The sequence below is a fragment of the Mycobacterium sp. E3339 genome, from assembly GCF_001666915.1.
Classification (GTDB): Bacteria; Actinomycetota; Actinomycetes; order Mycobacteriales; family Mycobacteriaceae; genus Mycobacterium.
Genome location: NZ_LZIZ01000081.1, coordinates 1 through 57,671, shown reverse-complemented (window position 1 = coordinate 57,671; position 57,671 = coordinate 1). Strand labels below are relative to the sequence as shown.

Here is a 57,671-nt window from a genome sequence, read left to right as displayed (position 1 = left end):
GCCATGAAGTCGTCGGCGCTGACCCGGGAGAATTCGCTCTCGCCCAACTTGGCCAGCGCGGCCGCCTCGTCGTCGTCGGCGAGCACGCGCAGATCGATGCGCTGCGAGACGACGCCGTCCTCGACGTCGTGAACCGAGTAGGCGATATCGTCGGCCCAGTCCATCACCTGCGCTTCCAGGCACATCCGGCCCTCCGGCGCGCGGGCGCGAACCCAGGCCGCCGGCTCGCGGTCCTCGTCGTAGAACCCGAACTTGCGTCGCCCATCACCTCTCGGCCACGGATACTTGGTGACCGCGTCCAGGGACGCACGGGTCAGGTTCAGCCCGGCGCTATTGCCTTGCCCGTCAAGCACTTTGGGCTCGAGACTGGTCAGGATTCGGAAGTTTTGCGCGTTTCCCTCGAAGCCGCCGTAGTCGGCGGCGAACTCGTCCAGGGCGCGCTCGCCGTTGTGCCCGTAGGGCGGATGGCCGATGTCGTGGGCCAGGCCGGCCAGCTCGACCAGGTCGAGGTCGCAGCCCAACCCGACCGCCATCCCCCGCCCGATCTGCGCGACCTCCAGCGAGTGCGTCAGCCGGGTGCGCGGGGTGTCGCCTTCCCGGGGACCCACAACCTGGGTCTTGTCGGCCAGCCGGCGCAGTGCGGCGCTATGCAACACGCGGGCCCGGTCCCGGGCGAAGTCGGTGCGATGTTGGCCTTCGGTACCCGGCAGACCCGCAGTCTTCGGCGCCTCGCCTACCCGCCGTTGCCGGTCGAAGTCGTCGTAAGGGTCTTGCCGATTCGTGGTCACCGACGCACAGTCTGCCAGGGAATGCCGGGCGGGGGATCGCTGCGCCGCACGGCTATTTGCCCGTATCCCCGCCGGGCTAAATTGGCGTCATGCGCACTGCCCGCCCGCTATGCGTGGTCGCGACGATCCTCGCGATCGCGTTGGGCGGGGGGCTGCTGGTCGCGCCCGCGGCCGGCGCGCAGCCCCCGTTCCGGTTGGCCGACTACGTCACCGACAACGCGGGCGTGCTCTCGGACTCCGGCCGCTCGGCGGTGACGTCGGCCGTCGGCAGGCTGTACACGGATCGGCACGTCCGGCTGTGGGTGGTCTACGTCGACACGTTCTCCGGCCAGGACCCGGTGAGCTGGGCGCAGGCCACGATGCGCTCGAGCGATCTGGGCGACTACGACGCCCTGCTGGCCGTCGCCACCACCAGCCGGGCATACGCCTTCCTGGTGCCGACCACCGTCAAGAGCGTCAGCGCCCGCCAGGTCGATGACTTGCGGGGCAACAAGATCGAACCGGCCTTGCACAACGGCGACTGGAGCGGCGCCGCGGTTGCCGCGGCCAACGGGCTCAACAGGTCGCCGGGCTCGTCGGGCCGGGTGGTCCTGCTGGTGACGCTGGCGCTCATTGTCGGCGCGCTGGCGGCCCTGCTGTTGGTGATGCGCTATCGCCGCCGGCGGCGACGCGCGGCCGCCCTGGTCGCGGCCCGACGGGTCGACCCCACCGACTCCCAAGCGCTGGCGGGCGTGCCGCTGGAGGCCCTTGACGATCTGTCCCGCGCGCTGGTGGTGGACGTCGACAATGCCGTGCGAACCAGCTCGAACGAGCTCGACCTGGCCGTCGCCGAGTTCGGTGAGGAGCGAACCCAACCGTTCACCCAGGCCCTGGGCAACGCCAAAGCCGCTCTGTCCCAAGCGTTCACGGTGCGACAACAGCTGGACGACAGCACGCCCGAGACACCCGGGCAGCGTCGCGAATTGCTCACCCGGGTGGTCGTGTCGGCGGCGCGCGCCGACCGCGAACTGGAATCGCAGACCGAGGCGTTCGAGAACCTGCGCGACCTGGTGATCAACGCCGGATCGCGGCTCGACGGGCTCACGCAGGCCTACGTGGAGCTCACCACCCGCATCGGCCCGTCAGAACAGCGGCTGGCCGAGTTGCACGGCCAATTCGACGCGGCCGCACTGACTTCGGTGTCCGGCAATGTGACGGCCGCCAAGGAGCGGCTGGCGTTCGCCGACCGCAACATCGGCACCGCCCGGGAGTTGGCCGCCGAAGCCGTCGGCGGCCGCCAGGCCGGCTTGGTCGATGCGGTCCGCGCCGCCGAGTCCGCGCTCGGGCAGGCGCGCGCCTTGCTCGACTCGGTGGACAACGCGGCGACCGACATCCAGCACGCGATCGACCGCCTGCCGTCGGCCATGGCCGACATTCAGGCGGACATCCAGCGCGCGGGCGAGCTGCTGCAGAAGGGGCAGACCACCGCTCACACCGGCGATCTGCTGACGGCGCGCGATGCGGCCGCCCGCGCCGTCGACGGGGCCCGCGCCGGGGCCGCCACCGACCCGCTCGGCGCATTCGCCCAGTTGACCAAGGCCGATGCCGACCTCGGCGAGCTGCTGGTCACGTTGGCCCAGGAGCGGGCCAGTGCCGAGCAGCTGCAGCGGTCGATCGAGCAGGCGTTGTTCACAGCCGAGTCCCGGGTGCGGGCGGTGTCCGATTACATCGACACGCGCCGGGGCAGCATCGGCCCCGAGGCTCGCACCCGGCTCGCCGAAGCCGACCGGCACCTGCACGCCGCGCGGGACAAGAGGGCGACGAACCCGACCGAAGCGATCGCCCACGCCAACGCGGCGTCGACGCTGGCCGCCCAGGCGCAGACGCTGGCCAATGCCGATGTCCAATCCGCTCAGCGCGCCTACACCCGCGGCGGGAGCAGCGACATCGGCGCGATGCTGGGCGGCATCATCATCGGCAACGTGCTCAGCGGCGGGATGCGGGGTGGATTCGGCGGCTGGAGCCCGACGTCTTTCGGCGGCTCGTCCGGCGGCGGCTTGATGGGTGGCGGCGGGCGATTCTGAGCGCTCGCGGTCAGCCGGCGGCCGGTGAATGCGGTATTACGCCTCCGCTGCGCGGCATGTTGATGCGGGGTTCGGCTTCGCCTTCCCACCGCTTCCATTCGGTCCACTCGGTGAATTGACTGGCGTCCGCGACGACGGCGGCGGGGGCCGTGGCGTCGACGGGGGCTTCGGCGGCGTCCTCGCTCACTTCCGGCTTCGGGGCCCAGTGGTCGTAGTCGTCCGGCGGCACGGCCACACCCCAATTGAGAGGAACCGACAGGCCACCGAGCATCCCCGACTCACCCCTAACCGCCGACACCGAGTCGTCGGGTAACGGCGGACTAAGAGGCAAAAGCATGTTGCCCCCTTCCACAGCCGAATCTTCGGATGCTGTGGCCGAACCAATTAACACCAAGCAGCCACATCGTAAGCCAAACTTCAGACAAATACCCCAAAAACGGGGATTTGCTTTTCGCAAAGCGGACGGCCACGACGCGGGCCGGAACTGCGACGAAACGGCCACGCCGACCGCGCGCGGGTCGGGCTGGCCCTACCCGCGCCTCCCCCGCGGCACCACTTTGGGCCGCGCCTGGACCACGTGCGGGTTCTCGCCGCCGCGGCGGCCCCTCGCATCGGTCTTGCCGTCCTCGGTCCCCCGCCCGTCCATCGCCATGGGCATCGCCGGCGTCGTACCGCTGCCGGACGCGGACGATCCCCCGGTGGCCCCCGCCGCGAAGGGGGTCGGCAGCTGGCCGCCGAGCGCCGGCACCGCCAGGCTCGTCAGCACCGCCGGCACCGGCATCGACCCCTGCCAGGTCGGCGGCACCGTGATCGCCCCCACGAACCGCGCGGTGCCCAACCCGGCCGTCGCCACGCCCAGCCCGCCCAGCGTCTGCAGGCTGTGGGCGCCGGCCGCCGTAGCCTGCGCGCCTCCCGTGGCGGCGACGGTGGTGACACCGGCCATCGCCGGTGCGGCCGCCGGCGCGACGCCGTGGGCCAGCGCCATCATGGGCGACATCAGGGCGCTGGCCGGGTACATCCCGATCTGCGCCACCGTGGTCATCGTCGTCACCGGCATCGATGTCAGCAGCGACGTCACCGACGACAGTAAGGGCGAGAACACGCCCAGCACCGACTGCAGCTGCGAAATGAAAGCGCCGCCGACCCCGCCCAGCAGCTGGGACACGATCTCCAGCGGCGCCGTGATCAGCCCCGCCAAGCCGCTCAGGCCGGCCGGCGGGACGCTGAACGCCGGCAGCGTCGTCGCCACCGTCTGCGCGCTGACGTGGTAGCCCACCATGGCGGCCACGTCCTGGGCCCACATCTCCATGTACTCGAGTTCGGTCGCCGCAATCGCCGGGGTGTTCTGCCCCAAGATGTTCGTCGCGATCAGGGTGAGCAACCGGATGCGGTTCTCCAGCACGGCCGGAGGGGGCACCGTCGCCAGGAACGCCGCCTCATACGACGACGCCGCCAGCCGCGCCTGCACGGCCGAGATCTCGGCCTGCCCCGCCGCCGAAATCAACCACTGCAGATAGGGCGTGGCCGCCGCCACCATCGCCATGGACGACGGGCCCATCCACGGGCCAGCGGCCAGTGTTGTCACCACGGACTCAAAGGACGCGGCGGCCGCCGACAAATCCGCGCCCAGGGCGTCCCAGGCCGCGGCCGCCGTCAACAACGTGCTGGGGCCCGCGCCGCCATACATCAGCGCAGAGTTGATCTCGGGGGGGAATAACAGAAAAGCTGGAATCATCACATCCCCAACTCACCGACCGAGTCAACGGCTCCTACACCCACACGAACCGACACCCACCCCCGAGCGACTAGACACGTGAGCAAAACATTCGTTTAACGAGCCTAAAGCCAATAGGCCGCCCAGCAACGGTTTTTTATCAAACGTTTAATACGTCGGCGCGGCGGCCGCACCGCCGCCCGCGCCGATGGACCCCACGGGCCTCCGGAATGCGCCAACCGGGTGGTCAGCAGCCCTTGAGCCGCGCGGCCAGATAATCGGACACGGCGTTCATCGCCACCCGTTCCTGGGTCATGTCGTCGCGCTGGCGCACCGTGACGGCGTTGTCTTCCAGCGAATCGAAGTCGACCGTCACGCAGAACGGCGTCCCCACCTCGTCCTGGCGGCGGTAGCGCCGGCCGATCGCGCCGGCGTCGTCGAAATCGATGTTCCAGTATTTGCGCAATTCGGCGGCAAGGTCGCGGGCCTTCGGGCTCAGGTCGGCGTGCCGGGACAGCGGCAGCACCGCGGCCTTGACTGGCGCCAGCCGCGGGTCCAACCGGAGCAGCGTGCGCTTCTCCATCGCGCCCTTGGCGTTGGGGGCCTGGTCCTCGGTGTAGGCGTCGATCAGAAACGCCATGAACGACCGGGTGAGGCCGGCCGCGGGTTCGATGACGTACGGGATGTAGCGCGTGTCGGTGACCTGGTCGTAGTACGACAGGTCGGCGCCGGAATGCGTTGCGTGCGTGGATAAGTCGAAGTCGGTTCGGTTGGCCACGCCTTCCAGCTCACCCCACGGGTTGCCGGCGAAGCCGAACTTGTACTCGATGTCGACGGTGCGGTCGGAGTAGTGCGAAAGCTTGTCCGCCGGATGTTCGAAGAGTCGCAGATTTTGCGGATCGATACCGAGATCGACGTACCACTGGTGGCGGGTGTCGATCCAATATTGGTGCCATTCCTTCGCGGTCGACGGCTCCACGAAGAACTCCATTTCCATCTGCTCGAACTCGCGGGTCCGGAAAATGAAGTTGCCCGGTGTGATCTCGTTGCGAAAACTCTTGCCGATCTGGCCGATACCGAACGGCGGCTTCTTGCGGGCCGTCGTCACCACGTTGGCAAAGTTGACGAAGATGCCCTGCGCGGTCTCCGGGCGCAGGTAATGCAGCCCCTCCTCGGTCTCGATCGGGCCGAGGTAGGTCTTGAGCATCATGTTGAACTCGCGCGGCTCCGTCCATTGGCCGGGCTCGCCGGTGTCCGGGTCGCGGATGTCGGCCAGCCCGTTGGGCGGCGGGTGCCCGTGCTTGGCCTCGTACGCCTCGATGAGGTGGTCGGCGCGGTAGCGCTTGTGGGTGATCAGCGACTCGACCAGGGGGTCGTGGAAGACCTCGACGTGGCCGGAGGCCACCCACACCTGGCGCGGCAGGATGATCGACGAATCGATCCCCACCACGTCGTCGCGGCCGGTGACCACCGCGCGCCACCACTGCCGCTTGATGTTCTCCTTGAGCTCCACTCCCAGCGGGCCGTAGTCCCACGCCGACCGGGTGCCGCCGTAGATCTCGCCCGAGGGAAAGACGAAGCCGCGCCGTTTGGCCAGGTTGACTACGGTGTCGATGACGGACGCCACGGGGCGGTGCACTCCCTTTCCGGGTTTGGGCGGTTACGCGCGGGGAGCAGACCGCCGCGCACAGAGCAACAGTCATGGTAACGATCGGCGCCGCGGTCTTTGACATGCGTCATCATGCATGTGACAGTGGAGGTCGGTCGATCGCGTTTCCTCACCGCGGGCCGTCCCCGACTACCTGGCACTTTTCGAGGTGATGACTCTCTCCCATGGCGACGTCCCCCTGCATCCCGATCGCGCCGACGAGCTGGGATCGGCCATGAGCGTGGTGGCCCACGAGCACGGCGACGCCGGTCCCGGCGCCCTGGCCGACTACCCGGTCCCGCCGCCACGGGAAATCCTGGCCGCCGCCGGCGAGCTGCTGCGCGCGCTGGCCGCGCCGGTGCGGATCGCCATCGTGCTGCAGCTGCGGGAGTCGCACCGCTGCGTGCACGAGCTGGTCGACGCGCTGGGCGTGCCGCAGCCGCTGGTCAGCCAGCATCTGAAGATCCTCAAGGCCGCCGGGGTGGTCGCCGGGGAGCGCTCGGGCCGCGAGGTGCTGTACCGGCTGGCCGACCACCACCTGGCGCACATCGTCGTGGACGCCGTTGCGCACGCCGGCGAGGACACCGCGTGACGCGCGCCGGCGACGATGCAGAACGACGTGAAGCCGAGGAGCGGCGCCAATGACGGGCGCAAGCGTCCGGTCGACCCGTCAGCGGGCCGCGATTTCCACCTTGATGGACACCCTCGACGACTTCCGCTCGGCGCAAGAGTTGCACGACGAGTTGCGCCGCCGCGGCGAGAACATCGGGCTGACCACCGTCTACCGGACGCTGCAGTCGATGGCGGCGGCGGGAATGGTCGACACGCTGCGCACCGATACCGGCGAGTCGGTGTACCGCAGGTGCTCCGAGCACCATCATCACCACCTGGTCTGCCGCAGCTGCGGGTCCACCATCGAGGTCGGCGACCACGAGGTCGAGGCGTGGGCGGCGCAGGTCGCCGCCAAACACGGCTACTCCGACGTCAGCCACACCATCGAAATATTCGGCACGTGTTCGCAGTGCGGGGCCTAGGCTGACCCGAGCCGAATCCGGCCCCGGAAAACGTTTCAAAAAAATTGTCCACCACGCGTGCGCCGCGTGCTCCTACCCATGAGTGGCCCCCGGGCCGAGACGACATCTCAAGGGAAGTGAGCACACGATGCGCAAGGACACGGTGTCCCACCTGCGACCGGTACGCGAGATCGAGCCCCCGGCACTGCAGTTCCGGACGATCCACGGCTACCGCCGGGCCTTCCGGGTCGCGGGGTCCGGACCGGCCCTGCTGCTCATCCACGGCGTCGGCTGCAACTCGAAATCATGGGAACCCGTGCACGCCAAGCTTGCTCAGCGGTTCACGGTCATCGCGCCGGACCTGCTGGGTCACGGCGAGTCCGACAAACCCCACGCCGACTACTCCTTGCCGGCCTTCGCCAACGGCATGCGCGACCTCCTCGCCGTGCTTGGGATCGACCGGGTCACCCTCGTCGGGCATTCGTTCGGTGGCGGGGTGGCCATGCAGTTCGCCTACCAGTACCCGGAGTTGGTCGAACGCATCGTGCTGGTGAGCGCCGGTGGCGTCTCGAAGGACGTGAGCCCGGCGTTGCGGTTGGCGGCGATGCCGCTGGGCGCCGAGGCGCTGGGCGTGCTGCGCGCGCCGGGCGTGCTGCCCGCGCTGCGGGGCTTCGGCCGCGCCGTGCGGACCGTGCTGGGTTCCACCAGGTTCGGGCGCGACGCTGCCGACGTCGTGGAAATGCTCGAGGGTTTCACGGACCCCGCCGGGCTGGCGGCGTTCGCGCGCACCCTGCGGTCGGTAGTCGACGCGCGCGGTCAATACGTCACCATGCTGGACCGCAGCTATCTCATGCAAGACGTTCCGGTGCAGATCATTTGGGGAGAAGACGACGTGATCATCCCGGTGGACCACGCCCGGACGGCCCACGTGGCGATCGCCGGTTCGCGGATGGAAATCTTCGAGGGCTCCGGACACATGCCGTTCCACGACCATCCGGATCGCTTCGTCGAGGTCGTCGAACGATTCGTCGACTCGACCCGACCGGCCGACTACAACCTGGACCTGATGCAGTCGCTGCTGCGCACCGGAGGTCGCGACGACGTTGTCCCCCGTACGGAAGTCGTCGGCGCGATCGAATCTGCGGTGTCCTAGAGCCCTAACCCGTCAGCGCGCTGCGGACACCGGCGCCGGAATCCAGCACCAACAGGATCAGGGTGCGCAGGGCGTCGTCGGTCAGGCCGGCGCCGGGGAAGTTGTAGCGCAGTATCACGTCCGCGCTTTTGGCCGCGCCCTTGCCCGAATTGCGTTGCACGGCCTTGTCATTGACTTTCTCGACGAGCGTGACGCTGCCGAAGTTGCTGTCGCGGGCCTGCTTGACGACCTGGTCGCTGATCTTCTTGGTCAGCGGCAGATCCCACGCCAAGACCTGGGTGAGCGACACCAGGTCGAGGTCTTCGGCGATGTTCACCACCCGCAGCGACGCGATGGTCCCGGCGTGGCGCACCGTCAGCGCCCCGTCGGCTTCCTCGTCGACCGGTAGCACCTCGGCGAGCGCCGACGCCAGCCTCTCCTGCAGTGACGGCATAGCATCCTCCCCGTGAGGACCCGCTGCGCCCGGCTCCGCCGCGCTTCCGGTCCCCACTAAGCGCTCCCGAATCTCCTGTTGCGCGAGGCGTATTCCTCGCAGGCGGCCCACAAGTCGCGGCGGTCGTAGTCCGGCCACAGCTTGTCCTGAAAGATGAATTCGGCGTACGCGGCCTGCCACAGCATGAAATTGCTGGACCGCTGCTCCCCCGAGCTTCGCAGGAAGAGGTCCACGTCCGGGATGTCGGGCCGCTGCAGGTGCGCTGCCACCGTCGCCTCGGTGATGCGCTCCGGATTCAGCCGGCCGGCGGCGGCCAAGCGTGCGATTTCTTTTGCGGCTTCAGCGATTTCGGCGCGACCCCCGTAGTTGACGCAATAGTTGACGGTGATGACGTCGTTGTCCTTCGTCATCTCTTCCGCGATCGCCAACTCGTTGATCACGCTGCGCCACAGCCGTGGACGCGAGCCCACCCAGCGGATCTTCACCCCGATGGTCTTGAGATTCACCCGGCGCATGCGCACCACGTCACGGTTGAAGCCCATGAGGAAGCGCACTTCCTCGGGGGAACGCTTCCAGTTTTCGGTCGAGAAGGCGTAGAGGCTGAGCCACTTGATTCCGATTTCTATTGCACCACAAACGATGTCAATGACGACCGCCTCGCCCGCCTTATGGCCGTCGGTACGGGTCAATCCACGTTGGGTAGCCCAGCGGCCGTTGCCGTCCATCACGATCGCCACATGATTGGGCAATCGATCCGCCGGGATCCGGGGTGCGGCCGCCTTCGAGGTGTGCTGTGGTGGCCGGCTCGGGCCGCCGCCTTCAGACGGCGGCAACTCGGGGAACACCACCGGCCAAGTCGACTTTTCGGGGAAGACCGGGTAATCGTCGGGCGCCGGGGGCAGTTGCGGGAAGTCGGTCGACTTGAGCTTGCGCTCAGCTTTAGCCACAGTCCAACTGCTCCATCACCGCAGCGCGCCGTTCGGCGACGGCGCGGTCGACGTGATAGGTCCGTTCCACCAGTGGCAGCGTTTTGAGCTGCCGCTCCAGATGCCATTGCAGGTGCGCGGCGACCAGGCCGCTGACGTAGCTGCGGTGCGATTGCGGGGTCTGCTCGGCGAAGTCCCAATCGCCGTCGTGCAACGCGGACATCAGATCCAGCACGCCCGGCGGCGGTGTCGTCGAACCGGCCGGGCGGCAGTGGGCGCAGACGCTGCCCCCGGCGCCGACATGAAACGCCCGATGCGGCCCCGGGGTGGCGCACCGGGCGCACTCGGTCAGCGCCGGAGCCCAGCCGGCGATGCCCATGGCGCGCAGCAGATAGGCGTCCAGCAGCAGGTCCCGGGACCGCCGGCCGTCGGCCACCGCCCGTAACGCGCTCACCGTGAGCCGGTGCAGGGCCGGGGCGGGGGCCCGTTCCTCCCCCGCGAGGCGTTCGGCGGTTTCCAGCATCGCGCACCCACAGGTGTAGCGGCCGTAGTCGCGGACGATGTCGGTGGCGAACGCGTCGATCGAGACCACCTGGGTGACGATGTCGAGATTGCGGCCGGGATGCAGTTGCGCGTCGATGTGCGCGAACGGCTCCAGCCGCGCGCCGAATTTGCTGCGGGTGCGACGCACGCCCTTGGCCACCGCCCGAACCAGCCCGTGATCGCGGGTCAACAGGGTGACGATCCGGTCGGCCTCGCCGAGCTTGTGCTGGCGCAACACCACAGCCCGGTCTCGATACAGCCGCATCACCATAGTTTTGCACCCCACCGCGACAATGCTGGTATCCGCGCCGATTAGTCTCGTACCCCGTGATTGGCGCTCCCGAGTCAGGTCCTGGGTCCGTTTTCGGGCCCGGTGGCCAGCGCCTGCCCACACTGACTGACCTGCTTTATCAGCTGGCCAACCGGTCCGTGACTTCCGTCACATTGGTGCGCCGGTCCCTGCACGCCATCCACGCGAGCCAGCCGGCGTTGAACGCCTTCCGCGTGGTGCTCACCGAGTCGGCGCTGGCCGACGCGGCGGCGGCCGACCGGCGGCGGGCGGCCGGCGACACCGCGCCGCTGCTCGGCATCCCGATCGCGGTCAAGGACGACGTCGACGTTGCTGGCGTGCCGACCGCGTTCGGCACCGAGGGATATGTCGCGCCCGCCGCCCACGACGCCGAGGTGGTTCGCCGCCTGAAGGCCGCGGGCGCGGTGATCGTCGGCAAGACCAACACCTGCGAACTGGGTCAGTGGCCGTTCACCAGCGGACCCGGCTTCGGGCATACCCGCAATCCCTGGTCGCGCCGGCACACCCCGGGCGGTTCGTCGGGGGGCAGCGCGGCGGCGGTGGCCGCGGGGCTGGTCACCGCGGCGATCGGATCCGACGGCGCCGGCAGCGTCCGCATCCCCGCCGCGTGGACGCACCTGGTGGGCATCAAGCCACAGCGCGGCCGCATCTCGACCTGGCCGCTGCCCGAGGCGTTCAACGGCATCACGGTCAACGGCGTGCTGGCCCGCACGGTCGCCGACGCGGCGTTGGTGCTCGACGCGGCGTCCGGCAACGTCGAGGGCGACCGGCACAAACCGCCCCCGATCACCGCGTCCGACTACGTCGGCATCGCCCCGGGCCCGCTGAACATCGCCCTGTCCACCCGGTTCCCCTACACCGGCTTCCGCCCCAAGCTGCATCCCGAGATCCTGGCCGCCACCCGGGCGGTGGCCAAGCAGCTCGAGTTGCTGGGCCACACCGTGGTGCCGGGCAATCCCGACTACGGCCTGCGGCTGTCGTGGGACTTCCTGGCCCGGTCCACAGCCGGCCTGCGGGATTGGGAGGAACGGCTGGGCGACGGGGTGATCTGGGACCCTCGCACGCTGGCCAACCTGCGCACCGGCCACGTGCTGGGTCAGGCGATCCTGCGCACCGCGCGCCGGCACGAGGCCGCCGTCCAGCGCCGCGTGGGTTCCATCTTCGACATCGTCGACGTCGTCCTCGCCCCGACCACCGCGCAGCCGCCGCCGCCGGCGCGCGCGTTCGACCGGTTGAGCAGCTTTGGCACCGATCGGGCGATGATCGCCGCGTGCCCCCTGACGTTCCCGTGGAACGTGCTCGGCTGGCCGTCGATCAACGTGCCGGCCGGCTTCACTTCCGAGGGATTGCCGATCGGCGTGCAGTTGATGGGTCCGGCCAACAGCGAGGGCATGCTGATCTCGCTCGCGGCCGAACTGGAGGCGGTGTGCGGGTGGTCGACCAAGCAGCCGACGATGTGGTGGAACACCGAAATGGGGGCGCCGCCGGTGGCCGGCACACCGCCGTCGCGGCGGTGAAATCACCGCCCGGTTGACTTCGGTTGCGCGACTTGACGTTTGTCGATGCGGGCGGTGCGCGCCCACGGGTTGCTCGAGGTCAGCGAGGCCGTCGCATAGCCGGTGGCGACGCGGGTACCCCTTCGGCATGGACCAATCTGATGCTCCACTGTTGGATGCGCTGGTCGACTACCGCGACAAGCGCCGCTACGGGTTCACCCCACCGGGTCACCGCCAGGGCCGCGGCGCCGACGACCGGGTCCTGGCCGTTTTGGGCCGCGAACCGTTTCTGGACGACGTGCTGGCCAGCGGCGGGCTGGATGACCGCAAAACCAGCCACAAATACCTCAAGCACGCCGAGGATCTGATGGCCGAGGCCGTGGGTGCCGAGATCGCCTGGTTCTCCACCTGCGGCAGCTCGCTGTCGGTGAAGGCGGCGATGATGGCGGTGGCCGGCGGCGACGGCAGCCTGCTGGTCGGCCGGGACAGCCACAAGTCGATCGTGGCGGGGCTCATTTTCTCGGGCGTGCAACCCCGTTGGATCACCCCCCGCTGGGACGCCGAGCATCATTTCTCGCACCCGCCGTCGCCGGAGCAGGTGGAAGAGGCCTGGGCAAAGCACCCGGACGCCGCCGGTGCGCTCATCGTCAGCCCCAGCCCGTACGGCACGTGCGCCGACATCGCCGGGATCGCGGAGGTCTGCCATGCGCGCGGCAAGCCGTTGATCATCGACGAGGCGTGGGGGGCGCACCTGCCGTTCCACCAGGACCTGCCGACCTGGGCGATGGACGCCGATGCGGACGTCTGCGTGGTCAGCGTCCACAAGATGGGGGCCGGTTTCGAGCAAGGCTCCGTGTTTCACGTGCAGGGCGACCGGATCGACCAGGACCGCCTCTCGGCGTGCGCCGACCTGCTGATGACCACCAGCCCCAGCGTCCTGGTGTATGCCGCCATGGACGGGTGGCGGCGGCAAATGGTGCAGCACGGGCACCAATTGCTGGGCGATGCACTGGATCTCGCGCGCCGGCTGCGCGCGGACATCGAAGGCATTCCGGACGTGCAGGTGCTCGACGACGAATTGCTCGGCGTGCAGGCCTCGCACGACTTGGACCGACTGCAAGTGTTGATGGACGTCTCCGCGACGGGCACCTCCGGTTACCAGGCCCACGACTGGCTGCGCGAGCACGCGCACATCGACACCGGGATGAGCGACCATCGCCGGATCCTGGCGACCCTGTCCATGGCCGACAATGCGGACAGCGCCGGCCGGCTCACCGAGGCACTGGCGGCCTGGCGCAAGGCCGCCGACAACTTCGACCCTCCGCCGCCCATCGACCTGCCCTCCCCCGAAGAGCTTCAGCTCGAGACGGTTTGCCTGCCGCGCGACGCGTTCTTCGGCCGTGTCGAGGCGGTGCCCACCGACCAGGCGGCGGGCCGCGTCGCCGCCGAGCAATGCACGCCGTATCCGCCGGGCATTCCGGCCGTCGTGCCCGGTGAGCGACTGAACGACGCGGTGCTGGATTACCTTTGCAGCGGTGTGAGTGCGGGCATGAACGTCCCCGATGCGGCGGATCCGTCGCTGGGGACAATCCGCGTCGTCGCGTAGCCCTCGGCGACGACCCGCAGCGCCCGGCTCCGCCGCGCTTGCGATCGTCGCTGGCCACTCGGCGACGACCCGCAGCGCCCGGCTCCGCCGCGCTTGCGATCGTCGCTAGCCGCCTATCGCGGGCGCGACATCACCCGATTGCCAACGGCTTTCACGCTGTCGGGCAGCACGCGGTTGGCCACCCCCATGGCCTTGACGAGCACCGAACCGGCGACCACCTGCTGATCACCGCGCATCAACGCCTCGAACCCCTGCCGCGCGACCTTGGCGGGATCGTCCTTCGGGCCCCTGCCCATCAGCGACTCGACCATCTTCGCGCGCCCGAAGAAATTGGTGTCGGTGGGTCCGGGCATCAGCGCGGTGACAGTGATTGAGGTGTCCCTCAATTCGTCGCTGAGCGCTTCGGCGAACGACTGAACGAACGACTTCGACGCGTTGTACACCGGCTGGTAGGAACCCGGCATCTGCGCGGCGATGGACGACGTGAACAGCACCTTGCCCGCGTCACGATTCGCCATGTCGCGCAGCACCAGCTTGGCCAGATGCACCGTCGAGCGCACGTTGAGGTCGACGATGCTGAGGTCGTCGGCGAGTTCGCTTTTGAGGAACATCTCGCCGCGGCCGATTCCCGCGTTGAGCGCCGCGGCCGCGAGCACGCGGTCGCCTTCGATCGCGCTCTGGTACAAGTGCTCAACCCCTTCCGGGGTGCGCAGGTCCACCTGGATCGGCTGCACGGCGGAGCTCCATTGGGAGAGCTTGTCCGGAACGTCGTTGACGGCGTCGTCCTCCGCGGCCACCACTAGGTCGTACCCGTGCTGGGCGAACTGCTTGGCCAGTTCGAGCCCAATGCCGCTGGACGCGCCGGTGACTAACGCTAACTGTGCTTGGGTCATACCCGACGGCTACCCGCTCGCGGGCGGTGAAAACCTTCGCGCCGGCAATTCAGAAGCCAAGCCGACCAAGCTGTTTGGGGTCGCTCTGCCAGTTCTTGGCGACCTTGACGCGCAGGTCGAGGTACACCTTGGTGCCGAGCAGCTTCTCGATCTGGCCGCGCGCCGCGGTGCCCACCTGCCGTAGCCGCGCGCCGCCCTTGCCGATGACGATGCCCTTCTGGCTGTCGCGCTCGACGTAAAGCAGTGCGTGCACGTCGATCAGGTCGTCGCGGTCCTCGCGCGGGTTGACCTCATCGATCACCACCGCCAACGAATGGGGCAATTCGTCGCGAACACCCTCCAGGGCGGCCTCGCGGATGAGCTCCGCCATCAGCACTTCCTCGGGTTCGTCGGTCAACTCGCCGTCGGGGTAGTACGCCGGGCCGGGGGGCAGCGCCGCGGCGAGGACGTCGATCAGCACGTCCACCTGCGCCCCGGTGGCCGCGGACACCGGGACGATCTCGGCGTCGCCGCCGAGCAGTTCACTGACCGCAACCAGTTGCGCGGCGACCCGGTCCCTTTGCACCTTGTCGATCTTGGTGACGATACCCACGACCGTCGTTTTCGGTGCGGTCGAACGGATTTGGTCGACGATCCACCGGTCGCCGGGGCCGATCGCCTCGTCGGCCGGAATGCACAACCCGATGACGTCGACCTCGGTGTAGGTGTCGCGCACCAGGTCGTTGAGCCGCTTGCCCAACAGGGTGCGCGGCCGGTGCAGGCCAGGGGTGTCGACCAGGATGATCTGAAAGTCCTCCCGGTGCACGATGCCGCGAATGGTGTGACGGGTGGTCTGCGGGCGCGTCGAGGTGATCGCCACCTTGGTGCCGACGAGCGCGTTGGTCAGCGTCGACTTGCCGGTGTTTGGCCGGCCCACCAAACACACGAAGCCGGAACGGAATTCGCTTTCCTGCGTCATTGCGCCTTGCCGTCGGAACCGTTGGAATCGGGCTCGGCCGGACTCAACAGGACGGTGCCGATCCGTACCCGGCCACGATGGTCGGCCCCGCCTTCGGCCTGCAGCCGCAGCCCGTGCGAGACCACCTCCGCCCCGGGCAGTGGGACCCGGCCGAGTTCCAGCGCGAGCAGCCCGCCGACGGTATCGACGTCGAGGTCGTCGTCGAATTCCACGTCGTACAGCTCGCCGAGGTCTTCGATGGGCAACCGCGCCGACACGCGGAAGCGCTTGTCGCCCAGATCTTCTACCGGCGCGGTCTCCGCCTCGTCGTACTCGTCGGCGATCTCGCCGACGATCTCCTCCAGCACGTCTTCGATGCTGACCAGTCCGGCGATCGCCCCGTACTCGTCGACGAGGAGGGCCATGTGGTTGCGGTCGCGCTGCATTTCGCGCAGCAGCGTGTCCAGCGGCTTGGAGTCCGGCACGAACACCGCCGGGCGCATCACCTGCGCCACGGTGATGCCCCGCCCCCGGTCGCCCGACAGGAAGCTCTGCTGGACAAGGTCTTTCAGGTACACCACGCCGACGATGTCGTCGACGTTCTCCCCGATCACCGGGATGCGGGAGTGCCCGCTGCGCACCGCGAGGTTCAACGCCTGGCTGGCGAGCTTGTCGCTCTCGATCCAGATCATCTCGGTGCGCGGCACCATCACCTCGCGGGCCGGGGTGTCACCAAGCTCGAAAACGGACTCGATCATCCGGCGTTCGTCGGCGGCGACCACGCCGCGCTGCTGCGCCAGGTCGACCACCTCGCGCAGCTCGATCTCGGACGCGAACGGCCCGTTGCGCAAACCGCGGCCGGGCGTCAGCGCATTACCCAGGACCACCAGCAACCGGCTGAGGGGCATCAACAACCACGAGATGAGCCGCAGCGGAAGGGCCGTCGTCAACGAGATGGAGTAGGCGTGCTGACGGCCGAGGGTGCGCGGGCCGACCCCGATGACGACGAAGCTGACGACCACCATGATCGCCGCGGCGCCGAACAGCCCCCAGGTCAGGCCGAAGTTGTCGTACAGGAAGAGCACCAGCAGCACGGTCGCGGTGATTTCGCAGGTGATCCGCAGCAGCACAACGAGGTTGATGTAGCGCGGCCGCTCGGCCATCACCTCGGAGAGCGAGACGGCGCCGGGCCGCTCCTCGCGCACCAGCTCCTGGACCCGGGCCAGCGACACCGTGCTGATGGCGGCGTCGATCGCCGCGAACAGCCCGCCGAGGGCGATCAGCGCCATCGCGCCGAGCAGCCACGAGAGGCCGGTCAATTGCCGGAAGACCTTGACGTGACGACGGGCTCCTCAGCGTCGTCGTCGCTCCGTTTCCGGTTGAGCGCCCAGGCGCCGAGGCCCACCACGACCCCCAACGCCCCGAAGCCCAACGCCGAGGGCCACCAGCTCGGGGCCGGCTGGGTGGGTTCCTCGTGCGGGCGGACGGCCAGCACCACCAGGAAGCTGCCGTCGTCGGTCGGACCGGCGTGGGGCAGCGACTGGGTCATGGTCACCCGGATCTGGGCGTTGCCGCTCGCCGAGTCGTTGACCTGGCCCCAGGCCATCGTGGTGTCGTCGAGCAGGAAGACGTCCTGGCCGCCGCCGGGCTGGCTTTCGTCGCGGCCCACCACAGCAACGTGGCCGACCTCCAACGTCTGGTTGACGGCGGGGATGCCGACCAAGACGTTCGGGTACACCTTCGGGGGCTCCGGCGGCTTGTAGTCCGGCGGCGGGGGCCCGTTGAAGCCCTCCGGCGGCACCGAACCCCCGCCGTAGAAGCTGCCCGCGGCCACCCAGCTGTCGCCGACCGCGGTGAAGGGGACGACCCCGACGGTGGCCGCATCGAGCACGATGCGGGCGCCGGCCGGCACGTAGGCCTCCCGGTCGGCGCCGTTGTAGGAGTAGCGGAACGTCATCCCCTGGTTCAGCGGGTTGAAGATGGCCGGACGGCGATAGGCGTCGTCGTAGTCGACGTAGTCCCAGTGCCGCGGCCGGACCAGCCGCTGGTTGTCGACCTTGAGGACGTCGACGTTCTCCCGGTGGACGCTGACGACGTTCTGCACCCGCTCGTTGAAGTCGACCTGCTTCGGCGGCTTCGGGGGGTCGGCGGGATTGACCCGCGTCGGCGGGGCGGCCTTGGCTGCGGCGACCGCCTGCGGCGGCACGTCGAGCCCCCGCGGCGGCGCCACCACCGCGACGTTGCGCGGCGCGTCGGGACCCGCCGGGCTGATCGTCGGAACGGCGTTGCCGGGCGGCAGGTTTGGCGGAACGAGCGGCCGGGCCGGCACCGGGACCGGGTTCGGCGGTTCGTACGACGGAATCGCCGGAATCTGCACCGGCACCTCGCTCGGGCTGGGTTCAGCGCGGCGGGGCGGCGCGGCCTGCGAGCACACGTTGGAGGTGTGGTACTGCGCCACCAGGTACTGGCACCACTGGCAGCTGGTGGGGTTCGACCCGGGGCCGGCGCACGGGGCCGCCTGCGCCACCCCGATCGTGGCGGCCACCGCCGAAATAGGGGCGAGGGCAATGGCGGCCGCGGCCGCGATCCCTAACGCGTTGCGTGGCTTCAATTGTCGAAATACCTCGACTTGTCCAGCAGTCGGCGATCCCGTTCCTGCTGGCGATCCTGGTGGTAGGCCTCGACCTGCTCGGCGACCCATTCCTCGAGCAATCGGCCCTGGAGCGCGAACATCTCCTTTTCCTCGTCCGGCTCGCCGTGGTCGTAGCCCAGCAGGTGCAGCACGCCGTGGATGGTCAACAGCGCCAACTCGTGGCCCAGGCTGTGGCCCGCCGCGTCGGCCTGGCCGGCGGCGAATTCCGGGCACAGCACGATGTCGCCCAGCATCGACGGGCCCGGCTCCGGGGCGTCGGGCCGGCCCCCCGGCTCGAGCTCGTCCATCGGGAAGCTCATCACGTCCGTCGGGCCGGGCAGGTCCATCCAGCGCATGTGCAGGTCGGCCATCGCGGCGGTGTCCAGCAGCACCATCGACAGTTCGGCGGCCGGGTTCACGTCCATCTTGGCGATGACAAACCTTGCGACGCTGATCAATTCGGTTTCGGACACGTCGATGCCCGACTCGTTGGATACCTCGATGCTCATGAGACGCTCACGAAACGGTCACCGGCGCCCGCGGGAGCCCGAGGCCCGACGGGCCGCCCGGTTCATCAGGCCGGGCTCCTCGAATTTCGCGTAGGCGTCCACGATTTCGGACACCAGCCGGTGGCGCACCACGTCCACGCTCGTCAGCTCCGCGATGTGGATGTCCTCGACGCTGTCGAGGATCTCGATCGCCGACCGCAGGCCCGACCTGGCGCCGCCCGGAAGGTCCACCTGCGTGATGTCGCCGGTGATGACCATTTTCGACCCGAAGCCGAGCCGGGTGAGGAACATCTTCATCTGCTCGGCGGTGGTGTTCTGCGCCTCGTCGAGCACGATGAAGGCCGAATTGAGGGTGCGGCCGCGCATATAGGCCAGCGGCGCCACCTCGATGACCCCGGCGGACATCAGCTTCGGGATCAGCTCGGGATCCATCATGTCGTAGAGCGCGTCATAGAGCGGCCGCAGATACGGGTCGATCTTCTCGCTCAGCGTGCCCGGCAGAAAGCCAAGCCGCTCACCGGCTTCCACCGCCGGCCGGGTCAGGATGATGCGGTTCACCTGTTTGGTCTGCAGCGCGCTGACCGCCTTGGCCATCGCCAGGTACGTCTTGCCGGTGCCGGCCGGGCCCACCCCGAAGACGATGGTGTTGGCGTCGATCGCGTCGACGTAACGCTTCTGGTTGAGCGTCTTGGGCCGGATCGTCTTTCCCCGCCGCGACAGGATGTCGAGGGTGAGCACCTCGGCCGGCGACTCGTTGTCGGTGCCGGTCAGCATCGCGACGCTGTGGCGCACCACCTCGGGCGTCAGCGGCTGACCGTTGGCGACGATCGCGACCAGCTCGGAGATCGCCCGCTCGGCGAGCGCGACGTCGGCCGGTTCGCCCGAGACGGTCACGGCGTTGCCACGCACGTGCAGGTCGGCGTTCAGGCTGCGTTCCAGGGCGCGAAGGTTTTCGTCTGCCGAGCCCAACAAGCCGACGACGACATCGGGCGGAACATCGATGCTGCTGCGTACTTGGGCGTTGGCCTGGAGGCCTCCGGCTGCGTCAACAGCGCTGGTCTCGCGGGGCGTCACGTGGCTCTCGATGCCTGCTTTCTCGGCTTGTCGGTGGTTTGCTCGGCTGCCTAAGTCTACGCCGGGGTCCTCGGTTGGTCAGCTTCCTCACCGCCGTCGCTTGCGCCGAGCGCCCGGATCAACCGGTCGATGACGGCGCCGGCTTCCCGGCGTGCCGTTGCGTGATCTTCGGCCCTTGCCACGTAGAGGGTGGCCTCGCGCATCGCGCCGAGCATGGTCAGCGCGGTCGCCTCGATCGGCTGCGGCGGGATGCGGCCGGTCTCGATCGCGCCGGAAAGCAGCGCCCGCACCAACCCGAGGTTGTAGCGATTGCCGATCTCGGTCCACCGCGTCCAACCGAGCACCGCAGGGGCGTCCACCAGCGCGATGCGCTGGATTTCGGGATCGGAACAGGCGTCCAGCCAGTAGGCGGCGCCCAACCGCATCACCTCGGTGGGGTCGGTTTCGCCGGACGCCGCGATCGCCTCGCCCATCCGGGTGGCAACCTCCGCCTCGACCTGCTCGAACACGGTCGCGAACAGCTCGGTCTTGTCGGCGAAGTGGTGATAGAGCGCGCCGCGGGTCACGCCCGCCGCGCGCACGATCGCCTCGAGCGCCACCTCCGAGAAACCCTGGGCAGCGAACAACGGCCGCGCCGCCGAGACCAGCGCCTCCCGCGTTTCCGCGGAGCGCTCCGCCTGGGTCCGCCGTTCGTCGGTCAAGCCATTGCCTTTCATACATACTGTATGTAGGTTCATACATACCGTATGAATCTCGCTCTGAAGATAGCAGCGGGACGGCCGAATCCAAGGAAGGGACACGGTTGACGATGAACTCTGCGATACAGGCCGTCGAGGCGGACCGCGAGGCGCTGCTGGCGATCCTTCGTTCGTTGGACGACTCCGACTGGGCGCAGGCCAGTGGCTGCCCCGGGTGGTCGCTGCGCGACGTCGTGTCCCACATGGCATGCAGTTTCTGGCTGGCGGTCGACCCGTCGCACCTGCCCGATCCGAAGGGCCTGCCGGCGGAGCGCGCGGCGGACCTGTACGTCGAATCGCGTCGCGGCATGACGTCGCGGGAGATTGTGGACGACTACGAATCCGTCAGCTCGAAGGGCCTCGAGGTCCTCGCGGCCGCGGCGGATCAGGACTTCGAGGTGCCACTCGGCGATGTCGGGACGTATCCGGCATCGGAGATCCCGGCGGCGTTCGCCTTCGAGCACTACGTCCACATCAGATACGACCTGCTGCAGCCGGACGGCCCGCTGCGGGCGGAACCCCCCGCTTCGGATGCGTTGCGGCTGGAACCGACGGTGGACTGGATCGAGTCGGCGTTGCCCCAACAGAACGCCGGCCTCCTGGGGCGCTTGGGCGGCGCGGTGGAGATCCGCCTCACCGACGGTTGCGATCGGACGCTGTCCATCGGCACCGGCGACGCGACAGCCCAAATCGCCTCGGCCGCGGACGCATTCGTGCGATGGGTCACCCAGCGCGGAACGTGGGAAGCCCTCGGGGTGCAAGCGCACGGAGACCGGGCAAACCTCGAGATCGCGCGCCAGCTAAGCGTTTTCTGAGGCGGCGCCGCCGACACCGCCGTCCAAGCCGGCAGCGTCCCATCGGGGCGTGAGCGCGCCGATCGCGCCCAACGCCACCGCGGCCGCGGTCGACGTCCGCAACACCTGGGGGCCGAGGCGCACGGGGACCGCGCCGGCGTCGGTCAACGCGGCGACCTCCTCCGGCGCCATGCCGCCCTCCGGGCCGACCACCAGCCACAGCGAATCAGCTTGCGCGACATGGGAATCCGCGAGCCGACCGGGGGCCGATTCGTGCAGGGCCAGCACCACCGAACCGCCGGCCACAGCCTCGCGGACCCGCCGCGTCAGCTCGGCGGTGGACAGCACGCCGTCGACCGCCGGGATGTGCGCCCGGCGCGACTGCCGGGCCGCCGACCGGGCGACGGCGCGCCACCGGCGCAGGCCCTTGTCCACGCGACCGCCCTGCCAATTCGCCACACACCGGGCTGCCTGCCAGGCGACGAATGCGTCGGCGCCCGCCTCGGTGGCCAATTCGATGGCCAGCTCGGAGCGTTCCGATTTGGGCAGCGCCTGCACCACCGTCACCGCCGGGCGACCGGACGCGACGCTCCAACGCTGAAGCACCCGGGCGCGCAGGCCGTCGCGGCCGGCGTGCTCGACGTCGCAGTGCGCCAGGCCCCCGGCGCCGTCGCCGAGGAGCAGCTGCTCACCGGGCCGGATCCGCCGCACGGTCGCCGCGTGAAACCCCTCGTCGCCGTCGACGACGGCCAACTCGCCGACATCGGGCAGCGCGTCGACGTAGAAGAGGGTGGCGACCATCGGGGTGGCTCGGCGAACCGAGAAGGCTAGCGCCCGGTGAAGGTTTCGCGCAGCCGGCTGAACAGGCCGCCGCCGGCGTGGGTCGAGCGGACCTCGGGAACGTCGCGGCTGCGCCGGTTCTTGAGCTCACGCAGCAGTTCGGTGTCGTGGTGGTCCAGCCGGGTGGGCACCAACACCTCGACGTGGACGTGCAGATCGCCCCGGGTGCCCGACCGCAGGTGGGGCATCCCGTGGCCGCGCAACGTGATGACCGAATTCGGTTGCGTGCCAGGCGGAATGGTGATCTCGCTGATGCCGTCCAGGATGGCGTCGATGGTCACGGTGGCGCCCAGCGCCGCGTCGACCATGGGGACCGACACCGTGCAGTGCAGGTCGTCGCCTTCGCGGACGAAGACGTCGTGGGCCTGCTCGTGCACCTCGACGTACAGGTCGCCGGCCGGCCCTCCCCCGGGCCCGACCTCGCCCTGGGCGGCGAGCCGCACCCGCATGCCGTCGCCGACACCGGCGGGGATCTTGACGCTGATCTCGCGGCGGGCGCGGACCCGGCCGTCGCCCATGCACTGGTGGCACGGGTCGGGGATGACCGTTCCGACGCCGCGGCAGGTGGGGCAGGGCCGCGAGGTCATCACCTGGCCCAGCAGGGACCGCTGCACCGTCTGCACCTCGCCGCGCCCGCCGCACGTGTCGCACGGGACCGGCACGGAGTCGCCGTTGGTGCCCTTGCCCTGGCAGCGGTCGCACAGCACCGCCGTGTCGACGGTGACCTGCTTGGTGACCCCGGTCGCGCACTCTTCGAGGTCGAGCCGCATCCGCAGCAGCGAGTCCGAGCCCGGCCGGACCCGGCCGATCGGGCCGCGCGAGGTCGCCCCGCCGCTGAAGCCGCCACCGAAGAAGGCCTCGAACACGTCGCCCAACCCGCCGAAGCCGCCCCCGAAGCCGCCGCCCGCCGCGGCGGCGCTTTCCATCGGATCGCCGCCCAGGTCGACGATGCGCCGCTTCTCGGGGTCGCTCAGCACCTCGTAGGCGACGCTGATCTCCTTGAACTTCGCCTGCGCGCCCTCATCGGGGTTGACGTCGGGATGCAGCTCGCGCGCCAGCTTGCGGTACGCGCGCTTGATGTCCGCATCGCTGGCGTTTCTGCTCACGCCGAGCAGCCCGTAATAGTCGCGTGCCACGCCTGACTCTCCTAAACCTGGTCCTTATCCCGCGCCTGCGCATAGTGCGGGTGCGCGTTCATCGAGCACCCAGGACTTCGCCGATATATAGGGCAACCGCGGCGACGCTGGCGATAGTTCCCGGATAGTCCATCCGGGTGGGCCCCAGCACACCCATTCCGCCGAACACGGTGTCGGAGGTGCCGTAGGCGGTGGTCACCATCGAGGTGCCGGCCATTTGCTCGGCGGCCGTCTCATGGCCGATGCGCACCGTCACCTTACCGGCTTCCTGCTGGGCCGCCAGCAACCGCAGCACCACCACCTGCTCCTCGAGCGCTTCCAGGATCGAGCGCAACGAGCCGCCGAAATCGGCGGCGTTGCGGGTCAGGTTGGCGGTCCCGCCCATCAGCAACCGTTCTTCGGTGTGTTCCACCAGCTGCTCCAGCAAGACCGTCGCCGAGCGGCCGACGGCGTCGCCCAGGCCGTCGGGGGCGCGCAGGTTCCCGGCCAGGTCGGCCACCGCGATCGAGGCGGCCGACAGCTTCTTGCCGACCAGCGCCTGGCCCAGCATCTCGCGGAGCTGGGCCAGCTGGTGGTCGTCGATGACGTCGCCGAGTTCGACGATGCGCTGGTCCACCCGACCGGTGTCGGTGATGACCACCATCAGCAGCCGGGCCGGGGTCAGCGCGATCACTTCCAGATGGCGCACGGTCGACGAGGTCAGCGTCGGGTACTGCACCACGGCCACCTGCCGGGTCAACTGGGCCAGTAGGCGGACCGCCCGGCGCAGCACGTCGTCCAGGTCGACGCCGGATTCCAGGAAGCTCAGGATCGCGCTGCGCTCGGCCGCGGACAGCGGCTTGACGTCGTGCAGGCGGTCCACGAACTCGCGGTAACCCTTCTCGGTGGGCACGCGCCCGGAGCTGGTGTGCGGCTGGGTGATGTAGCCCTCGGCCTCCAGCACCGCCATGTCGTTGCGGACGGTCGCCGACGAGACGCCCAAGTTATGACGCTCCACCAGCGTCTTGGAACCGATGGGTTCCTTGGTGGCAACGAAATCGGCGACGATGGCACGCAGCACCTCGAAGCGACGTTCGTCGGCACTTCCCACTCGTGGTCACCTCCCTGCAGCGCCCTGACCGGGTTCATTTTACGGGTCGCAAACCGTGCTGACCGTGACCAGCGGCCGCTTGCCGGCGCGGGCGGTCGCGGCCGCCGTCGGCATTACCGGCGGCTTGGACGCCGGCGGCGCTTCTTGCGGCTAGCCTGTCCAGCATGAACCGGTCGGGTCATAGCAACGCGTCGGGGAAGATCACGCAATGATTTTCAAGGGCGTGCGCGACGGCAAGCCGTATCCCGAGCACGGGCTGTCCTACCGGGACTGGTCCCAGATTCCGCCGCAGCAGATCCGGCTCGACGAACTGGTCACCACGACGACGGTGCTCGCGCTCGATCGTCTGCTGTCGGAGGACTCCACCTTCTACGGCGACCTCTTCCCGCACGCGGTGCGGTGGAAGGGCGTCACCTACCTCGAGGACGGGCTGCACCGGGCGGTCCGGGCGGCGCTGCGAAACCGCACCGTGCTGCACGCCCGGGTGTTCGACATGGACATGGCGCCCGGGCCGCCCCGATAGCCGGTCACGTTTGCCGGGCGCGGGGTGTCGACTCAGTGAGGACGTTGGTTCACACCGCAACTTGCTAGGAGGGTCGCCATGTCCCGGTTGCAAGGGGTCTCCGACCGCGACGCCGGCCTGGGCGCCAAGATCGCCTTCTTCTTCACCAAGCGCAAGCTGGCCCAGATGACCGGCCTCGAAACGGCCGGGATGCTGGAACCGCTGCGCATGTACGCGCACATCCCCCGGCTGCTCAACGCCTACGGCAAGCTCGAACAGGCCGAGTCCAAGCTGGACGTGCTCAGCCCGCGCCACCGCGCGCTCGCGGAGCTCAAGGCGGCGACGACGGTGCGCTGCGAGTATTGCATCGACCTCGGTTCGCAGATCGCCCGCCAGTGGGGCATGACCGACGAGGAACTGCTCGCACTGGCCAACTATCGAAGCGCCACATGCTTTTCCGAGCTCGACAAGCTGATCCTCGAATACGCCACCGCGGTCAGCCGCACCCCCGTCGAGGTCAGCGACGAGCTATTCGACGCGCTGCGTGCGCATTTCGACACCGCCCAACTCGTCGGGCTCACCCACGTCATCACGCTGGGCAACCTGCGCGCCCGCTTCAACCTCGCGCTCGGCATCGGTTCGTCCGGCTTCTCCGGCAACCAGGTCTGCGCCCTGCCCGACGCGGGCGCCACATGAGCTTGGACGCGTCGATCACCGCGCGGTTCGAGGCGGCGCGGCCGCAGCTGGGCGCGATCGCCTACCGCATGCTGGGTTCGATCGACGACGCCCAGGACGCCGTGCAGGAAGCGTGGCTGCGGCTCAGCGGCAGCGGCGCCGACGGCATCGCCAACCTGGACGCCTGGCTGACGACCGTGGTGGCCCGCATCTGCCTGAACATGTTGCGCGACCGCCGGGCCCACGCGGGCGAGGGGCTGGGCGTCGCGCTGCCGGACCCGATCGTGGACGCCGAGGGCGAATTCGACCCCGAGCACCGCGCGATGCTGGCCGACGCGGTCGGGCTGGCGTTGTTCGTCGTGCTGGACACCCTGCCGCCCGAGCAGCGGCTGGCGTTCGTGCTGCACGACGTCTTCGCGGTGCCGTTCGACCAGATCGCCCCGATCGTCGGCCGGACGCCGGAGGCCACCCGCAAGCTGGCCAGCCGGGCCCGCCGGCGCATCGAGGAGGCCGATCCGGCCCCCGACGGCGACGTGGCCGCCCAGCGGGAGGCCGTCGACGCGTTCTTCGCGGCGGGCCGCAGCGGCGACTTCGACCGCCTGGTGGCGGTGCTGCATCCCGACGTGGTACTGCGCGGCGACTTCGGCCGCGGCACCGCCGGTTTCCGCACCCAGGGCGCGTCCGCGGTGGCGCGGCTGGCCCGCGCCTACGCGGGTCCCGATCGCGAGGTGCGCGCCGCGACGGTCAACGGGGCGGCCGGCGCGGTCATCTTCGTCGACGGGCGGGCTACGGCGATCATGGGCTTCGTGGTGCGCGACGGCCTGGTCGCCTCGATCGACGTGCTGGCCGACCCCGTCCGCGTCGCCCGATCAGACCTGCGCGCGCTGCGCGCCGATCACTGACCGGCGGCCTGCAGCAGCTCCATCGCCGACGCCCGGGACAGCACCCAGCCGCCCTGGTTGACGAACGTGACGTTCTGCGTGACCGGCGACGTCAGCTTCGGACCGGAGACCGCGACGTCGGCGGTGGCCGAGCCGGCCGCGGCCGGCTGGATGTTCGTGACGTCGAACGACAACGGCAGGTCGCCGTTCTTGGCCGCCTTCTGCAGCTTCTTGTCGGCCACGTGCGCCTCGATGCCGCTGATGCCACCCTGAACCAGGTTGCTCTTGCTGGCGAACGAAACACTCGGGTCGGCCAGGCTGTTCAGCACGCCGGTCAGCTGGTCGGCCGTCGGGACGTCGGCGGTCGGCGCCGGGTCCTGCGGCAGCGGCGCGCCGACAGCGCTCAACCGCACCTGGTCCATCGGCGTCGCGACGGAAGCCAGCCCCGCGGCCGCACCCCCGATGACGGCGAACGCTGCCACGCTGGTGGCGAGCAACTTGACGGTCTTCATGGTTCCCCCTTCGACGGGCGCGAGCCTGAACCGGATCCACACATTTGGTGTGGTGTCAGCGCGCCTGCTACTCCTGTTGTTTCGCGTCTCGGCACGGCCACGTTACGGCCGCGCCTTAGGAAGACAACATGCACAACCTGTGCGCCGGCTGTGTGGGCGCCCAGAATACCGGCCACCTAGTTGGTGGCAGTCGCCGCCTGGATCAGGGCGATCGCGGCGTCGTGCTGCAGGATCCAGTTGCCGCCCTGGTTGACGAACACCAGGTGCTTTTGCACCGGGCCGGCGAACTTCGGTCCCGAGATGGCGACGTCGGCCTGGGCCAGGTTCGGGCCGGCCGGCGCGATGTTCGTCACGGCGAACGTCTCCGGGAAGTTCCCGTTGCGGTACGCCTTTCGCAGATCGTGGTCGGCCACGTGGCCCTCGTCGGGGCTGATGCCGTTTTCCACCAGGTTGTTCTTGGTCGTATACGAGACGCCCGGGTCGGTGGCCTGGTTGCACAGGGTCGACAGCTGCTCCGGCGTCGGCAGGGCGCCGGGCGCCGGGGGCGGCGGTGGCGGGTCCTGCGGCAACGGCGCGCCGAACGCGGCCAGTTGCACCTGGTCCATCGGTGCGGCGACGAAACCGCCACCGGCGGCTCCCCCTATGACGGCGAACGCCGCCACGCCGGTGGCAAGAGTTTTAACGGTCCTCACGGTTCCCCCTTCGATACGCGCGCACCATGTCGGGAAGTCAGTGATCTTGTCCCCCACACGGTTCCGCGTGACCACGGTGTAGTTGGTGTAAGTGTGCACGGTGTCGCCGGCGATTGCGTCTCGGGCCGGTCACGTTACGGCGGCGCTACGGCTACGCCGCGTCAGCGGCGCTTGATCGATTCCTGGAGGCTCTTGGGCCGGATGTCGGTCCAGTTCTTCTCGATGTACTCCAGGCACTCCTCGCGGCTGGCCTCGCCGTGCACCACCCGCCACCCCGCCGGCTTGTCGGCGAAGCTCGGCCACAGGCTGTGCTGGTCCTCGTCGTTGACGAGGACGAAGAAGGTGCCGTTCTCGTCATCGAAGGGGTTGATGCTCATCGCGTCTCCTTGTCGTGTGCTTGGGCGCCCCCATTAAGCCCCCAGTGGTTCCTAGTACCCGGTCGGACAGCAATCCCAAGCAGCTGAGGTTCGGAAACCCCGGCCCCTGCGTCAGCCCGGACAGGTTGGGCAGGAACAGCTTGGGCGTGACGTCGCTGACCGCCAGGTCATAGCCGATCGCTTCCTGCAGGCTATCGGCCGTCAGCGGGCCGCCCAGGCCGAGCTCCAGCAGGTCGAGCACGTCCTGGCCGAACAAGGACGTGAACCACAGCGCATCGGCCCCCGATCCGTCGATGACCAGATCGAAACCGTGCACCGTCTCGAGGTTCTCGCTGCCGCGGTTGGTGGACAGGGTGAGCCGGATCTGCCCGTCGCGGCCCACGGCGTGGGCCACCCGGCCCCGCAGGTGCCGGATGCGGTCGTCGGCCAGCAGGGCTTCCTGCACGTTGGCCGAGAACACGCCGCGGTCGGTGCGGGCGAGCGCGTCGCGGCGTTCGGCCAGCGTCAGGGCGGTCCAGTCGGTGGGGTCGGAGAACAGCGAGTTCTCGAAGAAGCTCTCCCCCCGGGTGAACAGCGTCACCTGCGGCGAAATGACGGTGATGGTCGAAACCCGGTGCCGGAACAGCTCATTGAGCATCGACGCCGCCGTCTCACCGCCGCCGATGACGGCCACCCGTTCGGCGGTGATCCGGTCGTGGCCCGCGGCGCGGTCCCAGAACTGGGCGATCGACAGCATGCGCGGATTGCCGGGCAGCAGCGACTTCTCGGCCTGGCCGGGCCCGGTGATCATCAGGGCGTCGGCCGCCACGGTGGTCTCGTGGGTGTGCAGCGCCCACTTCTCGCCGTTGACGGCCAGCCGCTCCACCTCGCCGCGCACCACGTCGAGGCCCAGGTGGTCGGCCACCCAACCCAGGTACTGGCTCCATTTGCGATGGGTGGGCGCCGGTCGGCCGCGGTCGATCCATTCGGCGAACGACGCCGTGGCGATCAGGTAGGACTGCCAGCTGTAGCGGGTCATCCGTTCGTCGAGTTCGGCGTTGCGGCGCGGGACCAGCGCCGAGCGGTAGGGGAATCCCACGTCCTTCTCCGGGCTGGTGCCCAGCCGGTGCGCCCCGTCGGTCCAACCGCCGCTGGCCTGCCAGTTGGCCGCGACGCCGATGCGTTCGACCGCGATCACCTCGGGGGCGTCGACGCCCATGTCGCGCAGCACGGACGCCTTGGCGGCGACGGCCACCGCCTTGGCGCCCGCGCCCAGGATCGCAAGTGTGCTCATGTCACCATCTCCCGCAGCGATTCGATCCAAAGGTGTTGCAGTTCGGCCAGATCGGCCTCGCCGAGGATGTCGGGCAGCGCGCGCCACTGCGCGGCCAGCACCCGCTGGCCGTCGAACGTCAGCATGGCGGCCACGATGGTGAGCTCGTGGCGCACCGCCAGCTCCGGTTCCGGTTGCGGCGACACCCCGGCGAGCAGTTCACGTTCCAGCGTCAGCGCGGCGCCGCCGCCGGCGTGGGCGGCGCCGAGGTAGTTCAGCAAAAGTTGCGGCGCCGGCAACGGGGCGAGGCGTTCGGCGGTGTCGGCGCGCAGGTAGCGCAGCAACCCGTAGTCCAGCCCGTCACCCGGGATGGCCGCCAGCTGCTCGCCCACGGCTCGCGGGTCGGCCGAGCGCACCCGCATCGGGTAGATGGAACTCAGCAGCCCGACGGTGTCACCGGTGTCGATGCCGTGCGCGCCCGACCCGTCGACCAGAGCGTCTGCGCGCCCGTGTGTTTCGAGCGCCAGCAGGGGCGGCGGCGTGGCCTGGTTGCGGGAGCGCCGCCACCGCGTCACCGTCGCCGCGGTGGCGGCGATCAGCAGGTGCGGCAACGGCAGCCCGGAGTCCAGCAGCCGGCGGGTGATGTCGGCATCGGTGGCGATCATCCGGACGTTCAGATCGCGGGCGCGGTCACGGGCCGGATCGACCCGTCGCGCGCCGAGGTCCGGGTCGTCGCCGTCGGACTGGGCGGCCCAGAATTGCACCGTGTCCAGCCCGCGGGCGCGCTCGACGAGCGCACCGGCCCAGCGCCGGTAGCTGGTGTGCTCGCGGATCGGTGCCGGCGAGCGGCCGGCGACCAAAGCCGTTAGGGCGGCGTCCAATTCGCCGAGGACCACCCGCCACGACGCCGGATCCATCGCGAGCACGTGGGCGGTCAGCAACAGGACGCTTCGCCCGGTCGGCGGGCGGAGCCACGTCGCGGCAAGCAGCGCTCCGCGCTGCGGATCGAGGCGGTCCACGGCCCGCGCGACGTGTTCGGGCACCGCCGCGTGCAGGTCGTCCGTCACGGCCACCTCGGTGAGGATCTCGGCGGGTTGCGCCGGAACCAGGGTCATCGCGGCGCGGTCCAGTCGCGTGCGCAGCACCTCGTGACCGTCCACGATGCTGGCGAGCGCGGTGTCGAGTTGCTCGCGGCTGACGTCGGCGGGCAGCCGGATGGCTTCGGTCTGCGCCAGCCGCCGCGGCTCGCCGTGTTCGTAAAGCCAACGACCGTTGGGCAGCACCGGCATGGACTCGGCGCTGCGCTCGACATCGCTTGTGGCGATGAGGGTTTCGGCATCGATGGCCCCCGCCAGCTCCCGGATGTTGGCACACTCGAGGATGAGCCGGGCGCGCAGGGCGATCCCCCGCGCCCGGGCCGCCTGCACCACCGACAGCGCCACGATGCTGTCCAGGCCCAGCTGCAGGAAATCGGCGGCCACGTCGACTCGCGGCTGAGCCAGCAGCTCCGACAGCAGTTCGGCCAGCGCGGCTTCGGTGGGAGTCTCGGGTTCGGCGCCGCCGGTATCCGCCTCGGCGACGTCGAACGCGCTCAGCGCGGCCTCGTCCAGCTTGCCGTTGACGGTCAGCGGGATTTCGTCGACCGCGACGATGCGCTGCGGGATCATGTAGCGCGGCAACCGCGATGCCAGCATGCCGCGCAGTTGCGCCGCCGACGGCGGGTGCGGCGCGGCGTCGGACGCGACCACGTAGGCGGTCAGCCGCGCGCCCGAGGGCCCGCGGCGGACCAGCACGCCCGCGCGCCACACGCCGGGGTGTGATTCGAGCGCGGCCGCGATCTCGCCCGGTTCGACGCGGTAACCGCGGATCTTCACCTGGGCGTCCGCGCGGCCCACGTACTGCAGCGAACCGTCCGGGCCGCGACGTACCAAATCGCCTGTGCGGTACATCCGTTCACCGGGCGCGAAGGGGTCGGCGGTGAAGCGGTGGCCGGTCTCCGCGGGACGGCCGAGATACCCGCGGGCCAGCTGGGCGCCGGCCAGATACAGCTCGCCGGTGGCGCCGAACGGCACGGGACGCAGCGCGGAGTCCAGCACGTAACCGCGGGTGTGCTGGGTCGGCCGCCCGATCGACGGCTCGTCGTGCTCCGGGATCGCGGCGACGATGGCCTCAACGGTGGTTTCGGTGGGCCCGTAGCAGTTGTAGGCCGTCATCCCCGCGCGTGCGCACTCGGCGCGGATCAGCTCCCACGCCGGTTTGCCGAGCGGTTCCCCACCCAGCGCCAGCACGGCGAGCGGGACGGTGCTGAGCAAACCGCACGCGGCGAGTTGGGCAAACATCGACGGGGTGGTGTCGATCATGTCGATGCCGTGCTCGGCGATCGTCGCGACCAGCGCCTCGGCGTCGGTCTGGGTGTGTTCGTCCACGATGTGCACCGCGTGGCCGTCGAGCAGCGCGACCAGCGGCTGCCAGGCGGCGTCGAACGCGAACGACCATGCGTGCGCGACACGCAGTGGTCGGCCCAGTCGGGCGGCCGCCGGTCGCAGCACGGCGGCCAGGTGGTCGTCGGCGTAGGCGCCCACCGCCGCGTGAGTTCCGATGACGCCCTTGGGTTCTCCCGTCGTCCCCGACGTGAAGACGACATACGCCGCCTGCCCGGGTGCCACGCCGGCCGGGCGAAAGTCGCCGTCGGCGGGTTCGCCGGTCGCCAGCCAGTCGTCGTCGATCACGATCGACGCGCCGGTCTGCCGCAGGATGGAGTCCACCCGTTGCGGGGGCGTCGCGGGTTCCATCGGGACGCACGCGCCGCCGGCTTTGAGCACGGCGAGCATCGCGGCGACGTACTGCGGGCCGCGGGAAAGCCGAATACCGACCGGGGTTTCGGGCCGCACGCCGTGTCGGGCGAGCCGGGCGGCCAGCCCGTCGGTGCGGGCATCCAGCTCGCGGTAGGTCAGCGTGCCGCCGGCCCAGTTGACCGCCGGGCGGTCCGGGGTCCTGCGGGCGACTTCGGCGAATCGGGCGTGGATCCCGACGGGCGGCGCCGGGAGCGCTCCGGCCGCGCGCGGCGGGACGACCTCGTCCTGGAAGAGGACGCTGACGTCGCGCAGCGGGCGCTCCCAGTCGCGCAGCAGGCGCTCGGCCGTGGTCAGGACCCGCCGCCCGAAGGCGGCCGCGGGGGTGGCGCCCAGCGCACCCTCGATGACCTCGATGAGCACCACCAGTTCGCCGGCTTCCATGTGGGCGGCGATGGTGATCGGGAAGTGCGACAACGTTTGCAGCGCGGAGGGCCGGAAAGTCGCACCGGCGGCGGTCAATTCGGTTGAGGCCGTGAGCCCGTCCAGCGGGAAGTTCTCGTAAACCAGCAGGGTGTCGAACATCTCGCCGACCCCGCCCAGCGCCCGCAGCTGCGCGTGCCCGAGGTAACCGTGTTCGCGCAGCAGCGCGGCGCTGCGCTGCACCGCCCGGCATTGTTCACCGGCCGCCGCGGCGGGGTCGAGCCGCACCCGCAGGGGGACGGTGTTGATGAAGAGGCCGATCATGGTCTCCACGCCGGTCAGTTCGGGCGGCCTGCCGGATACCGTGACCCCGAAAACCACGTCGTCGGTGTCGGTCAGCCGGGACAACACCACCGCCCACGCCATCTGCATCAGGGTGTTGACGGTGATGCCGCGGGACCGGCTCTCCTCGACCAACCGCGCGGTGTCCTCGGCGGGCATCCGCAGTTCGGTGGTCCGGGGCAGCCCGGACCGCCCGCCCTCGCTGGAGCCGAGCGCGGCGGACAACAGGGTGGGGCCGGGCAGGCCCGCCAGGTGCTGACACCAGATCTGTTGACTGGCCTGCGGATCCCGGCTCGACAGCCAGCCGATGTAGTCGCGGTACGGCCGCGGGGCGGCCCGCAGCGCCGCCACGTCGCCGCCCGCCTGATACAACGTCATCATCTCATTGACGAACACCGGCAACGACCAGCCGTCGATCACGATGTGATGGGCGGTGAGCACCAATCGCCATCGCGCATCGGGCAATTCGATGAGCAGGAAGCGGATGGCCGGCCCGCGTTCCAGGTCGAACGGCCGTCGGCGTTCGCCGGCCTCGAGTGCCCGCACATCCTCGGGCGCGGCGGCGACCGTGCGCCAGGGCAGGTCGACCCTCGACGGCACGATCTGCACGGGGCGTGCGATGCCCCGGCTGAAGAAGCTGGCCCGCAGGTTGGGGTGGCGCGCCAACATCTTTGCCGCGCAGCCCCGTAACAGCGCGACGTCCAGCGCGCCGGAAACGTCGGCGGCCATGCCGATCACGTACGGGTCATCGGCCTCCCCGTCGCGGAATTCGGCGAGCGTGGTCAGCGAGTACAAGCCCTCTTGCAGCGGGCTCAGCGCCATCACGTCCTCGATGTCGGGCGCGACATCTTCGGTCGTCGTCATGGCGTCCCGTCCCGCGACGACGACCACAGCTGCGTCACGGCCGCCAAATCGTCGGCCGACAGCCCGGACGCGGTCATCGGCGCGAAGCGGGTGTCGGCCGGCTCGTCGAACGAACCCGCATCAATGTCCTTGTCGCCTAGGGCGTCGACGGCCGCGGCCAGCTGCCGCACGGTCGGGTTCTCGAAGATCATCCGGGGGCTGATCGCCAGTCCGACGGCCCGCGCCCGCGCGGCCAGCTGAACCGACAGGATGCTGTCGCCGCCGAGGGCGAAGAAGTCGTCGGACCGCCCCACCTCGGGAGTCGAGAGCAACTCGGCGAACACCTTGGCCAGCGCCCGTTCGGTGTCGGTGCGCGACGGTTCGGCCTGCCCACCGGTGCTGACCGCCGGCCGTGGCAGCCCGGGCCGGTTCAGCTTGCCGGACTCCGTCTTGGGCAGCGCGTCGAGCACGGTCAGCGACGAGGGCATCATGTAGCCGGGCAGCAGGGTGGCGATCGCGGCGCGCACCTCGGCCGCGAACGCCGCCTTATCACCGTCGTCGACGACGGGACGTTGGGGCACAACGTATCCCGCCAGGGAGGTGCCGCCGTGCACTTCCCAGGTGCGCGCCGCCGCGGCGGCGACGCCGTCAGCCCCCGCCAGCGCGGCCTCCACCTCGGCCAGCTCGACGCGGAAACCGCGCACCTGCACCTGGTGGTCGGAGCGCCCGACGAACTCGAGCAGGCCGTCCTCGGTCCACCGGGCCAGGTCGCCGCTGCGATACAGGCGCGAACCGGGCCGGCGGGCATACGGATTGGCCACGAACCGGGATGCGGTCAGCGCCGGCCGCCGCCAGTACCCCCGGGCCAGCTGGTCGCCCGCGTAATACAGCTCGCCCACCACTCCGACGGGAACCGGCCGCAAGCCGTCGTCGAGCAGGTAGGCGTCCGCACCCGGAACGGGCCTGCCGACAAGCGGATTCGGCGGCGCGAGCCGCCCGCGGGACACCGCACCGGAGGTTTCGGTCGAACCGATGTTGTTCAACAGCTCGACGTCGGCACCGGCGCACACCGACACCAGCCGCCGCAGCAGCGAGGCGCTCACCGGCTCCCCGCCGCACACCAGCCGGGACAGCGCTCGCAGCGCCTCGGGCCGGCTGTCGACCAGCGCCGAGACCAGGCTCGGCACGGCGGTCACCTGGGCGACCGAATGCCGGATCATCAAGTCCCCGAGGGCTTCCGGGTCACGGTGTTCGGCGTCGTCGGCGAGGATCATGGTGGCGCCGGCCGCCAATCCGGCCAGCATCTCCATCCCGCCCTCGAGGAACGTGATCGAGGCCTGGGCCAATCGGACGTCGTCGGTCCGCGGCGGGTAGTGCCGCAGCTGCCAGTCCAGCCGGGAGGCCATCGACCGATGGGTGCCGACCGCCCCCTTCGGCTTGCCGGTGGAGCCCGACGTGAAGACCAGGTACATCGGGTCGTCCGGGTGCGGCAGCGGCAGCCAGGCCGCCCGGGGATCGACTTCCCCGTTCTCGATCGCGGCCCGCACCCGCGGGTCGTCCAGTGAGATGACGGCGACGCCGGCGACGTCGGGCATGCCGTCGAGCGCTTCGGCCGTGGCCAGCACCACCGGCGGCGCGACGTCGTCAAGCATGAACTGCTTGCGCGCCGGCGGGTAGCCGGGGTCGATGGGGAAGTAACCGGCGCCGGCCTTCATGATGGCGACCAGCGCCACCACGAGGTCGATGCTCCGCCGGGTCGAGAGCCCGACCAGCGTCCCGGGCCCCACGCCGTGGCCTGCGAGCAGGGCCGCCAGGTTGTCCGAACGGCGGTGCAGCGCAGGGTAATCGATGCGCTCACCGCCGCATCGCACCGCGATCCGGTCGGGCCCCAGGCTTCGGCTGGGCCGCAGCAATTCTCCGATGGTGCGCGGCCGGTCGTGCGGCGGCAACTCGCCCCGGCTCCAGTCCTGCAGCATGCGCCGCCGGTCTTCGGCGCCGATCAGCTGCACGTCCCGCAACGTCTGATCCACGTCGGTGGCAAACTCGGTGACCACCCGGGTCAGCCAGCCGGCCAGGCGCTCGATGGTGGTCCTACTGTAGAGCTCGGTGCGGAAGATCAGGTTGCCGTTGTAGCCGATGCCCGCCGAGGTGCCGGTGCCGTCGGTGCCGAAGAAGTTGACGCTGAGATCCGCGTGCGCCATGTCGAACACGGGGTCGAGCGAGGTGCACACGGTGTCCTGCCCGCCGTCGGGGGCCTGCTCGATCACTCGCGTGGCGGGCAGGTGGTCGCGGACGTGCACTACGACCTGGAACAGCGGATTGCGCGACAGCGAGCGCACCGGGCTGACGCTGTCGACCACCCGGTCGAAGGGCAGATCCTGGTGCGCGTAGGCGGCCAACGCCGTCTCGCGGGCGCGGGTCAGCAGTTCACGCAGGGTCGGGTTACCGGTCAGGTCGTTGCGCAACACCAGGATGTTGACGAAAAACCCGATCAGTTGGTCCAATTCGGACTCGGGGCGTCCGGCAACCGGGGTGCCCAGCGGGATGTCGAGGCCGCCGCCCGCCTTGTGCAGCACCACGGCGACAGCGGTTTGCAGCAGCATGAATTCGGTGATGCCCAACTCGCGGCACAACTCGGCGAGTTTGGCGCGGGTGGCCGCGTCGATGCGGAAGTCGACCGATTCGCCCTCCCCGGTGGGGACGGGCTGGCGCGGGAAGTCCGGCCGCAGCCCGGTGTCCTCCGGCAGACCGGCCAGCTGCCGATTCCAGTACTCCCGCTGCTCCGCGGCGATGCTGGATTCCTGACCGGCCGCGTCGCCCAGGAACGCGCCCTGCCAGGCCGCGTAATCGGCGTACTGCACCCGAAGCGGCGCCCACGCCGGGGCCTCCCCCGCCCGGCGGGCCCGGTACGCGGTCATCACGTCGGCGAACAGCACCCCCGCCGACCAGTGGTCGGAGGCGATGTGATGGATCACGAGTGACAGCACGTGGTCCGCGGCGTCAGCGTCGGTGCGCAACAACGCGATTCGCACCGGCAGCTCACGGTCCAGCTCGAAGCAGTGCTGGCGCTCGACGTCCAGCTGCTCCCGCAGCCAGGCGTCGTCGGGCCCGGTCGCCCGGCGCACCGGAACCTCGCCGGCGGGGCCGACCACCTGGTAAGGCACGCCGTCCAGCTCCACATACGAGGTGCGCAGGATCTCGTGACGGGCGACGACGTCGCCGACGGCGGCGATCAGCGCGTCGATGTCCCACGGCCCGCTCAGCTTCGCGGCGAAGGGAATGTTGTTGACCCAGCTGGGCCCGTCGATGCGATAGGCGAACCAGCTGCGCAGCTGCGACGCCGACAGGGGCAACGGCTGGTCGTGCGCGGTCGCGATCAGCTTGGGCCGCGCCTGCCTGGGCTCCCCGGAACTCAGCCGATCGACCCGCTCCGCCAACAGGCCCACCGTGGCGAGCTCGAAGACTTCCCGGATGCCCAACTCCACGCCGCACTCCGAGCGGATCGCGGTCACGAGTTTGGTGGCCACCAGCGAGTGACCGCCCAGGTCGAAGAACGAGTCGTCGACGCCCACCCGGTCGTGACCGAGCAGCGTGGAAAACAGTGCGGCGATGCGGCGTTCGGTGACGGTGGTGGGGTCGCGGTATTCGGTGACGGCCGTGATCTGCGGTTGGGGCAGTGCGGCGCGGTCGATCTTGCCGTGCGCCGTGATCGGGATCTCCTCGAGCGGCACGTAAGCCGCCGGCGTCATGTAGTCCGGCAGCGCAGCCGCCACCCGCGCGCGAATGCGTTCCACGTCAACGGTTTCCGGGCCGCCGCCCGGGGCGGGCGTCACGTATCCGACCAGGCTCTTGCCCAGCCGGGGTAGGTCCATGGCCAGCACGACGGCTTGTCCGACGCTCGGGTCGACCGAGATGGCGGCGGCGACCTCGCCCAGCTCGATGCGGAAGCCGCGGATCTTGACCTGTTCGTCGGCGCGCCCGACGAATTCGATGTCCCCGTCGGCGTTGCGGCGGGCGAGGTCGCCGGAGCGATACAACCGGGCGCCCGGCGTGAACGGGTCGGCGACGAACCGCTCGGCCGTCAATGCGGGCCGGCGGTGGTATCCGTGCGCGACATGCGTTCCACCGATGTAGATTTCGCCGATCACGCCGGCGGGGACGGGCCGCAGCGCGTTGTCGAGCAGATACACCTGCGTGTTGATCTTCGGGCGTCCTATGGGCACCACCCGGGTGCCCTGGGCCCCCTCCACCGGGAAGCTGGTGCAGTTGACGACGGTCTCGGTCGGTCCGTAGAAGTTGTACAGCAGCGCGTCGAAGGTGGCGTGGAACTTGTCGGCGATCTCGCCCGGCAGGGCCTCGCCGCCGATGGGCACGCGCCGCAGGGTGCGCCACTGGCTGACGCCGGGCAGCGACAGGAACAGGCCCAGCAGCGACGGCACGAAATGCATCGAGGTGATGCCTTCGCGGCTCAGCAGGTCGGTCAGGTAGCCGATGTCGCGCAGCCCGTCGGGGCGCGGGATCACCAGCCTGGCGCCCATGATCAATGTGCCGAAGATCTCGCCCATGGACACGTCGAAGCTCGGCGAGGCGACCTGCAGCAGCCGGTCGGTTTCGTCCACGTGGTACTCCTCGCCGAACCAGACGAAGTACTCGGCGATCGGCTTGTGCGGCACCGGAACACCCTTGGGCAGGCCGGTCGAACCGGAGGTGTAGATCAGGTAGGCCGTGTTGTCGGGGCTCAGCGGGCGGAGCAGTTCGGCCGGCGCCGTGGCCGGGTACCGCGACAGCCCGGTGACCGGCTCGCGCAGCACCAGTTTGGCGTCGGCGTCGCCCAGGATGAAGGTCAGGCGATCCTCGGGGTAGGTGGGGTCGACCGGCAGGTAGACCGCTCCGGCCTTGAGCACGCCCAGCGCGGTGATGACCAATTCGGGTGACTTGTCCAGCAGCACCGCCACGCGGTCCTCGGTGCCGATTCCCCGCTCGATCAGCCAGTGCGCCAGGCGGTTCGACTCTTCGTCGATCTCGCGGTAGGTGTACTCGCGGCCCTCGTAGACGACGGCGATGGCGTCGGGCGAGCGCGCCGCCCGGCGGGTGACCAGCGCGGGCAGGGTGGCGGCCGGGGTTTCGAACGCCGCCCCGGTCGCGGCCCAGCGCAACCACTCGGCGTCGTCGGCGTCCATCAGCGCGCAGGCCGACAGCGCTGCATCGGGGTCGGTCAGCGCGCTATCCAGCAATACGCCGTAGTGCCGGAGCAGCTGCTCCACCAGCCGCTGATCAAGCACCTCGACCAGGTATTCGGCCTCGACGGACCCGCCGCCGGCCGAGCGGTCCAGCTCGATCATGAAACTCAATGGCAGCTGGTTGAATTGACCGCGCAACTCACCGCGCTCGCACCGCACGCCGGGCGGGCAGAAGCCGGCGCCGTCGGGCTCTCGCTGCCCGAAGCTCACCCTCGTCATCCGGTCGGCGCCGTGGCGACGATCGGGATTGGACTCGCGCACCAGCCAGTCCAGGTCGGCGCGCGAGTGGGCGAAGGCGCCAACCGCGCTGTCGCGGGTTTGGGCCAGTAGCTCCCGGAATGTTTGGTGGGGCTGCGGCCGCAGCCGGATCACCACGGTGTTTCCGTAGTAGCCTATGGCGGATTCGCTCCCGACGCCGCGGTTGAGCACGGGGGCGGCGACCAGGAAGTCCGTTGACTGGGTGTAGCGGTGGACCAGCGCGGCGAAGGCGGCCATCAGCACCATGTACGGGGTGGCGCCGGTCTCGCGCGCCAGCGCCGCGGCCTTGTCGACGGTGGCCGCCGCCAACCGCGTGGTGGCGCGCTGGGCACGCCAGGTGCTTGGCACCACCGACCCGTTGGGTCCCGGAAGCTCAAGCGGCTCGGGCAGATTCGCCATCAGGGGCCGCCAATATTCGAAGTCCGCGCCGGGATCGGCCGCTTCGTCCGGCGCGGGTGCGGTTATGGCGGGGAGAGCGCCGAGGTCGTCGGTGTATGCGCGGGTGAGGTCGGTGAAAAACGGTGTCCACGAGGCGTCGTCCCAGGCGATGTGGTGAGCCGTGATCAACAGCATCAGCTCGTCGCCCGACAAGCGCGCCGCCGTGACCCGCAGCGGGGAGTCCTTGGCGAGGTCGAAGGGCCGGCGGAAGTCCCGTTGCGCCAGCACGTCCAGCCGCAACCGCCGGGCTTGCTCGGTCAACTCCGACAGATCGTGTTCGGCCCACTCGGGCCGCAACTCCTCGCGGACAACCGGATACGGGTCGCCGTCCGGGCCGGTGGCATAGGTGGTGTGCAGCACCTGGTGCCGCGCGGCCACGGCGTCGACCGCGCGCCGCAATCGCTGGAGGTCGACCACCCCGGTGGCCCGGTAGGACACACAGACGTTGAGCAGCGCGCTGTCCGGGTCCACCGACTGCACGAACCACATCCGGTGCTGGCCGACGGACATGCGCGGTTGGTCTTTGGCGGCCACGGGCGCCTCGGCGGCCGGTCTGGCCAGTCCGCGCTCGGCGATCTTGCGGCGCAACAGTTCCAGGCGCTCGTCGTCGAGACGGGCGCCGGTTCGGGTGGTGTCCGTCACGCGGGGAGTCCAACCTTTCTCGGTTCGGGGGTGTCGAGTGGCGCGTCCGGTCGCGGCCCGTCACCGGGGTCGACGCGCAACGCGTCGATCAGTTCGTCGAGGGTGATGCCGCCGAGCATGCGCGCGACTGGGACCGACCTTCCGACCGTCCGACGCAGCCGCTTGCGCAGGTCGAGCGCGAGCAACGAGTCCACGCCGAGGTCGATGAGCGGTGCGCTCGGGTCGATCGTGACCGCCTCCCCCAGGTGCAGTGTCGCGGCCAGTTCGGCGCGCACCACCTCACCGAGCGGCTTGGCCGCGCCGTCCTCGTCCGCGGCGGCGGCCCCGGCGGTGGTGAACGGCATTGGCATGCCCTGGCTTTCGAAGAAGACCGCAAGCCGGTCGAAGTCCGCGCGGAAGATCAGCGGATCGCCGTCGTAGCGGCGCAGGCCGGCCTCGATCGCCGGCTCGGGCGCCATCGCGATCAGGCCGGAGCGTTCGGTGCGGGTGATCTCGTCGCCCGTCACCACGCCGGCGGCCTGCCACAGGCCCCACCGGATCGCCGCGCAGTCGCGGCCCGCGCCGCGCAGCCGGGCGACCAAGACGTCGAGCATGCGGTTGGATGCGGCGTACGCCGCGTGCGCGTGGCCACCCCATACCCCGAACACCGACGAGCAGGCCAGGATTCGGCAATCCGGCCGCAGCGGCCACATCTCCGCCAGCGCCGCCAGGCCACGCACCTTCGCGGCGCAGACCGCGGCGACGTCGGCGCCGGTGAGTTCGGCGCGCGTGCGGGCCTCGGCGATGCCGGCGGTATGGATCACCAGAGACGCGCCGGGGTGCCCGGCGGCTGCGTCGGCCAGCGCGGCCGGGTCGGTGATATCGCACCGCGGGGCGCGCACGTCGACGTCGTGGCCGTCGGTAAGCCGGCGCAGTGTGGGCTCGTCGATGCCGTTGCGGCTCAACAGCGTCACGGTCCGCGCCCCGCGTTCGATGCAGTATCGGGCGTACTGCAAGCCGATCGCCCCGCTGCCGCCGGTGATCACCACGTCGTCCAGCGCGGCCGCGTCGAGGGGGCGCGCGGTCCCCGAGTCGCGGCACTCCCGCAAGGTTCGCACGTAGCGTCGCGGCGAACCATTGCCCCGCAACGCCACCTCGGCCACCTCGCCGAGCAACGCCTCGACCGCGGCGCGCGCCGTCGGGTCGTCGACGTCTCGCCCCGCCAGGTCGAGATGTCCGAAGGCCTGGTCGGTGAACTCGAAGCCGACGCTGCGATGCATGGCGGCCAGCGCCGCCTGCCCGGGAAGCGCCGTGGGGTCATGCCGGTCGACGGTTTCGGCGCCGGCGGTGAGCAGCCACACGGCCCGGCACCGAGGGCCGATCAGCGCGCGGTAGTCGGGTAGTCCCGCGTCCGGCCGGCGCGCGATCTGCTCGATCGCCGCGGCGGGCTCCGGCTCGTCGAATGTCGGGGCGGCCACGACCAGGATCTCGGCGTCGTTCGGTGACACCACCCGGCAGTTGTCGTGCGCCTCAACGGCGTCGATCAGCCGTTGGGCCAACGTGCCGGTCGCGCCGTGGAAGCCGATGTCGGCGCCCCCCGCCGGCGCCGATGCCGCCCGCCGCCAATGCTCGACGGCGACCGTGAGCGCCGCGGCGGGCGCGGTCTCGATCGCCGGTTCGGGCGCCGCCCAGAGGTGCACCGCCCGCATGGGCGCGTTGGGGAACCCGCGCAGGGGACGGCGGACGCCGCCCGGAATCGTGTTGGCCCATTGGCAGCCGGGATCGGCGGTTGCGACGGCGGCGATGTTGGCCGCGAGCGTGTCGGTGATGGTCGAATCGCGGTGTCCCGAGCCGACGGCCAGGGTCGTCCGCTCGTCGATGAGGTCGGCGAGCGGATACAGCAGCGCGGGATGCGCGGACAGCTCGACGAAGATGGTGGCGCCCAGCCCTTGCGCCGCCGCCACCGCGCGATCGAACCGCACGGTGTTGCAGAGGTTTTCATACCAATACTCACCGAAATCGCGGTCGCTGCCGACCTCCGCGCCGAAGGTCGACCCGACGAATCGCACCGGGCTGTCTCCGAATGCCGAGCGGGGCACCAGCTCGGCCAGCTGGTGACGCAATGGCCGTAGGACGCTGGTGTGCCCGGGATAGTCCACGGCCAGATGGTGGGTGAACACGCCGCGTTGCCTGGCCCGCCGCACCGCGGCGGCCACCGCGTCGTGGTCGCCGGACACCACCGTCGACGAGGGCCCGTTGACCGCCGAGACTTCCAGCCAGCCAACCGTTTCGCCGATCAACGACTCCGCGTCGTCGACGCCGGCGCCCAGCACCGCCATGGCGTAGTGACCGGTCAAGCGGTCGACGATGGTGGCGCGGGCCCCAACCAGGGCGACCGCGTCGGGCAGCGATATCGTTCCGGCGACGTAGGCCGCCGCGACCTCGCCGAGGCTGTGCCCCAAGGTGATTGCCGGGAGCACGCCGTGGAATCGCCATTCTTGGGCCAGGCTGACCGCGTGGGCGAACTGCGCCCCCTGGATCTCGGTGCGCGACCAGTCCCGGTCGACTTGCCCGGTCAGGTAGGGCAACGGCGACGGCAGCCCGGCGGCCAAAAACGCCCGGGCGCATCGGTCCGCCTCGGCCCGGTACGCCGGAAGCCGTTGATAGGCTTCGGCGCCCATCGATTGCCATTGGTTGCCCTGGCCGGGAAACACGAAGGCGATCCCCGGTGCGACGCCGATCGACGACCGGGTGACCAGCGGGTGCTCCGCGCCGCGGGCCAGCGCGGCCAGCCCGGCGACGAGCTCGGCGCGGTCGGCCGCCCGAACCACCGCGCGGTGCCGTCGCACCCGCCGCAGCCGCAGCAGGCTGGACGCCACCGCCGCGACATCCGCATCGGCGCCCGCGGAGTCCAGATGGTCCAGGATCGCGCGGGCGTCCTGACCGATCAGCTCCTCGGCGTGCGCGGACAGCAGCACGGGCACGCGAGCGTCGGGCAGGGGGGACGTCAGCATCACGCGACCTCGGGCAGGGAGACGATCACGTGGGCGTTGGTACCGGCGATGCCGAATGCCGACGTCGCCGCGATCCGCTGCCCACCGAACGCGGGCCACGGGGTCAGGTCCTTCGCCAGGCGCAGACCCTGGCCCTCCCAGTCGATTTCGGGACTCGGGTCCGCGGCGTGCAGGGTCGGCGGGATCGCCCCGTGCTCCGCGGAGACCAGCACCTTGGCCAGCCCGAGCGCCCCGCTGGCGGCCAAGGCGTGCCCCACGTTGGATTTCACCGAGCCCAGCAGCGCGCCGCCGCCGGGCGCCGTGTCGCCGTACGTTTGCGCCAGCGATCGCAGTTCCGTGCGGTCGCCGAGGCGGGTACCGGTGCCGTGGCCCTCGAGCATGCCGACGTCTTCGGGCCGAATCCCGGCCTGCGCCATTGCACGCCGGAACAGGCGGACCTGCGCGTCACCGCTGGGGGCGCTGAGCCCGGCGCTGCGGCCGTCCTGGTTGACGGCGGTGGCGCGGACCTCGGCGACCACCTGCCGGCCGGCGCGCAGCGCGGCCGATTTGCGTTGCAGCACAAACATCGCCGCCCCCTCGGCCCACACCGTGCCGCTGGCCTGGGCGCTGTAGGGGCGGCAGTGGCCGTCGTCGGAGAGGGCGTGTTGCTTGGAGAACTCGACGAAGAATCCCGGCGAGCCGAGCACGTTGACGCCGCCGGCCAGCGCGAGGTCGCAGTCGCCGTTCTGCACCGACCGCACGGCGACGTGGAATGCCGCCAACGCGGACGCGCACGACGAATCCACCGTCAGCGCCGGTCCGGCCAGCCCCAGCGTGTAGGCGACCCGGCCGGAGATCACGCTCAGCGCGGTCCCGGCGAGCAGGTGGCCGCTGTGCTCGGAGAAGCCGGCCATCTGCGGCCCGTATCCGGTGGCCGAGGCGCCGACGAAGCAGCCCGCGTCGTGCCCGGCCAGGTCGTCGGGGTTAATGCCGCTGTTTTCCAGCGCGCGCCAGGACACCCGAAGCACAACGCGCTGCTGGGGGTCCATGGCGACGGCCTCGCGCGGCGAGATGCCGAAGAACTCGGGGTCGAATGTCGTTGCACCCGAGAGAAATCCACCGCGGTCATGGATTTCCTTGAAGCCGCTGCGCCGCGACCCGGCGAGCAGCTCGCGGACCTGCCAACCACGGTCGGTGGGGAACGGGCCGAGGGCCTCTCGGCCCTGCGACAACAGCTCCCAGTACCCCTCGGCGGTGTCGATGCCGCCCGGCGCTTCGACGGCCATGCCGACGATCACCACCGGGTCGGCGTCGTAAGGCCGCTCAGACATCGGCGTTCACCCGTTCCGCGACGGCATCCAGGTGCTCGTCGAGATAGAAGTGTCCGCCGTCGTACAGGAACAGCTCGAAGGCGCCAGCCGTGTGGTTCTCCCACAGCCGCAACGCTTCCGGATCGACGCGGTGGTCGTCGCGCGCCCCCAGCACGCGGATGTCGGCGCTGATGCGCACGCCGGGGGCGCACTCGTAGCGGTTGACCGCCTGGTAGTCGGCACGCACCGCGGTGGTCAGCAGCTCGGCGAACTCTTCGTCGGCGAGCAGGTCGGGATCGGTGCCGCCGAGATCGGCGATGTCGGCGAGCAATCCGTCGTCGGTGGTGGGCAAGGCCGGCATCGCGGCGACGGCCGACGGCGCCGGGCCGGCCGACACCCACAGGCGCTGCACGGGGATGTCGTGGGATTCGGCGATCCTGGCGAACTCGAACGCCACGACGGCCCCCATGCTGTGCCCGAACAGCCTGAGCGGCGCGACGCTATTCCACGGGCCCGCGTCGAACAGACCCTGCGCCAGGTCGTGCACGGTGTCGGGGGCGGGGTGGCTCAGCCGGTCCGCGCGCTGCGGGTACTGCACGATGTAGGTGTCACCGCCCGCGGCCAGGGCGGTCGCCAGCGCCCGGTACCCCGCCGCGGCGGCTCCCGCGTGCGGAAACACGACGGTGGCGCCGGCGCGCCGGCTTGCGGTCGGGGCGGCGGCACGCTTGATCCACGGCGCGAATTCGGTCGGCCTGCTCAGCAGCGGTTCGGAAGTCATTGCGCCGTCCCGGGTTTCCCGGTCTGATGCGCCGCCGACAGCACCGCGTCGGTATCCAGGTGGATGACTTCCAGGTACAGCTCGGCCACCTGATCCAGCCGTGCCGCGTCCGGCTCGCGCCCGGTGAGCAATTCGGCAAGGGCCGCAACGGTTCTGCTGGCGAAGATGTCGGCGACCATGATGTTCGGGGTGTCCAGCCAGGTCCGGATCCGGCCCACGGCCTGGGTGGCGAGCACCGAATCCCCGCCCAGCGCGAAGAAGTCGTCGTCGCGCCCGACTTGATCCGCGCCGAGCAGATCGCCGAGGAGCGCGGCGAGGGCCGATTCCAGCGGCGTCGACGGGGCCCGGAAGCCGGTCCGCTCGGACAGCGAGACCGCGGCGCCCAGCTCGCGGGCGACTGCGCGACGGTCGATCTTTCCGGCGCTGGTGAACGGGATGCGCTCCAGGAGCGCGAAGTGTCGCGGAATCATGTGCGCCGGAACGAGTTCGGCCATCGACGCACGGAGAAGCTCGGCGGTCGGCGCCGCAGCGCCTGAGCTCTCCGGGCAGACCGCGGCCGCCAGGACCTCCGACCCGCCGGATCCGGGGACCAGGGCGGCCACCGCAATCGCAACCCCCGGCAGCCGCCGCATCGCGGCCTCGATCTCGCCGAGCTCGACGCGATATCCGCTGATCTTGACCCGGTGGTCCGCGCGCCCGACGAACTCGAGGGTGCCGTCGGGCCAATACCTGGCCAAATCGCCGGTGCGGTACCACGTTCGTCCCGCGTGCTCGACGAAGCGCTCCGCGGTGAGGTCGGGGCGTCCGCGGTAGCCCCGCGCGATGCCGCGACCGGACACCCACAGCTCGCCGGCGACCCAGTCGGGGCAGTCGTCGCCCGCGTCGTTGACCACGCGACAGGCGTTGTTGTCCAGCGGCACGCCGTAGGGCAGGGCGGTCCAGTCGGGCGGCAATGCGTTCGGGTCGCCGACCTCGAAAATCGTGTTGTGAACCGGGGTTTCGGTTGCACCGCCCAGGCCGGCGAAGCGAACGTCGGGCGCCTCGGCCCGCAGCCGGCGCGCCAACTCGGGGCGGACCCAGTCCCCGCCGGTCGGGATCACCCGCACCGACGACAGCCGTCCGCGGCCGACCTCGATCAGCATTTCCAGCCAGCCCGGCATGAAGTGCAGCACGGTGACCCGGTGGGCGTCGATCAGCCGGGCCCACGCGTCGGGGTCGCGGCGCTGCGCCTCGTCGACCACCACGATCGACCCGCCCGTCCGCAGGGTCACGAAGATGTCCATCACCGAGATGTCGCCTTCGAGGGTGGACAGGGCCAGGCACCGGTCCGCGGGGCCGATCTCGAAGTGCCGGGCGATGAACTCCACGGTGTTCATCGCGGCGTCGTGCGTCACCTCCACGCCCTTGGGCTCGCCGGTCGAGCCGGAGGTGAACAATACGTAGGCCAGCTGACCGGGATCGATTCTGCCCGAGCCGATGTCGGCCGGCTCGCCGCGCAGCACGTCGGCCAGCGTCAACTCCGGCACGGGCGGCGACAGCCGCTGCCCGCCGCACACCAGGGCCAGCCGCACCGCGCCGGTTTCGATGATGCGCTCCGCGCGGTCGCGCGGCTGGTCGGCGCCGATGGGCAGGTACACCGCGCCGATGCTGAGGATGCCCAGCAGCGCGGGCACCTGCTCGGCCGTCTTGGGCCCCATCACCGCGACCGTGTCGCCGGCGCCGACGCCGGCCGCGCGCAACGCGCCGGCCACCGCCCGCACCTGGTCGCGCAGCTGGGCGTAGCTGAGGTCACCGGAACCGGCGAATATTGCCGGCGCGTCGGGCCGCTGCTCGGCTTGCCGGAAGAACCCGTCGTGCAACGCTTCTCCGCTGGGCTCGGCGGTGCGGCCGTTGACCGCGTCGCGCACCGCGCGCTGCGCGTCCGGCAACGGCGACGGCCCGGGGGCGTCCCAGCTGTCGTCGGCGGAGGCCAGCCGAACCAGTTCGTCGATGTGGTAGCCGAACATCGCGTCGATGACGCCCGGGGCGAAGATGCCCTCGCGCACATCCCAATTCACCAGCACGCCGCCGTCGAACTCGGTGACCTGAGCGTCGAGCAACACCTGCGGGCCCTGGGAGATGATCCACGCGGGCGCGCCGAATTGGGTGGTGACATCGCGGCTGAACAGGTCGCCGAGCCCCAGCGCACTGGTGAAGACCACCGGCGCCAGCACCTGCGCACCCCGATGACGGCCAAGGTCCCGCAGCACGGACAACCCGGGATAGGCGGAGTGGGCGGCGGCGGTCCGCATCGCGTCCTGCACGGCCCGCGCCCGCTCTGCTGCGGTCCGCGTGCCGGTGAGGTCGACGTCGAGCAGCAGCGAGGAGGTGAAGTCGCCGACCAACGAGTCGACGTCGGTGTGCAGCGGCTGGCGCCCGAACAATGGCACGTTCAACAGGAAGCGCGAGGTGGTCGACCAGCGCGCCAGGGCATTGGCGAACGACGCGGCCAATGTCATCGCCGGGGTCAGCCCGCGGGCCTGGGCGCGCGAAAACAGGGCGTCCCGGGTCCGCGGGTCGAGCCAGTGCCAGAGCCGGGTGCTGCGCCGCGAGCGCCGGTCGCCGGTGACGGGCAGGGCCGGCGGGTCCGGCAGCTGCGGGATGCGCTGCGCCCACCACTGTCGGGCGGCGTCGCGGGCCGGTTGCGACCGGGCGTCCTCCGCCTCCACGGCGCGGCGATACTGCGGATAGGTGTAGCTCAGTGCGGGCAGCCCGTGGCCCACATACAGGGCGGCCAGGTCGGCCATCAGGGTGCGGTAACTCATGGCGTCGGCGGCCTGCATGTCCAAATCGACGTGCAAGCGCGAACGTTCGCCCGGCAGCAGTGTCAGGGCTAGCTCGAACACCGCTTCGTCGAGCTGCTGATGCGACTTGGCGTCGCGGATGGCGGCCAGCCGCTCGTCGACCCCATCGCCGTCCAGGCCGCGCAGGTCCTCGACCGCCACCGGGAACCGGCCGGCGGGCGCCGCGATGGATTGGGTGCCGTCGGGCAGGAACTGCACGCGCAGCATCGGGTGGCGCCGGGCCAGCGCCGTGGCCGCCGCGCGCAGCCGTTCGGGGTCGATCGGGCCGCCGTCGAACTCGACGTAAAGGTGCCCGGCCACCCCGCCGAGCGGCTGGTTGTCCTGGCGGCCGACCCACATGGCGTGCTGCATCGGCGCCAGCGGGAAGGGCTCTCCCGGGGTGTCCGCCGCCGGGGCTTGGTGCTCGGCGAAGTCGGCCGGCGCATCCGCGCAAACCAGCTCTGACCAGGCCTCGATCGTCGGGGTGGCGGCCAGCGTGGCGAAATCGACGGCGATTCCCCGGCGGCGCCAGCGGCCCGCGAGGGTCATCATCCGGATGGAATCCAGGCCCTGGGCGATGAGATCGGTACCGGGGTGGACGTCGTCGACGCCGAGGCCGAGCAGGTCGGCCACCTCTGCCCGGATGCCTTCCGAGCGCGCCGAGGCACGCACCACGAACCCTCCCTGGATTAGCAAAGGCTGCCCTAAGTTTTTGGTTACCCTATCCTTACTCCCGGATCGCCGCCACTACGCCCCCCGCCTGAGGACCCGATGACCGCCAACACCCGGCAGCCGCCCCTCAACGGGGCCCTCCAGGGGTTCGTGCCGTTCCCCGCCGATCGGGCCGCCGCCTACTGCGCGGCGGGGTATTGGGCGGGACGCACCCTGGACACCATCCTGAGCGACGCGACCCGGCGCTGGCCCGATCGGACGGCCGTGCTCGACGCCGTGGGCGGCGCGCGCTTGAGTTATGCCGAGCTGGACGAGCGCGCCGACCGGGCCGCCGCGGGACTGCGCGGGCTGGGCATCGCGCCGGGTGACCGCGTGCTGTTGCAATTGCCGAACGGTTGCCAGTTCGCGGTGGCGCTTTTCGGGCTGCTGCGGGCGGGCGCCATCCCGGTGATGTGCCTGCCCGGCCACCGCGCGGCCGAATTGGGACACTTTGCCGCCGTCAGCGAGGCCACCGGCTTGGTGATCGCCCATGCGGCAACCGGTTTCGACTACCGCGCCATGGCGACCGAACTCGTCAAGCTCCACCCGGCACTCGAGCACGTGATCGTCGACGGCGACCCGGGCCCGTTCACCTCGTGGGCCGAACTTTGCGACCGGGCCACCGCCGCGCCCGCGACACCGCCGCGGGATCCGCAATCGCCTGCCTTACTTCTGGTTTCGGGCGGCACCACGGGCACTCCCAAACTGATCCCCCGCACCCACGATGACTACGTGTTCAACGCGACCGCCAGCGCGCGGGTGTGCGGGCTCACCGAGGACGACGTCTACCTGGTGATGCTGTCGGCCGGACACAACTTCCCGCTGGCCTGCCCCGGCCTGCTCGGCGCGATGACGGTGGGCGCCGCCACCGTATTCGCCACCGACCCCAGCCCCGAGGCCGCGTTCGCCGCGATCGAGCGTCACGGCGTCACGGTCACCGCCCTGGTGCCGGCCCTGGCCAAACTGTGGGCTCAAGCCTGCGAGTGGGAGCCGGTGACTCCGAAGTCCCTGCGGCTCTTGCAAGTTGGCGGGGCGAAGCTCGATCCCGACGATGCCCGCCTGGTCCGCACCGCGCTGACCCCGGGGCTGCAGCAGGTGTTCGGGATGGCGGAGGGCCTGCTGAACTACACCCGGCCAGGTGATCCGCCCGAGCTCGTCGATCACACCCAGGGCCGGCCGTTGTGCGAGGCCGACGAGTTGCGCGTCGTCGACGCCGAGGGCGCACCGGTGCCTGTCGGCGAGGAGGGCGAACTGCTGGTGCGCGGCCCGTACACGCTCAACGGCTACTACCACGCCGAGCGCGACAACGAACGCTGCTTCGACCCCGACGGCTTCTTCCGCAGCGGTGACCTGATCCGGCTCCGGCCGGACGGGTACCTGACGGTCACCGGACGCGTCAAGGACGTGATCTGCCGCGGCGGTGAAACCGTCTCCGCGGCCGACCTCGAGGAGCAGATCCTGCGCCACCCGTCGATCTCCTCCGCGGCCGCGGTGCCACTGCCGGACCCCTACCTCGGCGAAAAAATCTGTGCGACGGTGGTTTTCAGCGGGCCGCCGGTGACCCTGGCGGAGCTGAACGCCCACCTCGACCGGTGTGGGGTGGCCGCGCACGCCCGGCCCGACGTGCTGGTGGCTATGACCACGCTGCCGACCACGCCGATCGGCAAGGTCGACAAGAAGGCGATCGCCAGGCACGTCGGCGCGGCGTCGGCAAAATAGGCCGGCGGCGGCAGGCCGAAGTCCCCTCCGGGAGACTCACACCAAGAATCGCAACGGTGTGAGTCATGGCCTGCCAGCGGAGGATCAGCCGCTCCGGCAAAGGCCATTCGGGCTTCGGCGCTGGGACGATTACTTCCGAGTTAACCGTGCGTACCAATTCGGCCATTTTGCATTGTGGGCTACCTCACATCCCCTACGATGGCATTCTGCATCGGTCTTGGGAAGACTGTGATGCTCGAGGGGGGATCCCATGCGCGCCTTTGACGCAGCTTATGCCGACACGCTCGCTCAGCCTGCGAGCATAACCCCTTCGGCGCTAATGTCATTCAGCAATTCATGCGCGGTCGCGGTAAAGGTCACGAAATGGCATCACCGGTTGGCGGACGAAAGGTAGCGCATGTTCCTGGGGACGGTTGATGATTGGACAGCCGAGGGCACCGTCGTTTCCTGGTACCCGACCGCCACCACCCACGCGCGTGCAGCGGAAGCGCAATATCATCCGGCCCCAGTGAGTTACCAGCAGTCGCAGCATCTTCGCTATTACCGGCGCCAGGTCAGCCTCGGCCGCGACATTCCCCGGTTATGCATCGGGGCGTGGGAAATCCGCGGTGTCTGCGATATCGACGCGATGACGCACGCCGTGAATAGTCATGTGCGGCGCCATGATACGTACCACGACCGGTTCGACTTCGACGACAACGACGAAATTCGCCGTTACGTTATCGCCGATCCGGAGGAGATCACCCTGGCGCCAGCGGATCTCGGACGGATGGCCCCGGTCCAGATCCGCAAACTGATTCTCGATACCCCGGATCCGCTGCAGTGGGACTGCTTCAGCTTCGGAATCGTTCAGGGCGAAGACCGATTCACCATGGTTATCGCGGTCGATCACCTGCGTGCCGACGGCATGTCGGCCGGGGTGATTTTTCTCGACATTCAGACGGCGTACTTCACCGCGGTGCAGAAGGCGCAGGTCGCGCTGCCACCCGCTGCCAGCCACCGGGAGTACAGCGCGAAGCAGCGTGCATACACCGCGGGGCTGAACGAGGCCTCGCCGGAGATCCAGACCTGGCGAAGCTTCCTCGCGGCGAACCGCGGTGCGCTGCCGCGGTTTCCCCTCGAGCTGGGGCATGCCGCCGCCGATACGCCGGGCGCCATCGAGGTCTTCGACCTGATCGATGACGACCAGGGCCGGCGTTTCGAGGCGGCGTGCCGGGCCGCGGGGGCGCGCTTCAGCGGCGGTGTGTTCGCCTGCGCCGCGCTGGCCGAGCATCGGTTGACCGGCGCGCCGGTGTATTTCGGACTCACCCCGTTCGAGAATCGCCGAGACCACGCCCACGCGACCGCCGTCGGGTGGCTGGCCAGCTTCGTCCCGCTGACGATCCCCACTGCGGGCGCGTCATTCGACGAGGTGGTCGGCGCCGCCCAGGCGTCCTTCGACGCGAACACGGCCCTCGGCGCGGTGCCGTACTACCACCTGCTCGAGGTGCCCGACAAAGAACCGATCGAGATTCCGGACCGTCCCGTTCCGATGCTGTCCTACATCGACATTCGCAAGCTGCCGTTCGCCGACAACTTCGACGGCCTGCGGGCCGGCATCTGGGGCGACAACCGCCTGTCGGAGACGGTGTGCATGTGGGTCAATCGCATGCACGACAAGACGCAGCTGGTGGTCGCCTACCCGGGCACCGACATCGCCCGCGAGTCCGTCCGGCGCTACGTCGAGACGATGCGCGCCGAGTTCACCCGGGTTGCCGACGGTCCGTGATGCCCGAGGCATTCCCGTTCGCCCGCAGGACGTCTCGGTACACATCCCATCGGCAGCCCCGCGAGGCACGGCGCCGGTGACGAGGCTGGCCCTGCTGGACCAGGCCGCCTTCTTGCGGCTGCGCGCCACCGGCCAGGGCAGCGCGGCCCAATGCACCTGGATCTACGACCGCGCCGTGAACCTCGACCAATTGCGGGACTTCAACGGCAATCTCGGCGCCGGCCTGCTCGGACGCCGGATCGAGCGCTCCCCCTTGCCGTTCGGCCGTCACCGCTGGGTGCGCGACGGCGGCTCACCCGACATCACCCTCGAGCCGCGACGGCCGCGCTCGGGTATCGGCGCGTGGGTCGAGAGCCGCGCGCGCGTGCCCGTCGATCCGGAGTACGGCCCGTCCTTCCACCTGGGCGTCCTGCCGTTGGATGACGGGGGTGCGGCGGTCACGCTGGTGGCGTCGCACTGCGTCGTCGATGGGCTCGGGCTGATCACCGCGATTACCGAGGCAGTCGACGGGCGTACCCGTAATCCCGGCTATTCCCAGGCGAATTCACGCAACCGTTGGCGGGCGATCCTGGCCGACCTGGCCGACGCCGCCATCGCCCTGCCGGCGGTGATCCGCGCGCTGTTCGCCACCCTGGCGATGTTGATCGGGTCCGCTTCCAATCCCAAGCCGGCGGCCCGCCCGCGCGATGCGCCGGTCGATGATGCCCCGATCGCGCTGCCGTCGGCGACGATTCAGACCGACGCCGCGGCGTGGGAAGCGCGTGCGCGCAGCCTCAACGGAAGCAGCAACACGCTTTTCGTCGCGTTCGCGGCCCGTCTCGCGCACCGCATCGGCCGGGTGCTCCCCGGCGGCGACTCGGTGACGGTCGTGCTTCCCGTCAGCGACCGCGCCGCCACCGACGACGACCGGGCCAACGCGCTGACCTCGATCACGTTGACCGTCGACGGCGGCGCGGTGCAGGGCGACCTGAGCGGCGTGCGCGCGGATGTCAAGCGCGAGCTGACATCCCTGGCGACACGACCCAACCCGATGCTGGCCGGCCTGCCGCTCATCCCGTTCACCCCGCGCTGGCTGGTCCGGCGCCTGGAAGGCGTCGCGATGTCGAGCGACCAACTCCCGGTCGGCTGCTCCAACCTCGGCGATCTCGATGCCGCCCTGGGACGTATCGATGGCGCGGATGCGAGTGAGGTCTGCATCCGGCTGGTCGATCAGGGCGTCACCCGGGGCCGCGTCGAGCAAGGCCACGGCCAATTGTTCTGCAGCACGGGCACGATCAACGGCAGCCGGTTCCTCAATGTCATCGCCTACCAGAGCGGCGCCGACAACACCGCCGCGGCCACGCGCGAACTGGCGTGTCACGCGCTCGCCGACCTGCAGCTGTCCGCCACATCGGTGTACGAGGGCCGGATCTGATCGTGGACCTCGGCGTCGGGGCGAACGAACGGCCACACCGCGCGTTGTACGTCTGGGGCACCGCCGCCATTGCGGCCTGGACGGCCGTCGTCCTGTGGTGCGCCGTCAAAATCGTTCCCCTGGACGTGTACTGGATGTCTTACTACGCCGCCGACTACGCGCACGGCTTCGTGCGGCGCGGGCTCGCCGGTGAACTGGTGCGGTTGGTCCCGGGAGACTACTTCTCGGTCGCCCTGGGTCTGCGGTGGCTGTCCACCGCCGCCTTCTTGGGTGGCCTGGCGACGGTGGCGGGCGTGCTGCTCTTCGGCCGCGTTCGGTCCGAGCGCAGGCTGATGGTCGCGCTGCTGATTCCGTTGCTGCCCTTCGGTGTGCCGTTCGCGGCGTATTCGGCCCGGCCGGACCTGTTCGGCGGGGCGGCGCTGGCGCTGTTCTCCTCGGCGCTGGTGTGCACCCGTTCCCGCGCGGGCGCGATGGCGTGGTGCGCGGCCTACGGCGGCGCGATCGCGGCGTTGACGCTCGTGCACGAGGCGATAGGGCTGGAGTTCGCGTTGGGGGCCGTGCTGGCGATCATCGTCCTGGGCGGTGCGCTGAACGGGTCGACGGGCGTCGGGGCGCTCCTGGCGGTGCTGCCGGGCGTCCTCACCGCGGCCGCGGTGGCGGCTTTCGGGCGCCACGACGTCGCCGCTCAACTGTGTGCGTCGGTACCGCATCAGTCGATGCCCAACCCGTTCGCCACGGTCACATCGCCAGAAACCTTGCTGCACTATGTGATCGACGGGCAATCTCGGCAAACCGATTATCACGACTGGGTGTGCCGCAACGTGATGCCCAACTTCGACAATGGGATCGCCGATGCCATCCGAAGCGTCGGGCACGTCGGAGCGGTGGGGCTGGCCATGTCCCTGGCTTTCGGTGCCGGCGCACTCGCGTTGACGATGTGGGGGCTCGGCACTGTTTCGGGAGCGCCGCTGCGGGCGTTCGTCGGGGCGCTGAGGGGCCGATGGCCGTGGGTCATCGGCGGCCTGGTGTTGGTCGCCCCGGTCTTCCTGACCGGCTATGACTGGACCCGCTGGCTGATCATTCTGGCGTTCGACGTCGGGGTGGTCTTCATCCTCTTCGCGGCGCGCAGGCCGGAGATCGACCAGCGTCCGACGCCAAAAGCGTTGCGGTCCTTCGCCCTTCTCGCCATCGCCCTCGCGCTGATTCCGGTGGGCGCGGTCCCCGGCTTCGGCGGCCCGCGGATGGTCTAGCCGGCCCGCCAACATCGAATCACTCGTCAGCCGCATCTCCGGCGATTATCCGGCGCCGGGCGCCACGGCTGAACGAGCGCGGCCGGCGGCGTTAACCGGTCACGACGGTGCAAGACGGGCAGGCGATCGTCGCCGTACACTCCGCCATCGTCGGGGCGGTGAGCGCAAGCATCACGGCAAGAATGACTTTCGACTTAACACCGGCCACGTGAACTCCATCCCGTTGAAGATGGGAGGGATGTTAAGCGGGGCCCCCAGAAACCGCAGGGGTTTGGCGGGATTAGCCGGCCTCGCGTCAGTGCCCGCTCAGTGTCAACGTGCCCTTCGTCTCGAGCACCTTGCTGGCGGTGATCCGTTCGGTCTTGCGGGCCTCGCGTTCGAGGTAGCGCTGCTTCGATTCGTCGAACTTGTCCGACGCCTGCTCGAGTTCCTTGATCAACACGGCGAGGTCGTCGCGCATCCGGGCGGCCTCGCCGCTGAAGTCTTCGCGCTCGAAGATGCGCCACTTCCGCAGCACCGGCATCACCACCTCGTCGAGATGGATCCGCGGGTCGTAGACGCCGCCGACGGCGATGATGACCGCCTTGCGCCGGAATTCGGGCACCGTGAAGCCGGGCATCTTGAAATTGCGCAGGATCCGGTGCACCGACGCCATCGCCTGGTTCGGGGCGATGTCCAGGCCAGCCGCGCTGACGTCCCGGTAGAAGATCATGTGCAGGTTCTCGTCGTGCGACACCCTGGCCATCAGCGCCTCGGCGATGGGGTCCGACGACGCCTTGCCCGTGTTGCGGTGCGAGACCCGGGTCGCCAACTCCTGGAACGAGACGTACATGACCGAGTCGAACAGGCTCTCGGCAAACATGTCACCCTGCTGGTTCTGTCCCGGGCTGAAGCCCCGGGTCATTTGCTCGAGGCGGAGCTTCTCCAGCGCCACCGGGTCGACGGCGCGGGTGACCACCAGGTAGTCGCGCAAAGCCGTGCTGTGCCGGGCTTCCTCGGCCGTCCATCGGTTGACCCACTGCCCCCAGGGGCCGTCCATGCTGAAGTTCATCGCGATCTCGCGGTGATACGACGGCAAGTTGTCCTCTGTCAGCAGGTTTTGCACCATCGCCACCTGCGCGACGTCCGGCAGCCGGCTCTGCCCGGGCTCCCAATCCTGACCGTCCAGCGCGTAGAAGTTCTTGCCGTCCGACCACGGGACGTAGTCGTGCGGACTCCATTCCTTGAACATCGACAGGTGGCGGTTGAGCAGGCCCTCGACCACGGGTTCGAGCTCGTGTAGTAGCTGCAGGTTAGTCAGGTCCTTGGACACGGAGCCCTCCAGTTAAGTGTGTCTTCTCGTAACGCGCAATGTATCTGTGTCATTCGGTTACATAAAGATGACACGCCGGAAAGGCGGTGAAATAGGGCCAAAGGTCCCTACGCGTGCGGGGGGTGCCGACCGCGTCTCGGTCGGCCATCGACCGGTCGAGCGAGCGCTACTGGCGCGCAACCAGATACGGCGCGAGCGTGGAGAGCTTTTCGCAGGTCTCCTCGAATTCCCGCTCGGGCGTGGACCCTTCGATGATCCCCGCCCCTGCCCGCAACCAGGTGCGGCCGTCGCGTTCGTACGCCGCCCGCAGGGTCAGCGCGGCGTCCAGGCCGCCATCCGCCGAAAACATCACGACCGCTCCGGAATACAGCCCGCGCGGACCCTCGTCGAGACGCAGGATCGCTTCCACGCCGCCGGCTTTCGGAATGCCCGACGCGGTGACCGCCGGGAAAAGCGCTTCCAGCGCGTCCATCCGGTCGTTCGACGGGCCCAGTCGCCCGCTGACCGTGGAGCCGAGGTGCTGCACGCTCCCCCGCTCCCGAACCGTCATGAAGTCGGTGACCACCGCGCTGCCGGGTTCGGCGATCTCGGCCATCTCCTGCAGCGAGCTTCGCACCGAGATCGCATGCTCGACAATCTCTTTGGAGTTCGACTCCAGGTCGTCGCGGGCCTGGCGGTCGCGCGCCGTACCGCGGCCCAGGGCCCGGGTACCGGCCAGTGGCTCGGTCACCACGATGCCGTCGTCATGGACGGCCGCGACGAGTTCCGGGCTGTAGCCCACGGCGCGAATCCCGCCCAGCCGCAACAGGAACGATCGCACCGGGGTGTTGTGCCGACGCCCCAGCCGGTAGGTGGACGGAAAGTCCAGTCCGAAGGGCACTTCCAGGGACCGGGACAGGATCACCTTGTGGTAGCGGCCCGCCGCGATCTCCCCGACGGCCGACGCCACCCGATCGCGATAGCCGGAAGGGTCGGCGATGACGTCGACGCCGCGGGCCTGGCGCAGCTCGGGCAGACCGTCGCCCAGCAGGCCCAGTACCGCGTCCCGATGGGCGCCGGTGGTGCCCCACAGCTCGACCGCGTCCCCGGTCACAACGATGCGGGTGCGCGGCCAAAACACGCGGGCCAGCGGGGTGCGCGCGATGGTCGAGCTGGACAGCGACGAACTGCGCGTCATCCGCGACGGCGTGGTGCAGCGGCAACGGTGGTCTGGGCGGCCGGGGCCCGTGCTGGGCGAAGCCATCGACATATTGCTGCTGGAAACCGACCAACTCTTCGGGTGGATCGCCTTCGAATTCGGCGTCTACCGCTACGGGCTGCAGCAGCGACTGGCGGCGCGCACCCCGCTGGCCCGCGTGTTTTGGCCGCGCACCCGCATCGTTGTGACCGGGGACGCGGTCGAGCTGTGGGG

42 protein-coding genes and 2 pseudogenes (1 of these 44 running past the window's edge) are annotated in these 57,671 nt (G+C 70.0%); 15 read left to right on the top strand and 29 right to left on the bottom strand.

The window, feature by feature from the left end:
• On the bottom strand, positions 1 to 788 hold the 5' portion of the coding sequence (locus tag A5702_RS07360) for a deoxyguanosinetriphosphate triphosphohydrolase (protein WP_068219545.1). The gene continues 478 nt to the left of window position 1, outside the view; the window shows 788 of its 1,266 coding nt (coding positions 1-788); it begins with the start codon at positions 786 to 788; its stop codon lies off the left edge, out of view.
• 89 nt (positions 789 to 877) lie between these two features.
• Between A5702_RS07360 and A5702_RS07355 the strand changes: the two genes are divergently transcribed.
• Positions 878 to 2,851 carry a TPM domain-containing protein gene (locus A5702_RS07355; RefSeq protein WP_068219542.1) on the top strand — a complete coding sequence of 658 codons (1,974 nt, stop codon included), beginning with the start codon at positions 878 to 880 and terminating at the stop codon, positions 2,849 to 2,851.
• A gap of 10 nt (positions 2,852 to 2,861) precedes the next feature.
• On the opposite strand, the gene A5702_RS07350 is transcribed toward A5702_RS07355, so the two are convergent.
• The 3 genes from A5702_RS07350 to A5702_RS07340 form a co-directional block, all read right to left on the bottom strand.
• Positions 2,862 to 3,122 carry a hypothetical protein gene (locus tag A5702_RS07350; protein WP_055400769.1) on the bottom strand — a complete coding sequence of 87 codons (261 nt, stop codon included), beginning with the start codon at positions 3,120 to 3,122 and terminating at the stop codon, positions 2,862 to 2,864.
• A gap of 258 nt (positions 3,123 to 3,380) precedes the next feature.
• Positions 3,381 to 4,586 (bottom strand): PPE family protein, encoded by a 1,206-nt coding sequence (locus A5702_RS07345; RefSeq protein WP_067817684.1) that lies wholly within the window; start codon positions 4,584 to 4,586, stop codon positions 3,381 to 3,383.
• 226 nt (positions 4,587 to 4,812) lie between these two features.
• Positions 4,813 to 6,204 carry a glycine--tRNA ligase gene (locus A5702_RS07340; protein WP_068219539.1) on the bottom strand — a complete coding sequence of 464 codons (1,392 nt, stop codon included), beginning with the start codon at positions 6,202 to 6,204 and terminating at the stop codon, positions 4,813 to 4,815.
• Between the two features lie 244 nt (positions 6,205 to 6,448).
• Here A5702_RS07340 and A5702_RS07335 point away from each other — a divergent pair, with 244 nt between their 5' ends.
• The 3 genes from A5702_RS07335 to A5702_RS07325 all read left to right on the top strand — a co-directional run bounded on the left by A5702_RS07335 (position 6,449) and on the right by A5702_RS07325 (position 8,379).
• Positions 6,449 to 6,805, top strand: a complete 357-nt coding sequence (locus A5702_RS07335) for a metalloregulator ArsR/SmtB family transcription factor (RefSeq protein WP_231633764.1) — start codon at positions 6,449 to 6,451, stop codon at positions 6,803 to 6,805.
• 49 nt (positions 6,806 to 6,854) lie between these two features.
• Positions 6,855 to 7,247: a Fur family transcriptional regulator gene (locus tag A5702_RS07330; protein WP_067817679.1), complete on the top strand. Its 393-nt coding sequence runs from the start codon at positions 6,855 to 6,857 to the stop codon at positions 7,245 to 7,247.
• Between the two features lie 127 nt (positions 7,248 to 7,374).
• On the top strand, positions 7,375 to 8,379 hold the full coding sequence (locus A5702_RS07325) for an alpha/beta fold hydrolase (protein ID WP_068219538.1): 1,005 nt from the start codon (positions 7,375 to 7,377) through the stop codon (positions 8,377 to 8,379).
• Positions 8,380 to 8,383: 4 nt separating this feature from the next.
• Here the strand turns inward: A5702_RS07325 and A5702_RS07320 are convergent, their stop codons facing one another.
• From A5702_RS07320 to recO, 3 genes are read right to left on the bottom strand one after another with little or no spacing between them, the layout of a single operon-like run.
• Positions 8,384 to 8,812, bottom strand: coding sequence for a hypothetical protein (locus A5702_RS07320; protein WP_068219537.1), 429 nt, complete (start codon positions 8,810 to 8,812; stop codon positions 8,384 to 8,386).
• A gap of 56 nt (positions 8,813 to 8,868) precedes the next feature.
• Positions 8,869 to 9,759, bottom strand: coding sequence for a decaprenyl diphosphate synthase (locus A5702_RS07315; RefSeq protein WP_055400783.1), 891 nt, complete (start codon positions 9,757 to 9,759; stop codon positions 8,869 to 8,871).
• Positions 9,752 to 10,546, bottom strand: a complete 795-nt coding sequence (gene recO, locus A5702_RS07310) for a DNA repair protein RecO (protein ID WP_067817839.1) — start codon at positions 10,544 to 10,546, stop codon at positions 9,752 to 9,754. The genes A5702_RS07315 and recO overlap by 8 nt, the downstream gene beginning before the upstream one ends.
• A gap of 62 nt (positions 10,547 to 10,608) precedes the next feature.
• Between recO and A5702_RS07305 the strand changes: the two genes are divergently transcribed.
• The gene (locus A5702_RS07305; RefSeq protein WP_068219536.1) at positions 10,609 to 12,108 is read left to right on the top strand and encodes an amidase; all 1,500 of its coding nucleotides are present in this window, start codon (positions 10,609 to 10,611) and stop codon (positions 12,106 to 12,108) included.
• Between the two features lie 127 nt (positions 12,109 to 12,235).
• Positions 12,236 to 13,693, top strand: a complete 1,458-nt coding sequence (locus A5702_RS07300; RefSeq protein ID WP_068219534.1) for an aminotransferase class I/II-fold pyridoxal phosphate-dependent enzyme — start codon at positions 12,236 to 12,238, stop codon at positions 13,691 to 13,693.
• Between the two features lie 113 nt (positions 13,694 to 13,806).
• On the opposite strand, the gene A5702_RS07295 is transcribed toward A5702_RS07300, so the two are convergent.
• The 7 genes from A5702_RS07295 to A5702_RS07265 are packed head-to-tail and all read right to left on the bottom strand — an operon-like array spanning position 13,807 to position 20,454.
• Entirely contained in the window at positions 13,807 to 14,586 is a 780-nt protein-coding gene (locus tag A5702_RS07295; RefSeq protein ID WP_068219532.1) for an SDR family oxidoreductase, read from the bottom strand.
• A 49-nt stretch (positions 14,587 to 14,635) separates the two neighbouring features.
• The gene (gene era / locus A5702_RS07290; RefSeq protein WP_068219529.1) at positions 14,636 to 15,544 is read right to left on the bottom strand and encodes a GTPase Era; all 909 of its coding nucleotides are present in this window, start codon (positions 15,542 to 15,544) and stop codon (positions 14,636 to 14,638) included.
• Complete coding sequence (locus tag A5702_RS07285; RefSeq protein ID WP_068219527.1) at positions 15,541 to 16,842, bottom strand: hemolysin family protein; 1,302 nt, start codon at positions 16,840 to 16,842, stop codon at positions 15,541 to 15,543. Before A5702_RS07285 ends, era begins: the two co-directional genes overlap by 4 nt.
• Positions 16,839 to 18,134: a hypothetical protein gene (locus tag A5702_RS07280; protein WP_068219524.1), complete on the bottom strand. Its 1,296-nt coding sequence runs from the start codon at positions 18,132 to 18,134 to the stop codon at positions 16,839 to 16,841. Before A5702_RS07280 ends, A5702_RS07285 begins: the two co-directional genes overlap by 4 nt.
• On the bottom strand, positions 18,131 to 18,664 hold the full coding sequence (gene ybeY / locus A5702_RS07275; RefSeq protein ID WP_055400794.1) for an rRNA maturation RNase YbeY: 534 nt from the start codon (positions 18,662 to 18,664) through the stop codon (positions 18,131 to 18,133). Before ybeY ends, A5702_RS07280 begins: the two co-directional genes overlap by 4 nt.
• Positions 18,665 to 18,682: 18 nt before the next feature.
• A complete protein-coding gene (locus A5702_RS07270; protein ID WP_055400796.1) occupies positions 18,683 to 19,738 on the bottom strand; it encodes a PhoH family protein in 1,056 nt (351 codons plus the stop codon).
• Positions 19,739 to 19,794: 56 nt separating this feature from the next.
• Entirely contained in the window at positions 19,795 to 20,454 is a 660-nt protein-coding gene (locus tag A5702_RS07265; RefSeq protein ID WP_068219520.1) for a TetR/AcrR family transcriptional regulator, read from the bottom strand.
• Positions 20,455 to 20,546: 92 nt separating this feature from the next.
• Here A5702_RS07265 and A5702_RS07260 point away from each other — a divergent pair, with 92 nt between their 5' ends.
• On the top strand, positions 20,547 to 21,290 hold the full coding sequence (locus A5702_RS07260) for a maleylpyruvate isomerase family mycothiol-dependent enzyme (protein ID WP_082955977.1): 744 nt from the start codon (positions 20,547 to 20,549) through the stop codon (positions 21,288 to 21,290).
• Here A5702_RS07260 and A5702_RS07255 read toward each other — a convergent pair.
• The 3 genes from A5702_RS07255 to hrcA are packed head-to-tail and all read right to left on the bottom strand — an operon-like array spanning position 21,276 to position 24,335.
• Positions 21,276 to 22,070: a 16S rRNA (uracil(1498)-N(3))-methyltransferase gene (locus A5702_RS07255; RefSeq protein WP_068219518.1), complete on the bottom strand. Its 795-nt coding sequence runs from the start codon at positions 22,068 to 22,070 to the stop codon at positions 21,276 to 21,278. The genes A5702_RS07260 and A5702_RS07255 overlap by 15 nt on opposite strands.
• Positions 22,071 to 22,096: 26 nt before the next feature.
• Positions 22,097 to 23,245: a molecular chaperone DnaJ gene (gene dnaJ / locus A5702_RS07250; RefSeq protein ID WP_055400802.1), complete on the bottom strand. Its 1,149-nt coding sequence runs from the start codon at positions 23,243 to 23,245 to the stop codon at positions 22,097 to 22,099.
• A gap of 58 nt (positions 23,246 to 23,303) precedes the next feature.
• Positions 23,304 to 24,335 (bottom strand): heat-inducible transcriptional repressor HrcA, encoded by a 1,032-nt coding sequence (gene hrcA, locus A5702_RS07245; RefSeq protein WP_055400804.1) that lies wholly within the window; start codon positions 24,333 to 24,335, stop codon positions 23,304 to 23,306.
• Between the two features lie 208 nt (positions 24,336 to 24,543).
• On the opposite strand from hrcA, the gene A5702_RS07240 reads away from it, so the two are divergent.
• The 3 genes from A5702_RS07240 (at position 24,544) to A5702_RS07230 (ending at position 26,414) form a co-directional block, all read left to right on the top strand.
• A complete protein-coding gene (locus A5702_RS07240) occupies positions 24,544 to 24,858 on the top strand; it encodes a type II toxin-antitoxin system VapB family antitoxin (RefSeq protein WP_046185708.1) in 315 nt (104 codons plus the stop codon).
• A 78-nt stretch (positions 24,859 to 24,936) separates the two neighbouring features.
• Positions 24,937 to 25,533 (top strand): carboxymuconolactone decarboxylase family protein, encoded by a 597-nt coding sequence (locus tag A5702_RS07235; RefSeq protein ID WP_068219516.1) that lies wholly within the window; start codon positions 24,937 to 24,939, stop codon positions 25,531 to 25,533.
• Positions 25,530 to 26,414 carry a sigma-70 family RNA polymerase sigma factor gene (locus A5702_RS07230; protein WP_068219513.1) on the top strand — a complete coding sequence of 295 codons (885 nt, stop codon included), beginning with the start codon at positions 25,530 to 25,532 and terminating at the stop codon, positions 26,412 to 26,414. The genes A5702_RS07235 and A5702_RS07230 overlap by 4 nt, the downstream gene beginning before the upstream one ends.
• Here the strand turns inward: A5702_RS07230 and A5702_RS07225 are convergent.
• From A5702_RS07225 to A5702_RS07180, 10 genes are all read right to left on the bottom strand, one after another.
• A complete protein-coding gene (locus tag A5702_RS07225; RefSeq protein ID WP_068219510.1) occupies positions 26,408 to 26,905 on the bottom strand; it encodes a hypothetical protein in 498 nt (165 codons plus the stop codon). The two genes, A5702_RS07230 and A5702_RS07225, sit on opposite strands and share 7 nt — an antisense overlap.
• Before the next feature lie 176 nt (positions 26,906 to 27,081).
• A complete protein-coding gene (locus A5702_RS07220) occupies positions 27,082 to 27,597 on the bottom strand; it encodes a hypothetical protein (protein WP_068219582.1) in 516 nt (171 codons plus the stop codon).
• Positions 27,598 to 27,758: 161 nt separating this feature from the next.
• Complete coding sequence (locus tag A5702_RS07215) at positions 27,759 to 27,974, bottom strand: MbtH family protein (protein ID WP_055400812.1); 216 nt, start codon at positions 27,972 to 27,974, stop codon at positions 27,759 to 27,761.
• Entirely contained in the window at positions 27,952 to 29,247 is a 1,296-nt protein-coding gene (gene mbtG, locus A5702_RS07210; protein ID WP_068219503.1) for an NADPH-dependent L-lysine N(6)-monooxygenase MbtG, read from the bottom strand. The genes A5702_RS07215 and mbtG overlap by 23 nt, the downstream gene beginning before the upstream one ends.
• Positions 29,244 to 33,647: a non-ribosomal peptide synthetase gene (locus tag A5702_RS07205; protein WP_068219579.1), complete on the bottom strand. Its 4,404-nt coding sequence runs from the start codon at positions 33,645 to 33,647 to the stop codon at positions 29,244 to 29,246. Before A5702_RS07205 ends, mbtG begins: the two co-directional genes overlap by 4 nt.
• A complete protein-coding gene (locus tag A5702_RS07200) occupies positions 33,644 to 40,204 on the bottom strand; it encodes a non-ribosomal peptide synthetase (RefSeq protein ID WP_068219499.1) in 6,561 nt (2,186 codons plus the stop codon). The genes A5702_RS07205 and A5702_RS07200 overlap by 4 nt, the downstream gene beginning before the upstream one ends.
• On the bottom strand, positions 40,201 to 43,197 hold the full coding sequence (mbtD, locus tag A5702_RS07195) for a mycobactin polyketide synthase MbtD (RefSeq protein WP_068219493.1): 2,997 nt from the start codon (positions 43,195 to 43,197) through the stop codon (positions 40,201 to 40,203). The genes A5702_RS07200 and mbtD overlap by 4 nt, the downstream gene beginning before the upstream one ends.
• Entirely contained in the window at positions 43,197 to 44,507 is a 1,311-nt protein-coding gene (locus A5702_RS07190; protein WP_068219488.1) for a polyketide synthase, read from the bottom strand. Before A5702_RS07190 ends, mbtD begins: the two co-directional genes overlap by 1 nt.
• Complete coding sequence (locus A5702_RS07185; protein WP_068219485.1) at positions 44,500 to 45,264, bottom strand: thioesterase II family protein; 765 nt, start codon at positions 45,262 to 45,264, stop codon at positions 44,500 to 44,502. The genes A5702_RS07190 and A5702_RS07185 overlap by 8 nt, the downstream gene beginning before the upstream one ends.
• Entirely contained in the window at positions 45,261 to 48,761 is a 3,501-nt protein-coding gene (locus tag A5702_RS07180; protein ID WP_068219482.1) for a non-ribosomal peptide synthetase, read from the bottom strand. Before A5702_RS07180 ends, A5702_RS07185 begins: the two co-directional genes overlap by 4 nt.
• A 96-nt stretch (positions 48,762 to 48,857) precedes the next feature.
• Between A5702_RS07180 and A5702_RS07175 the strand changes: the two genes are divergently transcribed.
• The 4 genes from A5702_RS07175 to A5702_RS07160 all read left to right on the top strand — a co-directional run bounded on the left by A5702_RS07175 (position 48,858) and on the right by A5702_RS07160 (position 54,948).
• Positions 48,858 to 50,516 carry a (2,3-dihydroxybenzoyl)adenylate synthase gene (locus A5702_RS07175; RefSeq protein ID WP_068219480.1) on the top strand — a complete coding sequence of 553 codons (1,659 nt, stop codon included), beginning with the start codon at positions 48,858 to 48,860 and terminating at the stop codon, positions 50,514 to 50,516.
• A 397-nt stretch (positions 50,517 to 50,913) separates the two neighbouring features.
• The gene (locus tag A5702_RS07170; protein ID WP_068219477.1) at positions 50,914 to 52,284 is read left to right on the top strand and encodes a condensation domain-containing protein; all 1,371 of its coding nucleotides are present in this window, start codon (positions 50,914 to 50,916) and stop codon (positions 52,282 to 52,284) included.
• A 76-nt stretch (positions 52,285 to 52,360) separates the two neighbouring features.
• On the top strand, positions 52,361 to 53,698 hold the full coding sequence (locus A5702_RS07165; protein ID WP_068219474.1) for a hypothetical protein: 1,338 nt from the start codon (positions 52,361 to 52,363) through the stop codon (positions 53,696 to 53,698).
• On the top strand, positions 53,698 to 54,948 hold the full coding sequence (locus A5702_RS07160; RefSeq protein WP_068219574.1) for a hypothetical protein: 1,251 nt from the start codon (positions 53,698 to 53,700) through the stop codon (positions 54,946 to 54,948). The genes A5702_RS07165 and A5702_RS07160 overlap by 1 nt, the downstream gene beginning before the upstream one ends.
• A 295-nt stretch (positions 54,949 to 55,243) precedes the next feature.
• Here the strand turns inward: A5702_RS07160 and A5702_RS07155 are convergent, their stop codons facing one another.
• Both A5702_RS07155 and A5702_RS07150 read right to left on the bottom strand, forming a co-directional pair.
• Positions 55,244 to 56,260: an acyl-ACP desaturase gene (locus A5702_RS07155; RefSeq protein ID WP_068219471.1), complete on the bottom strand. Its 1,017-nt coding sequence runs from the start codon at positions 56,258 to 56,260 to the stop codon at positions 55,244 to 55,246.
• Between the two features lie 166 nt (positions 56,261 to 56,426).
• Positions 56,427 to 57,395 (bottom strand): annotated as a pseudogene (locus A5702_RS07150) (salicylate synthase); the annotation flags it as partial.
• Positions 57,396 to 57,402: 7 nt separating this feature from the next.
• On the opposite strand from A5702_RS07150, the pseudogene A5702_RS07145 reads away from it, so the two are divergent.
• Positions 57,403 to 57,671: pseudogene (locus A5702_RS07145) on the top strand (salicylate synthase); the annotation flags it as partial.

What these genes read in the sequence shown, in the direction of transcription:
- ybeY (WP_055400794.1), bottom strand. Translation starts at nt 18,664, where the DNA reads ATGAGCATCGAGGTATCCAACGAGTCGGGCATCGACGTGTCCGAAACC.
- A5702_RS07170 (WP_068219477.1), top strand. Translation starts at nt 50,914, where the DNA reads ATGTTCCTGGGGACGGTTGATGATTGGACAGCCGAGGGCACCGTCGTT.
- A5702_RS07215 (WP_055400812.1), bottom strand. Translation starts at nt 27,974, where the DNA reads ATGAGCATCAACCCCTTCGATGACGAGAACGGCACCTTCTTCGTCCTC.
- A5702_RS07345 (WP_067817684.1), bottom strand. Translation starts at nt 4,586, where the DNA reads ATGATTCCAGCTTTTCTGTTATTCCCCCCCGAGATCAACTCTGCGCTG.
- A5702_RS07230 (WP_068219513.1), top strand. Translation starts at nt 25,530, where the DNA reads ATGAGCTTGGACGCGTCGATCACCGCGCGGTTCGAGGCGGCGCGGCCG.
- A5702_RS07355 (WP_068219542.1), top strand. Translation starts at nt 878, where the DNA reads ATGCGCACTGCCCGCCCGCTATGCGTGGTCGCGACGATCCTCGCGATC.
- A5702_RS07185 (WP_068219485.1), bottom strand. Translation starts at nt 45,264, where the DNA reads ATGACTTCCGAACCGCTGCTGAGCAGGCCGACCGAATTCGCGCCGTGG.
- A5702_RS07235 (WP_068219516.1), top strand. Translation starts at nt 24,937, where the DNA reads ATGTCCCGGTTGCAAGGGGTCTCCGACCGCGACGCCGGCCTGGGCGCC.
- mbtD (WP_068219493.1), bottom strand. Translation starts at nt 43,197, where the DNA reads ATGCTGACGTCCCCCCTGCCCGACGCTCGCGTGCCCGTGCTGCTGTCC.
- A5702_RS07175 (WP_068219480.1), top strand. Translation starts at nt 48,858, where the DNA reads ATGACCGCCAACACCCGGCAGCCGCCCCTCAACGGGGCCCTCCAGGGG.
- A5702_RS07320 (WP_068219537.1), bottom strand. Translation starts at nt 8,812, where the DNA reads ATGCCGTCACTGCAGGAGAGGCTGGCGTCGGCGCTCGCCGAGGTGCTA.
- A5702_RS07240 (WP_046185708.1), top strand. Translation starts at nt 24,544, where the DNA reads ATGATTTTCAAGGGCGTGCGCGACGGCAAGCCGTATCCCGAGCACGGG.
- mbtG (WP_068219503.1), bottom strand. Translation starts at nt 29,247, where the DNA reads ATGAGCACACTTGCGATCCTGGGCGCGGGCGCCAAGGCGGTGGCCGTC.
- A5702_RS07265 (WP_068219520.1), bottom strand. Translation starts at nt 20,454, where the DNA reads ATGAAAGGCAATGGCTTGACCGACGAACGGCGGACCCAGGCGGAGCGC.
- A5702_RS07260 (WP_082955977.1), top strand. Translation starts at nt 20,547, where the DNA reads ATGAACTCTGCGATACAGGCCGTCGAGGCGGACCGCGAGGCGCTGCTG.
- A5702_RS07295 (WP_068219532.1), bottom strand. Translation starts at nt 14,586, where the DNA reads ATGACCCAAGCACAGTTAGCGTTAGTCACCGGCGCGTCCAGCGGCATT.
- era (WP_068219529.1), bottom strand. Translation starts at nt 15,544, where the DNA reads ATGACGCAGGAAAGCGAATTCCGTTCCGGCTTCGTGTGTTTGGTGGGC.
- A5702_RS07335 (WP_231633764.1), top strand. Translation starts at nt 6,449, where the DNA reads ATGAGCGTGGTGGCCCACGAGCACGGCGACGCCGGTCCCGGCGCCCTG.
- A5702_RS07255 (WP_068219518.1), bottom strand. Translation starts at nt 22,070, where the DNA reads ATGGTCGCCACCCTCTTCTACGTCGACGCGCTGCCCGATGTCGGCGAG.
- A5702_RS07350 (WP_055400769.1), bottom strand. Translation starts at nt 3,122, where the DNA reads ATGCTCGGTGGCCTGTCGGTTCCTCTCAATTGGGGTGTGGCCGTGCCG.
- A5702_RS07300 (WP_068219534.1), top strand. Translation starts at nt 12,236, where the DNA reads ATGGACCAATCTGATGCTCCACTGTTGGATGCGCTGGTCGACTACCGC.
- A5702_RS07325 (WP_068219538.1), top strand. Translation starts at nt 7,375, where the DNA reads ATGCGCAAGGACACGGTGTCCCACCTGCGACCGGTACGCGAGATCGAG.
- A5702_RS07205 (WP_068219579.1), bottom strand. Translation starts at nt 33,647, where the DNA reads ATGACGACGACCGAAGATGTCGCGCCCGACATCGAGGACGTGATGGCG.
- A5702_RS07190 (WP_068219488.1), bottom strand. Translation starts at nt 44,507, where the DNA reads ATGTCTGAGCGGCCTTACGACGCCGACCCGGTGGTGATCGTCGGCATG.
- recO (WP_067817839.1), bottom strand. Translation starts at nt 10,546, where the DNA reads ATGCGGCTGTATCGAGACCGGGCTGTGGTGTTGCGCCAGCACAAGCTC.
- A5702_RS07330 (WP_067817679.1), top strand. Translation starts at nt 6,855, where the DNA reads ATGACGGGCGCAAGCGTCCGGTCGACCCGTCAGCGGGCCGCGATTTCC.
- A5702_RS07225 (WP_068219510.1), bottom strand. Translation starts at nt 26,905, where the DNA reads ATGAAGACCGTCAAGTTGCTCGCCACCAGCGTGGCAGCGTTCGCCGTC.